The 56,618-nt window shown below is 72.0% G+C and carries 50 protein-coding genes, 1 tRNA gene and 1 pseudogene (2 of these 52 running past the window's edge); 25 read left to right on the forward strand and 27 right to left on the reverse strand.

Annotated features, from left to right (window positions below; translation table 11 throughout):
- Positions 1–220 carry the 3' end of a MarR family winged helix-turn-helix transcriptional regulator gene (locus tag ACWG52_RS27745; RefSeq protein ID WP_389808725.1) on the forward strand. 293 nt of this gene lie to the left of the window's left edge, so the window shows 220 of its 513 coding nt (coding positions 294–513); its start codon lies beyond the left edge, outside the window; its stop codon occupies positions 218–220.
- The gene (locus ACWG52_RS27750; protein WP_389808728.1) at positions 217–1,068 is read left to right on the forward strand and encodes an alpha/beta fold hydrolase; all 852 of its coding nucleotides are present in this window, start codon (positions 217–219) and stop codon (positions 1,066–1,068) included. The genes ACWG52_RS27745 and ACWG52_RS27750 overlap by 4 nt, the downstream gene beginning before the upstream one ends.
- Before the next feature lie 10 nt (positions 1,069–1,078).
- Here ACWG52_RS27750 and ACWG52_RS27755 read toward each other — a convergent pair whose 3' ends face one another.
- Positions 1,079–1,654, reverse strand: coding sequence for a TetR/AcrR family transcriptional regulator (locus ACWG52_RS27755; protein ID WP_453126248.1), 576 nt, complete (start codon positions 1,652–1,654; stop codon positions 1,079–1,081).
- A 72-nt stretch (positions 1,655–1,726) separates the two neighbouring features.
- On the opposite strand from ACWG52_RS27755, the gene ACWG52_RS27760 reads away from it, so the two are divergent.
- Complete coding sequence (locus tag ACWG52_RS27760; RefSeq protein ID WP_453126250.1) at positions 1,727–2,884, forward strand: FAD-dependent monooxygenase; 1,158 nt, start codon at positions 1,727–1,729, stop codon at positions 2,882–2,884.
- Here ACWG52_RS27760 and ACWG52_RS27765 read toward each other — a convergent pair.
- Together ACWG52_RS27765 and ACWG52_RS27770 are read right to left on the reverse strand one after the other, a co-directional pair.
- Positions 2,881–3,657, reverse strand: coding sequence for a helix-turn-helix domain-containing protein (locus tag ACWG52_RS27765; protein WP_453126251.1), 777 nt, complete (start codon positions 3,655–3,657; stop codon positions 2,881–2,883). The two genes, ACWG52_RS27760 and ACWG52_RS27765, sit on opposite strands and share 4 nt — an antisense overlap.
- Before the next feature lie 86 nt (positions 3,658–3,743).
- A tRNA-Leu gene (locus ACWG52_RS27770) sits at positions 3,744–3,826 on the reverse strand.
- Positions 3,827–3,918: 92 nt separating this feature from the next.
- On the opposite strand from ACWG52_RS27770, the gene ACWG52_RS27775 reads away from it, so the two are divergent.
- Positions 3,919–4,572, forward strand: a complete 654-nt coding sequence (locus tag ACWG52_RS27775; protein WP_030008501.1) for an ANTAR domain-containing response regulator — start codon at positions 3,919–3,921, stop codon at positions 4,570–4,572.
- Between the two features lie 65 nt (positions 4,573–4,637).
- Here ACWG52_RS27775 and ACWG52_RS27780 read toward each other — a convergent pair whose 3' ends face one another.
- From ACWG52_RS27780 to ACWG52_RS27815, 8 genes are all read right to left on the reverse strand, one after another.
- The gene (locus ACWG52_RS27780; RefSeq protein ID WP_030720578.1) at positions 4,638–5,354 is read right to left on the reverse strand and encodes an ABC transporter ATP-binding protein; all 717 of its coding nucleotides are present in this window, start codon (positions 5,352–5,354) and stop codon (positions 4,638–4,640) included.
- A complete protein-coding gene (locus ACWG52_RS27785) occupies positions 5,351–6,397 on the reverse strand; it encodes an ABC transporter ATP-binding protein (RefSeq protein WP_453129082.1) in 1,047 nt (348 codons plus the stop codon). Before ACWG52_RS27785 ends, ACWG52_RS27780 begins: the two co-directional genes overlap by 4 nt.
- Before the next feature lie 5 nt (positions 6,398–6,402).
- Positions 6,403–8,136 (reverse strand): branched-chain amino acid ABC transporter permease, encoded by a 1,734-nt coding sequence (locus tag ACWG52_RS27790; protein WP_389809112.1) that lies wholly within the window; start codon positions 8,134–8,136, stop codon positions 6,403–6,405.
- A gap of 5 nt (positions 8,137–8,141) precedes the next feature.
- Complete coding sequence (locus tag ACWG52_RS27795; RefSeq protein ID WP_033222142.1) at positions 8,142–9,074, reverse strand: branched-chain amino acid ABC transporter permease; 933 nt, start codon at positions 9,072–9,074, stop codon at positions 8,142–8,144.
- Positions 9,075–9,182: 108 nt separating this feature from the next.
- Positions 9,183–10,418, reverse strand: a complete 1,236-nt coding sequence (locus tag ACWG52_RS27800) for a branched-chain amino acid ABC transporter substrate-binding protein (RefSeq protein ID WP_150256965.1) — start codon at positions 10,416–10,418, stop codon at positions 9,183–9,185.
- A 541-nt stretch (positions 10,419–10,959) separates the two neighbouring features.
- On the reverse strand, positions 10,960–11,382 hold the full coding sequence (locus tag ACWG52_RS27805; RefSeq protein WP_389808740.1) for a hypothetical protein: 423 nt from the start codon (positions 11,380–11,382) through the stop codon (positions 10,960–10,962).
- Between the two features lie 217 nt (positions 11,383–11,599).
- Positions 11,600–12,073 carry a PaaI family thioesterase gene (locus tag ACWG52_RS27810; RefSeq protein WP_389808742.1) on the reverse strand — a complete coding sequence of 158 codons (474 nt, stop codon included), beginning with the start codon at positions 12,071–12,073 and terminating at the stop codon, positions 11,600–11,602.
- A 54-nt stretch (positions 12,074–12,127) separates the two neighbouring features.
- Positions 12,128–14,398: an FdhF/YdeP family oxidoreductase gene (locus tag ACWG52_RS27815; protein WP_389808745.1), complete on the reverse strand. Its 2,271-nt coding sequence runs from the start codon at positions 14,396–14,398 to the stop codon at positions 12,128–12,130.
- Between the two features lie 265 nt (positions 14,399–14,663).
- Here ACWG52_RS27815 and polA point away from each other — a divergent pair, with 265 nt between their 5' ends.
- Positions 14,664–17,318, forward strand: coding sequence for a DNA polymerase I (gene polA / locus ACWG52_RS27820; protein WP_390139683.1), 2,655 nt, complete (start codon positions 14,664–14,666; stop codon positions 17,316–17,318).
- Between the two features lie 36 nt (positions 17,319–17,354).
- Here polA and ACWG52_RS27825 read toward each other — a convergent pair whose 3' ends face one another.
- On the reverse strand, positions 17,355–18,215 hold the full coding sequence (locus ACWG52_RS27825) for a DUF4184 family protein (RefSeq protein WP_389808747.1): 861 nt from the start codon (positions 18,213–18,215) through the stop codon (positions 17,355–17,357).
- 184 nt (positions 18,216–18,399) lie between these two features.
- Between ACWG52_RS27825 and ACWG52_RS27830 the strand changes: the two genes are divergently transcribed.
- The 4 genes from ACWG52_RS27830 (at position 18,400) to ACWG52_RS27845 (ending at position 22,040) form a co-directional block, all read left to right on the forward strand.
- Entirely contained in the window at positions 18,400–19,641 is a 1,242-nt protein-coding gene (locus tag ACWG52_RS27830) for a lytic transglycosylase domain-containing protein (protein WP_453126256.1), read from the forward strand.
- Positions 19,642–19,710: 69 nt separating this feature from the next.
- The gene (locus tag ACWG52_RS27835; RefSeq protein WP_453126258.1) at positions 19,711–20,784 is read left to right on the forward strand and encodes a hypothetical protein; all 1,074 of its coding nucleotides are present in this window, start codon (positions 19,711–19,713) and stop codon (positions 20,782–20,784) included.
- Between the two features lie 108 nt (positions 20,785–20,892).
- Positions 20,893–21,033 (forward strand): SPW_0924 family protein, encoded by a 141-nt coding sequence (locus ACWG52_RS27840; RefSeq protein WP_106971437.1) that lies wholly within the window; start codon positions 20,893–20,895, stop codon positions 21,031–21,033.
- A gap of 14 nt (positions 21,034–21,047) precedes the next feature.
- Positions 21,048–22,040 (forward strand): DUF3068 domain-containing protein, encoded by a 993-nt coding sequence (locus ACWG52_RS27845; RefSeq protein ID WP_389808755.1) that lies wholly within the window; start codon positions 21,048–21,050, stop codon positions 22,038–22,040.
- On the opposite strand, the gene ACWG52_RS27850 is transcribed toward ACWG52_RS27845, so the two are convergent.
- On the reverse strand, positions 22,030–24,687 hold the full coding sequence (locus ACWG52_RS27850; protein ID WP_453126260.1) for an ATP-dependent RNA helicase: 2,658 nt from the start codon (positions 24,685–24,687) through the stop codon (positions 22,030–22,032). The genes ACWG52_RS27845 and ACWG52_RS27850 overlap by 11 nt on opposite strands.
- Before the next feature lies 1 nt (position 24,688).
- Positions 24,689–25,537, reverse strand: a complete 849-nt coding sequence (locus tag ACWG52_RS27855) for a class I SAM-dependent methyltransferase (protein WP_389808760.1) — start codon at positions 25,535–25,537, stop codon at positions 24,689–24,691.
- Positions 25,538–25,890: 353 nt separating this feature from the next.
- On the opposite strand from ACWG52_RS27855, the gene rpsA reads away from it, so the two are divergent.
- The 4 genes from rpsA to ACWG52_RS27875 all read left to right on the forward strand — a co-directional run bounded on the left by rpsA (position 25,891) and on the right by ACWG52_RS27875 (position 29,716).
- Positions 25,891–27,399 carry a 30S ribosomal protein S1 gene (gene rpsA / locus ACWG52_RS27860; protein WP_030010959.1) on the forward strand — a complete coding sequence of 503 codons (1,509 nt, stop codon included), beginning with the start codon at positions 25,891–25,893 and terminating at the stop codon, positions 27,397–27,399.
- A gap of 209 nt (positions 27,400–27,608) precedes the next feature.
- Complete coding sequence (locus tag ACWG52_RS27865) at positions 27,609–28,547, forward strand: PAC2 family protein (RefSeq protein ID WP_030762371.1); 939 nt, start codon at positions 27,609–27,611, stop codon at positions 28,545–28,547.
- 31 nt (positions 28,548–28,578) lie between these two features.
- Complete coding sequence (gene coaE, locus ACWG52_RS27870) at positions 28,579–29,187, forward strand: dephospho-CoA kinase (RefSeq protein ID WP_389808763.1); 609 nt, start codon at positions 28,579–28,581, stop codon at positions 29,185–29,187.
- A 112-nt stretch (positions 29,188–29,299) separates the two neighbouring features.
- Positions 29,300–29,716, forward strand: coding sequence for a tetratricopeptide repeat protein (locus ACWG52_RS27875; protein ID WP_389808765.1), 417 nt, complete (start codon positions 29,300–29,302; stop codon positions 29,714–29,716).
- 57 nt (positions 29,717–29,773) lie between these two features.
- Here ACWG52_RS27875 and ACWG52_RS27880 read toward each other — a convergent pair whose 3' ends face one another.
- Positions 29,774–30,034 (reverse strand): DUF6343 family protein, encoded by a 261-nt coding sequence (locus tag ACWG52_RS27880; RefSeq protein ID WP_389808768.1) that lies wholly within the window; start codon positions 30,032–30,034, stop codon positions 29,774–29,776.
- Between the two features lie 40 nt (positions 30,035–30,074).
- Entirely contained in the window at positions 30,075–30,692 is a 618-nt protein-coding gene (locus ACWG52_RS27885) for a hypothetical protein (RefSeq protein ID WP_389808771.1), read from the reverse strand.
- Positions 30,693–30,869: 177 nt separating this feature from the next.
- Here ACWG52_RS27885 and ACWG52_RS27890 point away from each other — a divergent pair, with 177 nt between their 5' ends.
- From ACWG52_RS27890 to ACWG52_RS27900, 3 genes are all read left to right on the forward strand, one after another.
- The gene (locus ACWG52_RS27890) at positions 30,870–32,222 is read left to right on the forward strand and encodes a helix-turn-helix domain-containing protein (protein ID WP_453126264.1); all 1,353 of its coding nucleotides are present in this window, start codon (positions 30,870–30,872) and stop codon (positions 32,220–32,222) included.
- A gap of 106 nt (positions 32,223–32,328) precedes the next feature.
- Positions 32,329–35,217: a DEAD/DEAH box helicase gene (locus tag ACWG52_RS27895; protein ID WP_390167970.1), complete on the forward strand. Its 2,889-nt coding sequence runs from the start codon at positions 32,329–32,331 to the stop codon at positions 35,215–35,217.
- Positions 35,214–36,419 carry an SWIM zinc finger family protein gene (locus ACWG52_RS27900; RefSeq protein ID WP_389808779.1) on the forward strand — a complete coding sequence of 402 codons (1,206 nt, stop codon included), beginning with the start codon at positions 35,214–35,216 and terminating at the stop codon, positions 36,417–36,419. The genes ACWG52_RS27895 and ACWG52_RS27900 overlap by 4 nt, the downstream gene beginning before the upstream one ends.
- On the opposite strand, the gene ACWG52_RS27905 is transcribed toward ACWG52_RS27900, so the two are convergent.
- Positions 36,400–36,948, reverse strand: coding sequence for a hypothetical protein (locus ACWG52_RS27905; protein WP_375941038.1), 549 nt, complete (start codon positions 36,946–36,948; stop codon positions 36,400–36,402). The two genes, ACWG52_RS27900 and ACWG52_RS27905, sit on opposite strands and share 20 nt — an antisense overlap.
- Positions 36,949–37,076: 128 nt before the next feature.
- Here ACWG52_RS27905 and ACWG52_RS27910 point away from each other — a divergent pair, with 128 nt between their 5' ends.
- The gene (locus tag ACWG52_RS27910; RefSeq protein ID WP_389808782.1) at positions 37,077–37,784 is read left to right on the forward strand and encodes a chaplin; all 708 of its coding nucleotides are present in this window, start codon (positions 37,077–37,079) and stop codon (positions 37,782–37,784) included.
- 5 nt (positions 37,785–37,789) lie between these two features.
- Here ACWG52_RS27910 and ACWG52_RS27915 read toward each other — a convergent pair whose 3' ends face one another.
- Positions 37,790–38,482, reverse strand: coding sequence for a DUF2293 domain-containing protein (locus ACWG52_RS27915; RefSeq protein ID WP_389808785.1), 693 nt, complete (start codon positions 38,480–38,482; stop codon positions 37,790–37,792).
- A gap of 106 nt (positions 38,483–38,588) precedes the next feature.
- Between ACWG52_RS27915 and ACWG52_RS27920 the strand changes: the two genes are divergently transcribed.
- Positions 38,589–38,993, forward strand: a complete 405-nt coding sequence (locus ACWG52_RS27920) for a cupin domain-containing protein (RefSeq protein WP_453126268.1) — start codon at positions 38,589–38,591, stop codon at positions 38,991–38,993.
- 60 nt (positions 38,994–39,053) lie between these two features.
- Here the strand turns inward: ACWG52_RS27920 and ACWG52_RS27925 are convergent, their stop codons facing one another.
- Entirely contained in the window at positions 39,054–40,508 is a 1,455-nt protein-coding gene (locus ACWG52_RS27925; RefSeq protein WP_389808791.1) for a WGR domain-containing protein, read from the reverse strand.
- A gap of 93 nt (positions 40,509–40,601) precedes the next feature.
- Between ACWG52_RS27925 and ACWG52_RS27930 the strand changes: the two genes are divergently transcribed.
- Complete coding sequence (locus ACWG52_RS27930; RefSeq protein WP_453126270.1) at positions 40,602–41,258, forward strand: uridine kinase; 657 nt, start codon at positions 40,602–40,604, stop codon at positions 41,256–41,258.
- Between the two features lie 53 nt (positions 41,259–41,311).
- Here the strand turns inward: ACWG52_RS27930 and ACWG52_RS27935 are convergent, their stop codons facing one another.
- Positions 41,312–42,211, reverse strand: a complete 900-nt coding sequence (locus ACWG52_RS27935; RefSeq protein ID WP_453126272.1) for a carbohydrate kinase family protein — start codon at positions 42,209–42,211, stop codon at positions 41,312–41,314.
- The gene (locus ACWG52_RS27940) at positions 42,208–43,140 is read right to left on the reverse strand and encodes a pseudouridine-5'-phosphate glycosidase (protein WP_390167966.1); all 933 of its coding nucleotides are present in this window, start codon (positions 43,138–43,140) and stop codon (positions 42,208–42,210) included. Before ACWG52_RS27940 ends, ACWG52_RS27935 begins: the two co-directional genes overlap by 4 nt.
- Positions 43,141–43,222: 82 nt before the next feature.
- On the opposite strand from ACWG52_RS27940, the pseudogene ACWG52_RS27945 reads away from it, so the two are divergent.
- Both ACWG52_RS27945 and ACWG52_RS27950 read left to right on the forward strand, forming a co-directional pair.
- Positions 43,223–43,953, forward strand: a pseudogene (locus tag ACWG52_RS27945) (class I SAM-dependent methyltransferase).
- A gap of 73 nt (positions 43,954–44,026) precedes the next feature.
- Entirely contained in the window at positions 44,027–44,395 is a 369-nt protein-coding gene (locus tag ACWG52_RS27950; RefSeq protein WP_389808800.1) for a cupin domain-containing protein, read from the forward strand.
- Here the strand turns inward: ACWG52_RS27950 and ACWG52_RS27955 are convergent.
- The 3 genes from ACWG52_RS27955 to ACWG52_RS27965 all read right to left on the reverse strand — a co-directional run bounded on the left by ACWG52_RS27955 (position 44,385) and on the right by ACWG52_RS27965 (position 47,500).
- Positions 44,385–45,593, reverse strand: a complete 1,209-nt coding sequence (locus tag ACWG52_RS27955; protein WP_389809117.1) for an MFS transporter — start codon at positions 45,591–45,593, stop codon at positions 44,385–44,387. The two genes, ACWG52_RS27950 and ACWG52_RS27955, sit on opposite strands and share 11 nt — an antisense overlap.
- A 271-nt stretch (positions 45,594–45,864) precedes the next feature.
- Positions 45,865–46,437, reverse strand: a complete 573-nt coding sequence (locus tag ACWG52_RS27960; protein WP_389808802.1) for a methylated-DNA--[protein]-cysteine S-methyltransferase — start codon at positions 46,435–46,437, stop codon at positions 45,865–45,867.
- Positions 46,438–46,555: 118 nt separating this feature from the next.
- Positions 46,556–47,500: a glycerophosphodiester phosphodiesterase gene (locus tag ACWG52_RS27965; RefSeq protein WP_389808805.1), complete on the reverse strand. Its 945-nt coding sequence runs from the start codon at positions 47,498–47,500 to the stop codon at positions 46,556–46,558.
- 234 nt (positions 47,501–47,734) lie between these two features.
- On the opposite strand from ACWG52_RS27965, the gene uvrB reads away from it, so the two are divergent.
- The 4 genes from uvrB (at position 47,735) to ACWG52_RS27985 (ending at position 53,778) form a co-directional block, all read left to right on the forward strand.
- Complete coding sequence (gene uvrB / locus ACWG52_RS27970; protein WP_389808808.1) at positions 47,735–49,891, forward strand: excinuclease ABC subunit UvrB; 2,157 nt, start codon at positions 47,735–47,737, stop codon at positions 49,889–49,891.
- Between the two features lie 87 nt (positions 49,892–49,978).
- Positions 49,979–50,557, forward strand: a complete 579-nt coding sequence (locus ACWG52_RS27975) for a TerD family protein (RefSeq protein ID WP_365275718.1) — start codon at positions 49,979–49,981, stop codon at positions 50,555–50,557.
- Positions 50,558–50,601: 44 nt separating this feature from the next.
- Positions 50,602–52,554, forward strand: a complete 1,953-nt coding sequence (locus ACWG52_RS27980) for a TerD family protein (protein WP_453126276.1) — start codon at positions 50,602–50,604, stop codon at positions 52,552–52,554.
- Between the two features lie 240 nt (positions 52,555–52,794).
- Positions 52,795–53,778 (forward strand): TerC family protein, encoded by a 984-nt coding sequence (locus ACWG52_RS27985; RefSeq protein ID WP_390139604.1) that lies wholly within the window; start codon positions 52,795–52,797, stop codon positions 53,776–53,778.
- A gap of 28 nt (positions 53,779–53,806) precedes the next feature.
- Here the strand turns inward: ACWG52_RS27985 and ACWG52_RS27990 are convergent, their stop codons facing one another.
- The 3 genes from ACWG52_RS27990 to ACWG52_RS28000 all read right to left on the reverse strand — a co-directional run.
- On the reverse strand, positions 53,807–55,123 hold the full coding sequence (locus tag ACWG52_RS27990; protein WP_390168012.1) for an MFS transporter: 1,317 nt from the start codon (positions 55,121–55,123) through the stop codon (positions 53,807–53,809).
- A 231-nt stretch (positions 55,124–55,354) separates the two neighbouring features.
- Positions 55,355–56,011, reverse strand: coding sequence for an MBL fold metallo-hydrolase (locus ACWG52_RS27995; RefSeq protein WP_453126279.1), 657 nt, complete (start codon positions 56,009–56,011; stop codon positions 55,355–55,357).
- A 9-nt stretch (positions 56,012–56,020) separates the two neighbouring features.
- Positions 56,021–56,618, reverse strand: partial view of a maleylpyruvate isomerase family mycothiol-dependent enzyme gene (locus tag ACWG52_RS28000; protein WP_386236473.1) — the 3' portion only. Its footprint extends 104 nt past the window's final position; 598 of the gene's 702 nt are visible here — the last part of the coding sequence; its start codon lies off the right edge, out of view; it ends in the stop codon at positions 56,021–56,023.

The raw sequence follows: 56,618 nt of genomic DNA on the forward strand, positions 1-56,618 counted from the left end.
CCGACGCTCCCACCTCATCCGGCTCACCCCCCAAGGGGAAGCCACCATCCGGACCATCCAGGAAGCCGAGGAAACCGAACTACGGCGCCGACTGTCCGACCTCACCACCGACGACGTCACGACGACCCTGCACGTCCTGCGCCGCCTCGGCGAAGAATTCAAGGACCTCGCACAGAACGCCCCACCCCACCCCACGGACCGAGGGGACGCCCCACGATGACGCACACGCGGACACCCGCCGTCACCGCCGCCACCGCACCCATCGACGCGGGCGAACTCTTCTACGAGTCCACCGGCGAAGGACCCCCCGTCGTCCTGCTCCACGGCGGCATGCTCGACCTCACCATGTGGGACGAGCAATTCACCCGGCTCGCCACCCTCGGACACCACGTCATCCGCTACGACGCCCGCGGCCACGGCCGCTCCACCACCGTCACTCAGGACTACGCCCACCACGACGACCTCCACGCCCTGCTCACCCACCTCGACATCCCCCGCGCCACCCTCGTAGGACTCTCCCTCGGCGCACGGACCGCCCTCGACACGGCCCTGGCCCACCCGCAGTCCGTCTCCGCACTGATCCTCGCCTCGCCCGGCGTGAGCGGCCGACCCTTCACCGACCCCTACGTCGCACACCACACCGCACAGCAGATCGCCGCGATCGGCGACCCGGCCCACGGCGCACAACGGTTCGTGGAGCACTTCCTCCGGATGTGGGTGGACGGACCCCACCGCGAACCGTCCCAGGTCAACCCCCGACTCCGCGCACGACTCCACGCGTCGGCGACCGCCAACGTCGCACGACACGCCCACGGGCTCGGCGCCGGGACGCCGCAGGAAATCGGCGCGGCGGACCGACTGGCCTCCGTCTCCGTACCCACCCTCGTGCTCGACGGAGAACTCGACAGCACCGACATCACGTCGAACGCCCAGGCCATCGCCCGAACCGTGCCCAACGCCGAACACGAACGGCTCGCCTCAGCAGCCCACATGGTCAACCTCGAAAGCCAGGGGCCCTTCAACCTCGCGGTCGAATCCTTCCTCGCGTCCGCGACCGACCGCACCTGAGCCCACGCAGTCACACCGGCAGGTCGTCGCCACGCACGGCGGCGGCGACCAGCCCGGCCAACGCCTCACGCGACACCTCACCGCCGCTCACCAGTCGATCGAACACGAGCCCGTCGATGCACGTCAGCAACGTGTGCGTGCGACCCTCCACATCCCGCACGCCACGCGCCGCGAGAAGGAGTCGGACCGCCTCCCGCCCGGCGTTCTCACGGGGGACGAGGATCTCGCGCAACTCCGGATCGCGCACGCTCTCGACGGCGCAGGCGTACCGCGCCAGCGAGCGCCGACGCCCCTCACCCGTCAGCCGCTGCCGCGTGAGCAGCGCCATGCCGTCCACCAGCTCCCCGACCGTACGCAGCGACGGAAGCCCCTCCGCCGTCACCTGCAGCTCCGCCTGGTCCAGCTGGACCAGACGCGTGACGAGCCCGGTGAGCAGCGCCGCCCGGGTGCGGAAGTACGCCGACGTCGTACCCGGCGGCATGCCGGCCCTGCGGTCGACCGCCCGATGGGTCAGCCCGCGCATCCCCTCGTCCGCCAGCACGTCGAGAGCCGCATCCGCGAGCAAGGTACGTCGATCCGAAGCCATGCCCCCTTTCTACACCTGTAGAGACTCAAGTAGCCTCCACCTTCTACAGGTGTAGAAAAACGGGGGTCGGACATGAACAACACAGCCGTAGTGGTCGGCGGCGGCATCGGCGGACTCGCCACCGCCATCGGACTCCACCGCATCGGATGGAACGTCACCGTCATCGAACGCTCCCCGACCCTCGAAGACGCCGGAGCCGGCATCTCCCTCGCCGCCAACGGCCTCCACGCACTCGACGCACTCGGCATCGGCCACGCCGTACGCGAAGCCTCCCGCAACCAGTACACCGGCGGCACCCGCACCCCCCACGGCACCTGGCTCACCCACATGAACGGCGCCGCACTCGAAGAAGCCGTCGGCACACCCATCGTCGGCATCCCCCGCACCACCCTCCACCGACTCCTGCGCGAACACCTCCCCACCGACACACTCCTCACCGGCACCGAAGCCGGCCCCATCGAACAGACCACCCCGACCACGGCCCGCGTCACCTACGGCACCACCACCCTCGACGCCGACCTCGTCATCGCCGCCGACGGCATCAACAGCCGCACACGCCACCACCTCTTCCCGACCCACCCCCACCCCACCTACACCGCCTCCACCGTCCTACGCGCCATCACCGACCACCCCGTCGACCTCCACACCGACTTCGAACTCACCTGGGGCCGCGGAACCGAATTCGGACACATCGCCTTCCCCGACGGCCGAGCCGAATGGCACGCCGTCCTCGACCTCCCCGCCCGAACCCGCTTCACCGACCCCCTCACCGAACTACGCCGCCGATTCCGCACCTGGCACGACCCCATCCCCGCCCTCCTCGACGCCACCCACCCCGACGCCGTCCTGCACCACGACATCAACGAACTCCCCACCCCCCTCCCCACCTACGTGACCGGACGGATCGCCCTGCTCGGCGACGCGGCACACGCCATGACCCCCCACCTCGGACAGGGCGCCTGCCAGGCCCTGGAGGACGCCGTCACCCTGGCCGCGGCCCTCGCCACCGAGCCGACCGTCCCCGCCGCCCTCACCCGCTACGACGCCGAGCGCCGCCCCCGCGCCCAAGCGGTGGCACGAGCCGCCCGCCAGGCCGGCCGGATGGGCCAGCAGCTCTCCCACCCCTTGGCCGTCGCCCTCCGCAACACGGCCATGCGACTGACCCCCTCCCGCGCCGCGACCCGCATGATCCTCCGCCACCACACCTGGGTCCCCCCACGGCTCGCCTAGTACTTCGGCCCGATGTGGGCGTCCATGAGGGCGACGCAGGTCTTCCGCGCGACGGACACGTTGAACGGATCACTGCCCCGCGCCAACACCGTCCACCGGACCCCGACCTTGGTCAGCGTGTCGGTACAGAGCTTCCGGATGTCGTCGGACTTGTTGGTGAAGAAGTACCGCGGGTACTCGTACCGCTTGCCGTTGCGGACGGTCCAGTTGATGACCCGACACCCGTCGGAATGGATCAGCCCCCGCAGGAACGCCCACGGATGCGCATCGACGATCTCCTGCTGCCAGGCTTCGAGAACGATCCGCCGTTCGTGTTTCCGGCCGGGGCCGTGTTGCGGGAACAGACACTCAAGGTGTTTCGAGTAGACCTTGACGTTGTGGCATCCGACCTTGCGGACGCGGCACACCTGGTTGAAAGGGAACACTCTGCGCATTGCCTGTTCGGCGCAAGTCATCAGCCCTGGCCAGTTGTCATCGCAGGTAATCATGAGGTTGGGGACGCGGTGAGCTGAGTAGTGGCTTATGTGCCCGTCACCCAGATAGAGGCCGAGCAGATAGGCGTACGCTGCGGCGTCCAAAGGGCTACCGTCACATCGAGGACAACCCGGGTTGTGGGCTCCTGGGCATTCGCCGCGCTTCGCTCGATCCACATGCTTCCAGTAGCCCACGGTGCCCAGGGGAACATTCAGGCGGCGAGCGACGTCCGCGTTCCTCGCGCCGCCACGCAACAGGGACAGGGCCGTTTGCCGTACCTCAAGGCTGTGGAACTCCATGGAACAACTGTGCGTCACCATGGGTGGCTGCGCGTAGCAAAAAGTGGACGTTCACGCGAAGGTGAACGTCCACTTTTCGAACGCAGTGCCGGGTGCGGGACTCGAACCCGCAAGCCCTCACGGGCAGATGTGTTTGAGACATCCGTGTATGCCATTCCACCAACCCGGCAGGGTCGCACGTCGGAGTGTACCGGGTGACCACGCGGCGGCGCTGCTAGGTAGGCTCATCCAAGCAGCAGAGCCCCGCAAAGAGGAGCATCCGTGACCGCCGAGCACGAGTCGACGCCCACGCCCGACGCCGACCAGTCGCACGTTCCGCCGCTGACGACCCGCGTCGTCATCGCCGAGGACGAGGCGCTCATCCGTCTCGATCTCAAAGAGATGCTCGAAGAAGAGGGCTACTCCGTCGTCGGCGAGGCCGGTGACGGCCAGACGGCCGTCGAGCTCGCCCGTGAGCACCGTCCCGACCTGGTGATCCTCGACGTGAAGATGCCCGTCCTGGACGGGATCTCCGCGGCCGAGAAGATCGCGGAGGAGTCCATCGCGCCCGTGCTGATGCTCACCGCGTTCTCGCAGCGCGACCTCGTCGAGCGGGCGCGGGACGCCGGTGCGATGGCGTACCTCGTGAAGCCGTTCAGCAAGAGCGACGTGGTGCCGGCCATCGAGATGGCCGTGTCCCGGTTCGCGGAGCTGCGTGCGCTGGAGCAGGAGGTCGCCGACCTGTCGCAGCGGCTGGAGACCCGCAAGCTGGTGGACCGCGCCAAGAGCATTCTGCAGACGCAGTACGGGCTGACGGAGCCGGCCGCCTTCCGGTGGATCCAGAAGTCGTCCATGGACCGCCGGATGTCCATGCAGCAGGTCGCCGAGGTCGTCATCGAGGACGCCGAGGCGAAGAAGAAGGAGAGCGGCAAGTAGCGGCCGCCCCCGGACATGCGTGAGGCCCGCCTCCCCCCGAGGGGAGGCGGGCCTCACACGTTGTGTCAGTCCTCGCCGAGGTAGGCCTTGCGGACGTCCTCGTTGTGGAGGAGGTCGCGGCCGGTGCCGGAGAGAACGATCTTGCCGATCTCCATCACGTGCGCGCTGTCGGAGAGCGAGAGCGCCGCCTGGGCGTTCTGCTCGACGAGCAGGATGGTCATGCCTGCGGCCTTGAGGTCCTTGATGGTCGCCATGATCTTCTGCATCATCAGCGGCGACAGGCCCATGGAGGGCTCGTCCAGCATCAGGAGCTTGGGGCGGGACATGAGCGCGCGGCCCATGGCGAGCATCTGCTGCTCGCCGCCGGAGAGGGTGCCGGCGGCCTGCTTGCGACGCTCACCCAGGATGGGGAACATCTCGTAGGCGCGCTGGACGTCCGCCTCGATGCCCTCCTTGTCGGTGCGCAGGAAGGCGCCGAGCTGGAGGTTTTCGGCGATCGTCAGCCGGGGGAAGATGTGGCGTCCCTCGGGGGAGTGGGCGAGGCCCAGGGAGACGATCTTGTGGGCGGGTACGGCGGCCAGGGGCTGGCCGTCGAAGGTGATGCTGCCGCTCTTGGGCTTGATGAGCCCGGAGAGGGTGCGCAGGGTGGTCGTCTTGCCGGCGCCGTTGGTGCCGACGAGGCAGACGATTTCGCCTTCGTTGACTTCGAAGGAGATTCCCTTGACGGCTTCGATCTTGCCGTAGGCGACCTTGAGGTCTTCGACCTTGAGCAGTGCGGTCACTTGGCCTCTCCTTCCGTGCTGGTGGTGCTGTCCGAGTCGGCGTCGGCCGGGGCGTCGGTGTCGCCGTCGGTGTCGGCTTCGGCCTCCGCTTCGGTGTCGGCGTCGGTCTCGGTGGCTTCGGCGGTGGCCTCGGCAGCAGCCTCGGTCTCCGTCTCGGCCTCGGGCTCGGCTTCGGTCGCTGCTGCGGCTTCGGCGGCGGCTTCCGCTGCTTCGACGGCGGCGTCGTCGGCGGCGCCCGGGTCGCCCTCGAAGGGCTCACCGAGGTAGGCGGCGATGACGCGCTCGTCGCCCTGGACCTCGGCGGCGGTGCCTTCGATGAGCTTCTCGCCCTGGACGAGGCAGGCGACGCGGTCGCAGAGGTTGAAGATGAAGCGCATGTCGTGCTCGATGACGAGGACGGCGATGCCCATGTCGCGGATGGCGAAGATGAGTTCTTCGGCAGCGCGGGTTTCCTGCGGGTTCATGCCGGCGGTGGGCTCGTCCAGGAGGATGAGGCCGGGGTCGCTGGCGAGGGCGCGGGCGATCTCCAGCTTGCGCTGTTCGCCGTAGGGGAGGTTCTTGGCCAGGTGCTGGGCCTTGTTCTCCAGGCCGATGAACTCCAGGAGTTCCATGGCGCGCGCTTCGCTGGCGGCTTCGGCCTTCTTGAAGCCGGGGCCGCGCAGGAGTGCGGACCAGAGGCCTTCCTTGGTGCGGGTGTGGCGTCCGACGAGGACGTTCTCCAGCACGGTCATGTTGTGGAAGAGCCGGATGTTCTGGAAGGTGCGGGCGATACCGGCCTCGGTGACCTTGTGGGGCTTGGGAGGCAGGACCGTGCCCTTGTAGCTGACGCTGCCCTCGCTGGGGACGTACAGCCCGGTGAGGCAGTTGAAGAAGGTGGTCTTGCCGGCGCCGTTGGGGCCGATGAGTCCGACGATCTCGCCCGCGTTGACCTGGAGGTCGACGCCCTTGACGGCGGTGAGGCCGCCGAAGCGCATGGTGACGCCCTTGGCTTCGAGAACCGTGGTCTTGGTGGTGGTGGACGTGGTGTCCGTGGTGGTCGTCATGTCGTTCACGCCCCCGCCTTGGCGGTGGCCAGGTCCGTGGGGGCCTGGTCAGCGGTGTCGTCGTGGAACTCGAGCTGCGCGCGCTTGTTGGCGATGAGGCCTTCGGGGCGGAAGCGCATGAGCAGGATGAGGGCGATGCCGAATGCGAGGAGCTGGTAGTCCTGGAGGAAGGCCAGCTTCGCCGGGATCAGGAAGAGGAGTGCGGCGCCGAGGATGGGGCCGCGGATGGTGCCCATGCCGCCGAGGATGACGGCGGCGAGGAGGAACGCGGAGTTCGGCGGGACGGGCCCGGCGAAGACGTAGTTCTCGGGGACGACCGTGCTGTTGACGTGTGCCTGGACGGTGCCGGCGAGGCCGGCGAGGGTGGCGCCGAGGGCGAAGGCGATGAGCTTGACCTTGAAGCCGTTGATGCCCATGGCTTCGGCGGCGGTCTCGTCCTCGCGGATGGCGACCCAGGCGCGGCCGATGCGGCTGCTGCCGGCGCGGGCGAAGACCACGACGACGAGGGCCATCACGAGCAGCATCAGGAAGTAGTAGTTGGCGTAGGCGCCGAGGGTGATGCCGCCGACCACGTGGGATTCCCCGAAGTTCCACCCGAAGAGTTCGAGGTGGGGGATGTTGGGGATGCCGTTGGGGCCGTTGGTGATGTCGGGGCCGGAGGTGCCGTCGAGGTTGCCCATGGCGATGCGGAAGATTTCTCCGAAGCCGAGGGTGACGATGGCGAGGTAGTCGCCGCGCAGGCGCAGGGTCGGGGCTCCGATGACCACGCCGAAGATGAGCGAGGCGAGGGCGCCGACGATGACCGCTGCCCAGAAGGGGAGGTGGATGCCGAAGGCGGATGCGGTGCTTCCGGAGACCAGGGCCGCGGCGTAGGCGCCGACGCCGAGGAAGGCGACGTAGCCGAGGTCGAGGAGGCCGGCGAGGCCGACGACGACGTTGAGGCCGAGGGCGACGGTCGCGAAGATCAGGATGTTGACCGCGATCAGCGTGTAGGTGTCGCCGCTCTGCTGGATGAACGGGAAGGCGATGGCGGCGGCCGCGGTGCCGATCAGTGTGACCTGGCGGTACTTGGCGGTGAGGCCGCCGAGGCGGGCGAAGAGGCCGGACTTGTTCAGCGCGAAGGCGGCGAGGCCGACGGTGATCAGGTAGGCGACGAAGAGCTGCGGTTCCTTGTCATCGGTGTCGATGCCGTAGGTGATGACGAAGAGACCGATGGCGAAGACGGCGGTGATGATGAGGATTTCCGCCCAGGAGGGCAGTTCCTTGGCGGGGGCCGCCTTGCGGGTGTCGTCGGGGAGCTTGCTCACGGCGATGACCGGGATGAGCGAGCCGACGAGGGCGACGAGGGCGCCGGGTTCCAGGTTGACGACTCCGCCGAGGACGACGGTGATGGCGAGGACCGTGAACCAGGTGGCGGCGAGGTTGCCGAGGGTGAGGAAGAACAGCGCCTTGCGGGAGCCGTTGGGGGTGAGCCAGCCGAGGCCCTTGACGCCGAGCGCGGAGAGCGCGTGGGCGAGGGTGAGGGCGGCTCCGGCGAGGGTGACGTACTGGAGGCCCGCGGGGCTTCCGTAGTAGGTCAGGTCGCCGGGGAATTCGGCGGTCCACGTCCACGCGAGGAAGGCGCTGACGATGGTGAGGAGGCTGCCGGCGATGACCGCGTAGAGGAGGGTGGTGGGCGCGGGGCCCTGCTTCACCGTGTCGGCGGTCTGCGGGGTCTGAGCGGTGGTGTTGGTGGTCATGGTTCTCACGCCCGATCCGCGACGCGCTCACCGAGCAGGCCTTGTGGCCGCACGAGGAGGACGACGATGAGGAGTACGAAGGCCCAGACGTTGGACCAGGCGCCACCGCCGAGCTGCGACATGCCGGGGATGTCTTCGATGTAGGCGATCGAGAGGGCTTCGGCGAGTCCGAGGACGACGCCGCCGACCATGGCTCCGTAGATGTTGCCGATGCCGCCGAGGACGGCTGCGGTGAAGGCCTTGAGGCCGAGGATGAAGCCCATCTCGAAGTTGATCTGGCCCTTGTCGAGGCCGTAGGCGACGGCGGCGACGGCGGCGAACGCGGCACCGATGGCGAAGGCCATGACGATGATGCGGTCGGTGTTGATGCCCATCAGCTTCGCGGTGTCGGGGTCCTGCGCGGTGGCCTGCATGGCGCGGCCGCTGCGGCTCTTCTGGACGAAGATGCCGAGGGCGAGCATGCAGAGCGGGGCGAGGATGAGGACGAAGAGGTCCGCGCGCTGGATCGCCAGGCTGTCGGTGATCTTGAAGGCTGCGCCCTTGAACTCAGGGAAGCTGACGGCCTTCTTGGCGTCCGGGTAGAACTGCCAGACGAGCTGCTGGAGCGCGATCGAGAGGCCGATTGCGGTGATGAGGGGTGCGAGCCTGGGGGCGCTGCGCAGTGGGCGGTAGGCGAAGCGTTCGGCTGCGCAGGCCACGGCGACGGAGGTGGCGGCACCTCCGATGATCATGACGGGTATCGCGATCAGCAGGGAGGTGCCGGTCGGGAGGATGGCGTAGGCGCTGAGCGCGCCGAAGCCGCCGATCATGAAGATCTCGCCGTGGGCGAAGTTGATGAGCTGGACGATGCCGTAGACCATGGTGTACCCGATGGCGATGAGGCCATAGAGAGCACCGAGGGCCAGGCCGTTGGCCAGCTGTTGCGGCAGTTCGTGCACCGCAGGGCCTCCGATGAGCGTGTCGGATAAGACTCCGCGCGAGGGCGCTGTTTGCGCCCTCGCGCGGCGTTGGTTCAGGTGGTGCGGGTGTTGCTGGGGACTACGGGCTTACTGGTTGAAGGTGTCGCTCTTGACGTCGACCCACTTGCCGCCCTCGACCTTGTAGACGGTGAGCTGCTTGTTGGTGGTGTCGCCGTACTCGTCGAAGGCGACCTTGCCGGTCACGCCTTCGAAGGAGACCTTGCCGAGCGCCTCGACGACCTTGGCGCGGGCGTCGGTGGGCAGCTTGCCGTTGTTGGCGGCGACGGCGGCCTTGACGGCCTGGATGACGGCCCAGCCGGCGTCGTAGGAGTAGCCACCGTAGGCGGCGTACGGGTCCTTGTAACCCTCGGCCTTGTAGTCCTCGATGAACTTCTTGGCGGTGTCGAGCTTCTCGACCGGGTAGCCGATGGAGGTGGCGAGGTCGCCCTCGTTGGCCTCACCGGAGGCGCTGATGAAGGCCGGGTCCTGGATGCCGTCGCCGCCCATGAGGGGGACGTTGGCGCCGGTCTTCTTGATCTGGTCGGCGAGCAGGCCGCCCTCGGGGTACTGGCCACCGAAGTAGACGGAGTCGGCGCCGGAGGACTTGACCTTGTCGGCGGTGGAGGAGAAGTCGGTCTCCTTCACGGTGACGTGGTCGGTGCCGACGACCTCGCCGCCGAGCTTCTTGAACTCCTCGGCGAAGATCGCGGCGAGGCCGGCGCCGTAGGTCTGCTTGTCGTCGACGATGAAGACCTTCTTCTTGCCGGCGTCCTTGAAGAGGTACTGGGCGGCGAACTTGCCCTGGACCACGTCGGTGGCGGCGGTGCGGAAGTAGGTCTTGAAGCCGCGCTTGAACTCGCCCTTGCCCCAGTTGTCGCCCTGGCTGAGCGCGGGGTTGGTGTTGGCGGGGGAGACCTGCGCCAGGTTGGCGGAGGCGAAGACGCCCTGCATCTGCTGGGCGACGCCGGAGTTCAGCGGGCCGACGACGCCGAGGACGTCCTTGTTGCCGACGAGCTTGGTGGCGTTGGCCTGACCGGAGGCGGGGACGGCCTGGTCGTCGAGGGCCTCGACCTTGAACTCGATGCCCGGGACCTCGTTGTTCTTGTTGGCCGTCTTGGCCGCGAGGTCGACGGAGTTCTTGATGCCCTGGCCGAGCGCGGAGAGCGAGCCCGTGAGCGGGGCGTCCACACCGATGACGACGGTGGTCTTCTTGCCGCCGCCGTTGTCCTTGGAGTCTCCGCCGTCGCGCGATCCGCAAGCGGTGAGGGTCAGTGCTCCCGTGGTGATCACGGTGGTGAGGACGAGCAAAGAACGGTGTCGCACGATTCTTCCTTTCCCTGGCGCGGCTCTCTCGTGAGAGGTGCCGTTAGGTCGCCGGGCCGCACTGGGAGGTCCACGGCCGTGCTGATTGCGCCCTGCGGCGCGGTGACTGGCCGTGACTCTAGGCCCGAGGTGGCGAGCACGGGGAGCAGGGAAAGGAGGATGTGACGCTCTTGTTATGCCAAGGCCAAGAATGTGTAGCGGGAGTGTGGACAAATCGGACGTTTTCTTACCTTGGTGGGTGTCCGCATCCTGAGAATTACCAGTTCTCCTAAGGGGCTTGAGGCCTTCATGCACCTGTCTTAGATCATTTTCGGCCGAATGTGGCTGCGCGTGTCCAAAGGAATCCTCCGAGTGGGCTTTCTTAAGGGAAAAGGGGGATTCCGGCCTTCATGTGCATTACGCAGAGTGACGGTCAAGAGGGCAGTTTCGAAACCGAATGGATCTTGTTCGAGTGGCGGCACGGCCCCTCACCTGCGGTTCGGTCCCGCGGGGGTATCTGCCCGGAAGACGGACACCGCACTCGGGAATGCGGTGACCTCGGTCACGTCGGCGGGCGCCAGTTCTCGGAACTCGTCGTCGCGCCGCCCTCGGCGGCGCAGCGCTGCGCCACGAACCGGTCGATGAGCTCAAGTGCCTTGTCCCGTCCGGCAGTTCGCTCCTCGGCGCGTCCTGCGGCCACCGCGTCCTCGTGGATCGCGTACTGGGCGTTGGACAGGCCCTTCTGCTCCCAGTCCAGACCGGACCACGTGGTGCCCAGGAGGGTCTCCTTCGCCCAGTAGGACACGAGGTTCGTGCACACCTGTACGGGGGAGGGCGGAGCGGTCGTGGCGGGGTCGACGGGGCCGGCGGAGGGGCTCGCGGAGCCCGCCGCGGAGGGTGGCGCGGAGGATGAGCATCCGGTCAGGGCGAGCGCCGCGAGAAGGGTGTGGGCGGCGTACCGGGCCGTGCGTGGCATGGTCCCCATGGGGGGACCGTAGGCCGTGACCATCGGTGACACAACAGATGTCGCCGCGAAGCGTGCGGACTGGCGGATTCCGGGCGGTTGACGGACGCGGTGCCGTCCGGGAACGCACGGAGGCCCGGATCCGCCGCCGTCCGGGCGGGGTCCGGGCCTGTCGGGTCGTGCGGGGGTGCGGTGGCGAGGCCGGGCGGCCGGTGCCCGGGGGCCGGCCGCCGGGGGATCAGGCGCCCGCGGCGGCCTGGTCGGCGTCGCGCAGCAGGCAGGTGAGGCGGGCGGTGCAGATCCGCTTGTCCTGCTCGTCGGTGATGACGATCTCGAAGGTGGTCGTCGAGCGGCCGCGGTGGACCGGGGTGGCGACGCCGGTGACGATGCCGGAGCGGGCGCCCCGGTGGTGGGTGCAGTTCAGGTCCACGCCGACGGCGATCTTGGTGATGCCGCCGTGCATCATGGCGCCGACCGAGCCGAGGGTCTCGGCCAGCACGGCGGAGGCCCCGCCGTGCAGGAGCCCGTACGGCTGGGTGTTGCCCTCGACGGGCATGGTGCCGACGACGCGGTCGGCCGAGGCCTCCAGGATGCGGATGTCCATCCGCTCGCCGAGGTGTCCCGCCGAGAACAGCGAGGGCAGGTCGATGCCCAGGGCCGCGTACTCGTCGAGGACCCCCTGCGGGAACTTCACTGCGTGCTGCTCGCCCATGGTCAGGCTCCGTTCGTCAACGATCGTTAACCGTCTTGTCCTGAGGTCGTTCTATCAGGCCGGTTCGAAGCGCACGACGACGGACTTGCTGGCCGGGGTGTTACTGGTGTCCGCGGTCGAGTCCAGCGGGACCAGCACATTGGTCTCCGGGTAGTACGCGGCCGCGCACCCGCGGGCCGTCGGGTAGTGCACGACGCGGAAGCCGGGCGCGCGCCGCTCCACGCCGTCCTTCCACTCGCTCACCAGATCCGTGTAGGAGCCGTCGGCCAGGCCCAGCTCGGCGGCGTCCTCGGGGTTGACCATGACGACGCGGCGACCGCCGGTGATGCCGCGGTAGCGGTCGTCGAGCCCGTAGATGGTGGTGTTGTACTGGTCGTGGCTGCGCAGGGTCTGCAGGAGCAGCCGACCCGCCGGGACGCGCGGGTACTCCACGGGCGCGGCCGTGAAATTGGCCTTGCCGGTCTTCGTCGGGAAGCGGCGCTCGTCGCGCGGGGCGTGCGGGAGCTGGAAGCCGGCGGGGCGGGCGACGCGGGCGTTGAAGTCCTCGAAGCCGGGGATCACGCGGGAGATCCGTTCGCGGATCGAGGCGTAGTCGCGCTCGAACTCCTCCCACGGGGTGGCGGAGGCCGCGCCGAGGACCGCGCGGGCCATGCGGGCCACGATCGCGGGCTCGGAGAGCAGGTGCGGGGAGGCGGGGGCGAGGTTGCCGCGAGAGGCGTGGACCATGCCCATGGAGTCCTCGACGGTCACGAACTGCTTGCCGCTCGCCTGGACGTCCTTGTCGGTACGGCCGAGGGTGGGCAGGATCAGGGCCCGCCGGCCGGTGACCGCGTGGGAGCGGTTGAGCTTGGTGGAGACGTGCACGGTCAGCGCGGTGCGGCGGATCGCGGTCTCGGTGACCTCGGTGTCGGGGGTGGCGCCGACGAAGTTTCCGCCCATCGCGAAGAGGACCTTGGCCTCGCCGTCACGCATCGCCTGGATGGAGCGGACCACGTCGTAGCCGTGCCCGCGCGGCGAGGTGATGCCGAATTCCTTGTCGAGGGCGTCGAGGAAGGCGGGCGCGGGGCGCTCGAAGATCCCCATGGTGCGGTCGCCCTGCACGTTGGAGTGGCCGCGGACGGGGCAGACGCCGGCGCCGGGGCGGCCGATGTTGCCGCGCAGCAGGAGCAGGTTGACGACCTCGCGGATGGTGGCGACGGCGTGCTTGTGCTGGGTGAGGCCCATGGCCCAGCAGATGATGGTGCGCTCGGAGGCCAGGATCATGGCCAGCGCCCGCTCGATCTCGGGGCGGGTCAGGCCGGTCGCGGTGAGGGTCTCGTCCCAGTCGGCTTCCTTCGCGGCGGCCACGAGTTCCTCGTAGCCGTGGGTGTGCTCGCGGATGAAGGTCTCGTCGGTGGCGCCCTCGGTCTCGATGACGAGCTTGTTGAGGAGGCGGAACAGGGCCTGGTCGCCGCCGATGCGGATCTGCAGGAAGAGGTCGTTGAGGGCGGTGCCCTTGAGCATGCCGACGGGGGTCTGCGGGTTCTTGAACCGCTCCATCCCGGCCTCGGGCAGCGGATTCACCGAGATGATCTTCGCGCCGGCGGTCTTGGCCTTCTCCAGGGCGGAGAGCATGCGCGGGTGGTTGGTGCCCGGGTTCTGCCCGGCGACGATGATCAGGTCGGCCTGGTGGAGGTCTTCGAGGGAGACGCTGCCCTTGCCGATGCCGATGGTCTCGGTCAGCGCGGAGCCCGAGGACTCGTGGCACATGTTCGAGCAGTCCGGCAGGTTGTTGGTGCCGAACTCGCGGGCGAAGAGCTGGAAGAGGAACGCGGCCTCGTTGCTGGTGCGGCCCGAGGTGTAGAAGAGGGCCTCGTCGGGGGAGGAGAGGGCGGTCAACTCCTCCGCGATGATCGCGAAGGCCTTCTCCCAGCTGACCGGCTCGTACCGGTCGCCGCCCTCGGGGAGGTACATCGGCTCGGTGATGCGGCCCTGCTGCCCCAGCCAGTAGCCGGACCGCGTGGCCAGATCGGGCAGCGGGTGCGCGGCGAAGAACGCGGGGGTGACCCGGCGCAGCGTGGCCTCCTCCGCGACGGCCTTGGCGCCGTTCTCGCAGAATTCGGCCGTGTGCCGCTTGTCGCCCTCGGGCCAGGCGCAGCCCGGGCAGTCGAAGCCGTCCTTCTGATTGACCTTGAGGAGCGTGCGCGCGGTCCGGGCCACGCCCATCTGCTGCTGGGCGATCCGCAGGGTGTGCCCGATCGCCGGCAGGCCCGCGGCCGCGTGCTTGGGCGGTGTGACCTGCGGTGCGTCCTGTACCGGATCGCCTGTGGGCGGCTTGGTCGCCATCGCGCTCCCCTTCGAGCGTACGTACGTATGCAGCACGTGTGGCCGCGTCCTTCGATCCTTGCACGGACCACGGAATCCGGGGAGGGCGGTCCGGTGCTCATCGGGCCCCGACCGGGTGCGCCGGGGGCGTCCGGTGGGGAGGATGCGCCGGGGGAGACGACGGGCCGGAATTGTCGGTGGGGGCGCCTAGGATCGGTGCGTGGCAGATTCATCAGCGAAGAAGACCGACCAGCCGCCCGCAGCGGACCGTCCCCGCCTGATGCTCATGGACGGGCACTCCCTGGCCTACCGGGCGTTCTTCGCGCTGCCCGCGGAGAACTTCACGACCGCGACGGGGCAGCCGACCAACGCCATCTACGGGTTCGCGTCGATGCTCGCGAACACGCTGCGCGACGAGGCGCCCACGCACTTCGCGGTGGCGTTCGACGTCTCCCGCAAGACGTGGCGCTCGACGGAGTTCCCCGAGTACAAGGCGAACCGCTCCAAGACCCCCGACGAGTTCAAGGGGCAGGTCGAGCTGATCGGCGAGCTGCTCGACACGATGCACGTGCCGCGGTTCGCCGTCGACGGCTTCGAGGCCGACGACGTGATCGCGACGCTGGCGACGCAGGCCGAGGCGGCCGGCTTCGACGTCCTGATCGTCACCGGTGACCGGGACTCCTTCCAGCTCGTCTCCGAGCACACCACCGTGCTCTACCCGACCAAGGGCGTCTCCGAGCTCACCCGGTTCACCCCGGAGAAGGTCGAGGAGAAGTACGGGCTCACCCCGCAGCAGTACCCGGACTTCGCGGCACTGCGCGGCGACCCGTCCGACAACCTGCCGGGCATCCCCGGCGTCGGCGAGAAGACCGCCGCCAAGTGGATCACCCAGTTCGGGTCGTTCGCGGAGCTCGTGGAGCGTGCCGACGAGGTCAAGGGCAAAGCCGGGCAGAACTTCCGGGACCACCTGGAGGCCGTCAAGCTCAACCGCGTCCTGACCGAGATGGTCAAGGACGTGGAGCTGCCCAAGACCCCCGCCGACCTCGTCCGCGCCCCCTACGACCGGACCGCGATGCTCGGCGTGCTGGACGTGCTGGAGATCCGCAACGCCTCGCTGCGCGAGCGCCTGCTCGCCGTGGACCCGGGCGCTGCCGTGGAGGAGGCCCCGGTCCCGGCGGCCGGTGTGGAACTGGACGCCTCGGTGCTGGGCACCGGCGAGCTGGCGCCGTGGCTGGAGAGCCACGCCGGCGGCCCGCTGGGCATCGCGACCGTCGACAGCTGGGCGCTGGGCCAGGGCAATGTCACCGAGATCGCGCTGGCCGCGGCCGGCGGCGCCGCCGCCTGGTTCACCCCCGCCGACCTCGACGAGGCGGACGAGCGGGCCTTCGCCGCCTGGACGGCCGATGCGGCCAGGCCCAAGGTCGTGCACAACGCCAAGGGCCTGATGCGGGTCTTCCCCGAGCACGGCTGGACCCTCGCCGGCGTCTCCATGGACACCGCGCTCGCCGCCTACCTCGTCAAGCCGGGCCGGCGGTCCTTCGCCCTGGACGCCCTGTCCATGGAGTACCTGCACCGCGAGCTGGCGCCCGCCGCCGCCGACGGCCAGCTGGCCTTCGGCGCCGACGAGACCGCCGAGGCCGAGGCCCTGATGGCACAGGCCCGCGCCGTCCTGGACCTGGGCGACGCCTTCACGGACAAGCTCGCCGAGGTGGGCGCCGCGGAGCTGCTCCACGACATGGAGCTGCCCACCTCCGAACTCCTCGCCCGGATGGAGCGGTCCGGCATCGCCGCCGACCGCGACCACCTGGAGGCCATGGAGCAGCAGTTCGCGGGAGCCGTGCAGCAGGCCGTGAAGGAGGCGCACGCCACCGTCGGCCACGAGTTCAACCTCGGCTCGCCCAAGCAGCTCCAGGAGGTCTTCTTCGGCGAGCTCGACCTGCCGAAGACGAAGAAGACCAAGACCGGTTACACCACGGACGCGGACGCGCTGGCCTGGCTGGCCACGCAGACCGACCACGAACTCCCGGTGATCATGCTGCGGCACCGGGAGCAGGCCAAGCTGCGCGTCACCGTCGAGGGCCTCGTCAAGACCATCGCCGCCGACGGCCGGGTGCACACCAGCTTCAGCCAGACCGTCGCCGCGACCGGCCGGCTGTCCTCCACCGACCCCAACCTGCAGAACGTGCCGGTGCGCACCGACGAGGGCCGCGCCATCCGCCGCGGCTTCGTCGTCGGCGAGGGCTACGAGTCCCTCATGACCGCCGACTACAGCCAGATCGAGCTGCGCGTCATGGCCCACCTCTCCGAGGACGAGGGTCTGATCGAGGCCTTCGCGACCGGCGAGGACCTGCACACCACCGTCGCCTCCCAGGTGTTCGGCGTGGAGCGGTCCGCGGTCGACGCCGAGATGCGCCGCAAGATCAAGGCCATGTCCTACGGACTGGCCTACGGGCTCTCCGCGTTCGGTCTCGCCCAGCAGCTGAACATCGAGCCCGCCGAGGCGCGCGGCCTGATGGAGACCTTCTTCGAGCGGTTCGGCGGGGTCCGGGACTACCTCGGCCGGGTCGTCGACGAGGCCCGCGCCACCGGATACACGGCGACGATCTTCGGCCGCCGCCGGTACCTGCCCGACCTCAACAGCGACAACCGCCAGCGCCGCGAGGCCGCCGAGCGGATGGCGCTGAACGCCCCCATCCAGGGCACCGCCGCCGACATCGTCAAGGTCGCGATGCTGCGCGTGGACAAGGCGATCGCCGAGGCCGGCCTGCGCTCGCGGATGCTGCTCCAGGTCCACGACGAAATCGTGCTGGAGATCGCCCCGGGCGAGCGTGAGCAGGTCGAGGAGCTGGTGCGGCGCGAGATGGGCGCCGCCGTCGAGCTGCGGGCCGCGCTGGACGTGTCGGTGGGCGTCGGCGCGGACTGGGAGTCCGCCGCGCACTGATCGCCGTACGACGGACCCGGCGCCCGTTCCGACCGCTCAGGCGGTGGGGACGGGCGTCCGTGTTTCCTCGTCCGCAGGGCGCCCGGTCCGGTCCCGCCGGTGTCGCAGCCGTACGAGGACCCCGTACACCAGCAGCGCCACGATCAGTCCGCCGCCCGCGCCGAAACAGATGGTCGGGATGATGTCGAGCGGCGTACGGATCCGGTCGAAGAAGTCGAAGAAGCGGAACACGCGCCGGGTGGCCCCGGCCGCCACGCACACCACGAGCAGGGCGAGCGCACCCCAGAGCTCCGCGCGGGAGAGCACCGGCACGGACGCGGGAGCCGGGAGGGCCGGCAGCCGGCGCAGCGCGGTCACCGTGAACCAGAGCAGGGCGCACGCGGCGACGGCCGAAGTGCCGTACTGGAGGAAGGAGTAACCCGGCAGACCGTAGACGAGCGGCACGGCGAGATCGGGCAGCGCGTTCGTGCCCCAGCGGTCGTTGTGCGTGAAACTGTCCCACCCCACGTGGGTGAGGGACCCGACGACCGCCGAGACGTAGAACCAGCAGAGCAGCGCCGCCCGTCGGGACCGCTCGCGCCACACCTCGCCCCGCACGAACGCGTACACCCGGCCGCGCCAGTCGCGCGGCAGGAGCGCGATCAGCGGCTCGCGCAGGAGGAGCCAGAAGCCCACGAGGACGGCGGTCAGCACGGCGTCCAGGGTGACGACCCCCGGCAGCGAGTGCGTGAAGGCCCCGTACGTCAGGACGCCTTCGACGATCGCGTCCGTGAAGTAGAAGGTGTCCGGCGCGAACGACCCGAGGACGAGCGCCGAGGCGACGAGGGGGCCCCGCGCACGCCCGGTCCGACGGATGGCCGGAAGTACGGCGGCCGCGTGGCTGAGAGTGAACGGCATGACACCTCTCCTGCGTGTTCCTGTGAGCGTCCCTTACTTCGGGCCAATGCTCCCGAAGGGTCCAGACAGTATGCGTGAGCTGCCCCGGGACGTGGGGATCCGGTGAAATCACGGCCACCTTGCGTGCTGTGTGCAGGGAGTTGACGTAGGGTCACGCGGACGTCGAGGGGGAGGGGTCCGACTCATGTCGGCTCGAATATTCGGACGCAGGCTGCGCAGGGGAACGACGGCCGCCCTGGTCTCCGCTCTGGTGGTCGCGGCCGTGACCGCGTCCCAGGCGCCGGCGGACGGGAGCACCGACCGGCTCTCCGTCGCCGGGGAGAACCTCGCGCAGCCGCCGCGCGCCGCGGACACGGCAGGCGGCGACTCCGCCTACTTCACCGAACTCCCGCCACTGGTGAGCCCGCGGCCACCGGACGTCCTGCTGCCGGACGAGGGGCAGCCGCAGCCACCGGCACAGGCACCGACGGCCCCCGCGGCCACCGCAGCGGAACAGGTCGTGACCGGGCCCGCGGAAGGGGCCCAGGGGATACCGGCGAGCGTGCTCGCCGCGTACCTGCGCGCGGAGAAGACCGTGGGGCAGAGCGACCCCGGCTGCGGACTGCGCTGGCAACTCCTCGCGGCCATCGGCAAGGTGGAGTCAGGACAGGCACGCGGCGGGCAGGTCGACCCGGCCGGGACCACACTGCGGCCGATCCTGGGACCCGTGCTCGACGGCAACGGCTTCGCGAACATCTCCGACACGGACGGCGGAGCCTACGACGGCGACTCCCGCTACGACCGGGCGGTCGGGCCGATGCAGTTCATCCCCTCCACCTGGGCCGCGTGGGGCCAGGACGCGGACGGCGACGGCCGGCGCGACCCGAACAACGTGCACGACGCGGCCCTGGCGGCCGCCCGGTACCTGTGTGCGGGGAGCAGGGACCTGCGGGTGGACGCGGACCTCGACCGGGCCGTGCTCTCCTACAACCGGTCCACGGAGTACCTGCGCACGGTGCGGTCCTGGTTCACGTACTACCTGAAGGGGACGCACGCGCTTCCGGACCGACCCGGTACGGGCCCGGGCGCGCCCACGACAAATCCCCCGAGCCCCACTCCGAAGCCGACGCCGGATCCGAGGCCGACCCCGACCCCGACTCCCACTCCGACGCCGGATCCGAGGCCGACCCCCACCCCCACGCCGACCCCGACGCCGACTCCCACGCCCACTCCGACGCCGGACCCGAAGCCCACGCCGACGCCTACGCCCACTCCGCCCCCCACACCCACTCCTACGCCCACCCCCACTCCTACGCCCAGTCCGACCGTGACGCCGTCGCCGAAGCCCAGCCCCACGGCGAGCTCCAAGCCGACCCCGCGTCCGACGCCGACGCCGACGCCGAGCCGGACGCCGACGCCGAGCGCGAGCGCGACCGGTACCCCGTAGGGCAGAAGGAGTTGGCGGCCGATCAACCGCCCCTGATAATTCCCGCTGTTCAGGGGGCGGGGAGGGTGCATGGCCGAGGTGTTCGTATGCGCGGGGTGCGGAGCCGGGCTGACCGACTCCCTGACGCGGGTCGCGCTCCCCGCCCGCACCCACCAGCACTACGGCCACGACCTGCTGCCCGCCCTGATGGAACAAGGCACCTACGCCGTCGACCCGGAGCCCTCCGGCCCGCCCCGGCTGCTGTGGGACGCGATCGGGGCCGACGAGGCGGCCGCCCGCGGCGTCTTCGCCCCGGTCCCCTCCCTCTCCTTCGGACCGGCGGGCGCGATCCTCGTCGCGCCCGGCGACACCCGCGGCACCGTGCTGATCCCCGAGCGCTGCGACGGCTACTGCCTGGGCCTGGACGGGCGAGCCGGCCCCAACCTGGCCTGCGCGGACTGCGGTCGGGCGGTGGCCACCCGCGTCGACGACTGCACGCTCTGGCAAGTGGTGCGGCTCGACCCGACCGCCGTGCACGCGATCCCCTCCGGCGGCCCCGACCCGACCGCCGACTGGGCGGAGCTCACCCGCGACCGTCGGTCCGCGCCGCCGATCGAACCCCCCGGCGGCTGGAGCCCGCACTGGGAGGCGGCCGTCGCGGTCGCCCTGGCCCACCTCCTGGCCGCCTCGGGCGGCAACCGCGTCGGTGTCCCCGCCGGCCTCCTCACGACGACCTTCGGTCGCGCGCTCGACGAACTGCTCCCGACCGCGCCGGCCGAGAAGACCCTCGCCCTGGCCTTGGCCGGACCGGGCCTGCCGACCCACGCCACCGCCGCCCCCACCGCCCCGGCCACCGACATCGTTCTCGTCCCGCAGCACCCGCAGACGGGCGAAGCCTGGCAGCCGCCGGCCGGCACCCCCGAGGCCGTGCCGCTGGCCGCCGACGTCTGGACGTACCTGGCCTTCCACGACGACCGTCGGCTGGTTCCCGCGCCCGGCCTGCTTCCCGACGGGATCCTGCGCGACGATCCGCTGCCCCAGCACCCCTGGCGAGCCTTCCGCCCCGACCGGCGTGTCCTCCTGCGCACCCTGTCCCGACTGCCCGCCGTCCGCGAACCCTGGCTGCGCGCGATCCACGACCGCCTCGGCGGCCGCCCCTGTTAGCCGGGCGGGAGCCCGCGTCCCGCGGATCGCGCCGAACGGTTCTCATCTCGTCCCCGCGTTGCTACGGTGCCCCATCTCTGACGCCTCATCAGATTTCGGAGCCCCGGCATGCGCGCATTCGTCGCCGCCGTCATCGGCCTCGCGGCCGCGCTGGCCCTCGTGTTCGCCATCACGGCGTTCGGGGTGCCCGAAGGCGAGACCTCACCCAAGCCCCTGCTCACCACCGCGCCCCCCGCGCCCGGAAAGTAGAGGAGGGCCCGGCCGTGCGACGCAGAGCGAGCCTTGTCCTGTTGGCCCTTGCCGTGTTCTGCGCAGCCCTCGCACCACTGCTGCGCTGGTACGCGTACCCCCGCCTCGCCAAGATCCCGCCGAACCAGTACCAGGAGATGGTCCTGGAGGCGAAGGACGCGACGCTCCTCGACTACACCGGCGGCATGCAGCCCAAGAAGGTCGACAAGGTCACCATCGTCCAGACCCTCAAGGGCAACGTGGAGGCGTCCGAGGAGATAGAGGCGAGCGCGGGCAAGGACGTCGTCGTCTGGGACACGCTCTCCTACATCATCGGCCCGGACGGGAAGATGGTCTCCCAGATCCCCGAGCGCTACATCTTCGACGCACACACCCAGGACCCGGTCCACGCCACCGGGGAGATGGTCGACGGGGACCCCGTCAAGCGCGAGGGCATCGAGTTCAAATGGCCCTTCTTCACCGAGCCGCGCGACTACCTGTACTTCGACGCGCAGACCCGCACCTCCTCACCGATCCACTACGTCGGACCGCGCACGTTCAAAGGCATGGACGTCTACTACTTCGAGCAGACCGTCCCCTGGACCAAGGTCCCCATGCCCAAGAAGATGCCGATCGAGGGCATCGACCCGGCGACGATCGAGGCGGCCACCGGCACCACCCTCTGGTACACGGTCAAGGCGAAGTTCTGGGTCGACCCGGTGACCGGCGCCCCGGTCAACGCCGAGCAGGACATCCAGCAGGAGATGCGCGGCGGCATCGCCGCCGGCGGCCCCGACGGCAAACTCACCGCCTTCGCCGGACACGTCACCATGCGCGAGGACTACTCCGACCACACGGTCGACCTCGTCAAGGCGAACCGTACGAAGGTCCTCGCGCTGCACACCTACGCGCCGATCGGTCTGGCCGCGGGCGGGCTCGTCCTGCTCGCCGTGGCCCTGTGGCTGGAGGCCCGGGGCCGCCGCGTCCGGGAGGCGGGCGCCGCGGGGTCGGACGGGGTCAGCGCCTGAGCCGGGCGTTGGTGTGCCGGGTGGGTTCGGCGGTGGCCGGGTCCTCCGGCCAGGGGTGCTTGGGGTAGCGCCCGCGCAGCTCCGCGCGCACGGCCCGGTAGCCGCCCTGCCAGAAGGAGGCGAGGTCGGAGGTGACGGCGGCGGGCCGCCCGGCGGGCGACAGCAGGTGCACCACTACCGGTACGCCCGCCACCCGCGGGGTCTCGGCCAGCCCGAACAGCTCCTGCAACTTCACCGCGAGCACCGGCCGGCCGTGCTCCGCGGAGTAGTCCAACCGGATCCGGGACCCGCTGGGCACCTCCAGGCGTTCCGGAGCCAGCTCGTCCAGCCGGACGGCCTCCCCGGTGGCCCACGGAAGCAGCCGGTTCAGGGCCTGCCCGGCGTCGATCCGCCCGAGGTCGGCGCGGCGCCGGGCCCGGGACAGCTCGGGCTCCAGCCATGCGTCGGCGCGCTCCAGCAGGGCCCGGTCGTCGGCCACGTCGGGCCAGGCGCCGCCGAGCGTGCGGTGCAGGAACCCGAGGCGGGACCGGAGCGTCACCGCGTCCGGGGACCAGCGCAGCAGGCCGAGCCCCTCGGAGCGCAGCCCGTCGAGGAGGGCGGCCCGTACGAGCGCGGGGTCGGGGCCGCGCAACGGACGTACGGCCAGCTCGATCGCCCCGAGGCGCTCGGCGGCGCGGGCGACGAGGTCGCCGTCCTCCCAGCGGACCTCCTCGCCGTCGGTGAGCAGGTGCCCGGCGGCGACGCGGGCGGTGTCCTCGTCGAGGACCGCGGCCAGCCGGACCCGGGCGGACGCGGAGTGCGGGGGCCTGTCGGCGACGGCGACCGCCAGCCAGGGTGCTTGCCGCAGGCCCGAGCCGTCGCCCACCTCGGCCCCGGTGCCGTTGGCCATCAGGAAGGATCCCGAACCCTTGGCCTTGGCGACCCGCTCGGGGAAGGCCAGGGCCGCGATCAGCCCGGCGGCGCCGTCGTCGGGTGCGGCCCCGCTGCCGGGGCTCCGCCCCGAACCCCGCGCCTCAAGCGCCGGCGAGGCTGAAAGATCGTGGCTCCGCCCGGGGCCGTGCTCCTCGAACGCCGGACGGGCTGAAGAATCAGCCCCGCCGGCGTTCGAGGCGCGGGGGTCCGGGGGCGGAGCCCCCGCAGGGTCGCGTTCGGCAGCGGCTCGTTCCAGGCGGCGGGCCTCCGTGCGCCAGCGGGCCGCGTAGCCGTCGCCGCCCGCGCGGGCCCGCCGCCACGCGCCGGCCAGGTCGTCCCCGTACTCCCGCGGCGGCTCCTCGCTGATCAGGGCCACCACCTCCGCGGCCCGCCTGGCACCGAGCGCGGCCGAGCCGTCCAGCAGGGCCCGGGCCAGCCGCGGGTGCAGCCCGAGCCGGGCCATCCGCCGGCCGCGCGCGGTGACGCCGCCGGCCGGGTCCACCGCGCCGACGGCCACCAGCACCTCGCGGGCCGCCGCCATGGCCCCGGCCGGCGGCGGGTCCAGCAGGGCCAGCCCGGCCGCGTCCGGATCGCCCCAGCACGCCGCCTGCAGGGCGAACTGCGCCAGGTCGGCGACGCGGATCTCCGGCGCGGGGAACGCGGCCAGCCGACCGTCCTCCGCCTCGGCCCAGCAGCGGTACACCGCACCCGGTGCCTCGCGCCCGGCCCGGCCCGCCCGCTGTCGCCCGGCCGCGCGGGACGCCCGTACGGTCGCCAGCGCGCCCAGGCCCCGCGCGTGGTCCACCCGTGGCTCGCGGGCCAGCCCGGAGTCCACCACCACGCGCACCCCGGGGACGGTCAGGCTCGACTCGGCCACGGCGGTGGACAGGATCACCCGGCGGTGATCGGCCACGGAGAGCGCCGCGTCCTGCGCCGCCGCCGGGGCCCGGCCGTGGATCTGCAGCACCTCGGCGTCCACCCCGCCCAGCTGTCCGGCGACCCGGGCGATCTCACCGACGCCGGGCAGGAAGCACAGCACGTCACCGGCGCGTTCCGCCAGCGCCCGCCGCACCACCGAGGCCACGTGCGTCAGCTGCGCCGGATCCACCCGCATGCCGTGCGGGGGCCGCACCGGCCGGGCCGGCGGGGCCCAGACCGTCTCCACGGGGTACGAGACGCCCGCGGCCTCCACCACCGGAGCACCACCCAGCACGCGCGCCCAGCCGGCCGAGTCCGTCGTCGCCGAGGCCGCCACCAGCCGCAGCTCCGGGCGCAGGGTCTCGCGTACGTCGAGGAGGAAGGCGGCGACCGTGTCGGCGTCCAGGTGCCGCTCGTGGCACTCGTCCAGGATCACCACGTCGACCCCGGTCAGCTCCTGGTCGCGCTGCAGGCGCTGGAGCAGCACCCCGGTGGTGACCACCTCGACGACGGTGTCCGGGCCGACCACCCGCTCCCCGCGCACGGTGAAGCCCACCGCCCCGCCGACCTGCTCGCCCAGCAGCCAGGCCATCCGGCGCGCCGCGGCCCGGGCGGCGATCCGCCGGGGCTCTGCGACGACCACCCGGCGTCGCGGCCCGCCACCCACCAGGCCGGCCAGGACCAGCGGCACCAGCGTGGTCTTGCCGGTGCCGGGCGGGGCGCAGAGCACCGCCGTGCCGTGGTCGTCCAGCGCCGAGATCAGCGCGGGCACGGCCTCCCGTACGGGCAGGGCGTCGAGGGCGGCGGTACGGATCACGTCAGTCGCGCTCGCAGACGAAGATCGCGGTGCCCGGGATCAGGTTGCCGCGCAGCGGGGACCAGCCGCCCCACTCCTGGCTGTTCCACGCCGGCCACTCGGGTTCGACCAGGTCGAGCAGGCGGAAGCCGCCCGCCACCACGTCGCGGACCCGGTCGCCGATGGTGCGGTGGTGCTCCACGTAGACGGCGCGGCCCCGCTCGTCCTGTTCCACGTACGCGGTGCGGTCGAAGTAGGAGGCGGCGACGGACAGCCCCTCGGGTCCGGGCTCGTCCGGGAAGGCCCACCGGACGGGGTGGGTCACGGAGAAGACCCAGCGGCCGCCGGGGCGCAGCACGCGGTGCACCTCGCGCATGACGTTCACGGGATCGGCGACGAAGGGGACGGCGCCGTAGGCGGAGCAGGCCAGGTCGAAGGAGCCGGCGCGGAAGGGCAGCTGCCCGGCGTCCGCCTCGACGAGGGGGAGGTCGTCGCCGATGCGCAGGGCGTGCTGCAGCTGGCGGTGGGAGAGGTCGAGGGCGACGGGGCGGGCTCCCTGGGCGGCCAGCCAGCGCGAACACTGGGCGGCGCCGGCGCCGATCTCCAGGATGTCCTTGTCCCGGAGGGAGGCGGCGGGGCCCAGGAGGGCCGCTTCCGCCTCGTCCAGGCCCTCGGGTCCCCAGACGAAGCGGTCGTCGCCGAGGAAGGCGCCGTGGTCGTTCTGGTACTCGTCGGCGTTGCGGTCCCACCAGCTGCGGCTCGCCCGGCTGCTCTCCGCTTCCCCCGCGTCACGCCGTGTGGCCTCGGGGTCCTCCGCGGATACCGGATCGGCCTCGGACGCTTCTTCGGAGGCGTAGTCCTCTTGGTTCATGGGGCCCGTCGTCGTAGTCTGCGAATGTCTTCTGAATGTGGCAGGAAGCGTCAGGAAGGGCTTCCCGCCCATGAATTGTGCCGGTTGTGCGGTGATCCGCCCGGGGTGTGCGCCTTCGCGCATTGACCCTGTCCGGCTGCCCCCGTATGCTACAAGTTGCGCTGCGAGCCTGTGCTCCTCAGACCTAGCAGGCTGCGCTTGCATCTGTTGATGTCCCCTCGGTTTTCGAGGCCCCGCCGCTCTTCGCGGAAGGGGGTCTCCTTGGCTGTCCGGCTTCTTCGGCAGATGCCGATAAGGGCTCCCGGCGTAGCAGTACCTACGACTTTCTGTCCGTAACCGGAGCCCTTTCCCACATGACGAGCAGCACCGAGACCACCTCTACCACTCCGCAGGTAGCGGTCAACGACATCGGTAACGAGGAAGCCTTCCTCGCCGCGATCGACGAGACGATCAAGTACTTCAACGACGGCGACATCGTCGACGGCGTCATCGTGAAGGTCGACCGGGACGAGGTCCTGCTCGACATCGGTTACAAGACCGAAGGCGTGATCCCGAGCCGTGAGCTCTCGATCAAGCACGACGTCGACCCGAACGAGGTCGTCAAGGTCGGCGACGAGATCGAGGCCCTGGTTCTCCAGAAGGAGGACAAGGAAGGCCGTCTGATCCTGTCCAAGAAGCGCGCTCAGTACGAGCGTGCCTGGGGCACGATCGAGAAGATCAAGGAAGAAGACGGCATCGTCACCGGTACCGTCATCGAGGTCGTCAAGGGTGGTCTCATCCTCGACATCGGCCTCCGCGGCTTCCTGCCGGCCTCTCTCGTCGAGATGCGTCGTGTCCGCGACCTCCAGCCCTACGTGGGCAAGGAGCTCGAGGCGAAGATCATCGAGCTGGACAAGAACCGCAACAACGTGGTCCTGTCCCGCCGCGCCTGGCTGGAGCAGACCCAGTCCGAGGTTCGCCAGACGTTCCTCACCACCCTGCAGAAGGGTCAGGTCCGCTCCGGCGTCGTTTCCTCGATCGTCAACTTCGGTGCCTTCGTGGACCTGGGTGGCGTCGACGGTCTCGTCCACGTCTCCGAGCTGTCCTGGAAGCACATCGACCACCCGTCCGAGGTTGTCGAGGTCGGCCAGGAGGTCACCGTCGAGGTTCTCGACGTGGACATGGACCGCGAGCGTGTCTCCCTGTCGCTGAAGGCGACGCAGGAGGACCCGTGGCAGCAGTTCGCCCGGACCCACCAGATCGGTCAGGTCGTCCCGGGTAAGGTCACCAAGCTGGTTCCGTTCGGTGCGTTCGTCCGCGTGGACGAGGGCATCGAGGGTCTGGTCCACATCTCCGAGCTGGCCGAGCGCCACGTGGAGATCCCGGAGCAGGTCGTCCAGGTCAACGACGAGATCTTCGTCAAGGTCATCGACATCGACCTTGAGCGTCGCCGGATCTCGCTGTCGCTGAAGCAGGCCAACGAGTCCTTCGGTGCCGACCCGGCGTCGGTCGAGTTCGACCCGACCCTGTACGGCATGGCCGCGTCGTACGACGACCAGGGCAACTACATCTACCCCGAGGGCTTCGACCCCGAGACCAACGACTGGCTCGAGGGCTTCGACAAGCAGCGCGAGGCCTGGGAGACCCAGTACGCCGAGGCGCAGCAGCGCTTCGAGCAGCACCAGGCTCAGGTCATCAAGAGCCGCGAGGCCGACGAGGCCGCTGCCGCCGAGGGTGCTGCCGCCCCGGCCGCCGGTGGCAACGCCGGTGCGGGCATCTCGGGTGGTTCGTACTCCTCGGAGTCGGACGAGACCTCCGGCGCCCTGGCGTCGGACGAGGCCCTGGCCGCGCTCCGCGAGAAGCTGGCCGGCGGCCAGAGCTGATCGCAGCGCGCATCACACTCCGGTGTGAGCAGAGCTGAACCGCGTTGAACGGTAAGGCCCGTCCCCTTCGGGGGGCGGGCCTTACCGCGTTCCACCGGCCCGGTCCGCCCGAGTGATCCACTCTGTTCCTGTGAATGCGGCCAACTGGGGAATGGGCGCGCCGCCTTGGACGTTCTTGGCTGAGAACGAGGCGAGGAGGAGTGGTGACGGTGCTTGATCCACAGGGTTTGTACGAATGGGATGCCAAGGGCCTGGCGGTGGCCGACCTGGCGGTCGCCCAGGACTCGGCCGGGCTGGTCATGCTGTACCACTTCGAGGGGTACATCGACGCGGGAGAGGCCGGCGAGCAGATCGTCGAGCGGCTCCTGGACACCCTGCCCCACCAGGTGGTCGCCCGCTTCGACGCGGACCGGCTGGTCGACTACCGGGCCCGGCGCCCGCTGCTGACCTTCCAGCGCGACCACTGGACGGAGTTCGAGGAGCCCCGGCTGGAGGTCCGGCTCGTCCAGGACGCCACCGGAGCGCCCTTCCTGCTGCTCTCCGGCCCGGAGCCGGACGTGGAGTGGGAGCGCTTCTCCGTCGCCGTCCGACAGATCGTCGAGCGCCTCGGCGTCCGGCTCTCGGTCAACTTCCACGGCATCCCCATGGGCGTCCCGCACACCCGTCCCGTGGGCATCACCCCGCACGGCAACCGCACCGACCTCATGCCGGGCCACCGCAGTCCCTTCGACGAGGCCCAGGTGCCGGGCAGCGCGGAGTCCCTGGTGGAGTTCCGCCTGGCCCAGGCCGGGCACGACGTGCTGGGCGTCGCCGCGCACGTCCCGCACTACGTCGCGCGCTCCGCGTACCCGGACGCCGCGCTGACCGTGCTGGAGGCGATCACCGCGGCCACCGGGCTGGTCCTGCCGGCCGTGGCGCACGCCCTGCGCACCGAGGCGCACCGCACGCAGACGGAGATCGACCGGCAGATCCGGGAGGGCGACGAGGAGCTGGTCGCCCTGGTGCAGGGGCTGGAGCACCAGTACGACGCGGCCGCCGGGGCCGAGACCCGCGGGAACATGATCGCCGAGCCGGCGGAGCTGCCGTCGGCGGACGAGATCGGCCGCGAGTTCGAGCGGTTCCTCGCCGAGCGCGAGGGCGAGAACTGACGTACGGGCGGGGCCCCCTATGCTGCGGGGCATGCTGAAAGTAGGCCTGACGGGCGGAATCGGTGCCGGCAAGAGCGAGGTCTCGCGACTGCTGGCGGGGTACGGGGCGATCGTCGTCGACGCCGATCGGATCGCGCGCGAGGTCGTGGAACCCGGTACACCCGGGCTCGCGGCCGTCGTGGCGGCCTTCGGGGAGTCGGTGCTGACCGCGGAGGGGACGCTGGACCGGCCGAAGCTGGGGGCCATCGTGTTCGCGGACCCGGCGAAGCTCCGGACACTGAACGCGATCGTGCACCCGCTGGTGGGGGCCCGGTCGGCGGAGCTGGAAGCCGCCGCGGGCGCCGACGCCATCGTGGTGCACGACGTACCGCTGCTCACGGAGAACGGCCTGGCGCCGCTCTACGACCTGGTCGTCGTGGTCGACGCGACACCGGGGACACAGCTGGCCCGGCTGACCGCGCTGCGCGGGATGGCCGAGGAGGAGGCACGGGCCCGGATGGCCACGCAGGCCACCCGGGAGCAGCGGCTCGCGGTGGCGACCCTCGTGATCGACAACGACGGGCCGCTGGAGGCGCTGGAACCGCAGGTGCGCAAGGTCTGGGACGAGCTCACGGCGCGGGCGGCGGGCGGCTCGGCCTGACGGGCTCGACCTGACCGGCCGGCTCGGTTCGGCCGGCCCGGCGTGACGTGTGCATGGAATAGCGGGTGGGGCGGGGGCGTTGAACGCGCCCGGAGAGGGAAGGATTTCGAACGTGTCCGAGACCGCGCGCCCCACACCGTCCAGCCCGGAAACCCACGTCATCGACTACCGGGCCGCCGAGCAGCTGCTCGCCGCCCGCGACCCGCGCGGCGCGGTCAAGCTGCTCGACTCGGTCATAGCCGCGCACCCGGAGAACACGGCGGCGCGGCTGCTGCGCGCCCGGGCCTTCTTCGCGGCGGCGCAACTACGACCGGCCGAGCTGGAGTTCGAGTTGGTGCTCGAACGCGAGCCGGACAACGCCTTCGCGCACTTCGCGCTGGCCCGTACGTTCGAGCGCTCGGGCCGGCCCGAGCAGGCCCGCAGGCACTTCCGGCTCGCCGCGGCCCTCGACCCGCGGCCCGAGTACCTGGCGGCGGCCCGCTTCGAGGGCCCGCCCACGGAGGGCCGGGCCGGAGCCGATCCCGCCTGACACACCGGCGGCGAGGCTCCGCACCCGCGGGCGAGGCTCCGCACCGCCCGCGGGGCCTCACCGAACGTGGGGCGGTTCGTACGGTGGGATGTCCGGGCCGGGCTGGTAGTGCGGCCCCTGGTGGATGTGGCGCACGATCATGACCAGGTCCACGGCCACGACCACCGCCAGCGCCCCGCAGGCGGCCGCCCAGCCGGGGCGGCCCACCAGCGAGAACAAGGCCGTGCCGGCGGCAGCCCAGACCAGCCCCCAGACACCCAGCCAGAACCGCAGCCGCAGCGGACTGCGCGCGGTCACCGGCTCATTTCCGGAACGCATGGCCATCGCCTCTCCTGTCCATGGTCCCACCCCCTCCGGGTCAGGGGTTGAGCTTGTGGACGGCCTTGGTGGTCGTCTTCTTGAAGTCGGCGACCGGGGCGTGGGACAGGTCGCCCATCTGGCCCCACTGCACGACGGTCACCGTGGAACCGTCGCGGCCGATCCCGAACAGGTGTACGCCGGGCTCCGACTCGGGGATCGAGGTGTGGACCCCGTAGACGTGCGCGCCCTCCTCGACGGGGAGCGTTCCGTAGTCCTGCCAGGAGGCGGTGCCGCCCGGGGTCGTGCGCAACCAGTCGGCGGCGCAGGCGGCGACCTTGCGCTCCAGGGAGCCGGCGAGCTTGGCCGCCGCGGCGGGCGAGGCGGACCGGACGGAGACCTGCACGGCACCCGTGTCGTACTCGGTGCCGAAGGCGCGGTGCCAGCTGCCCGCCGCCGGAAGGACGCCCTCCAGACAGAACGGCGCGGACTCGGGCAGCCCCTTGGTGACCGCGCCGGCGTACCAGGGCGAGCTGGGGTGCGGCGGAAGATCGGCGCCGGCCAGGAAGCCGGGCGCGGTGACGGCCGCGGCGGAGGTGGAGGCGGTCAGGACGAGGGCGGCCGCCGCCGCGACGAGCGCGGTGGTGAGGGTGGTGGCGGTGCCGGAACGTCGGAGCATGGTCGGTTCTCCCCGTGAGAGCGGTGGTGGTGTGTGCCTGACGAGCCTGTTCCCCGAACGGCGTGGCGGGCGACGGATCGCGGCGAATCCGGGACGCTGGAACGGCCGTACGCACCGTCACCTGGGGGAACACCTCATGCATGGAACGCGGTCGCGGGACGCGGAATGGGGGAGAGCGTGAGCGAGGCCGAGGATTTCGCACGGTTGTTGCGGGAGCTGAAGGAACGTGCGGGGCTCAGTTACGGGGCCTTGGCGCGCCGGTTGCACACGAGTACGTCGACACTGCACCGGTACTGCAACGGGGAGGCGCTGCCGGCGGAGTTCGCGGTGGTGGACCGCTTCGCCCGGGCCTGCGGGGCGACGCAGGGGGAGGCGGTGGACCTGCACCGGGCGTGGCTGCTGGCGGACGCGCGGCGGCGCGCCGGAACCGCGGCACAGCCGGTGCCGGGGCCGGAGCCTGTGGCCGTGCCGGAGCCGGGGCCGGAGCCTGTGGCCGAGCCCGAGCCCGAGCCCGAGCCCGAGCCCGAGCCGACCGTGGTGGTGGCGCCGGAGTCCGTGCCGCAGCCGGTGGCCCGGGGGGCCTGGTACCGGCGGCGGACGGCCGTGGTCGCCGCCGCGGGCGTGACGGCCGGGGCGGTGGCCGTGGCCCTGCTGGCGGCGGCCGGCCCCGACCGGGGCGCGCCGCACGCCGGCGGAAGTACGGGTACCGGTAAGGGGGCGACCGCGGGTACGGGTGCTCCGGTGTCCCCGGGATCCCCGGGGTCGGGTTCCGCCTCGGCGCCGGCGGTGACGGACGCACCGGAGCCGACATCGCCGGCGGGCTCGGCGGGCTCGGCAGGCTCGGCGGGGGAGACCGGGGCGACGGCCTCGGCGCCCGGCGGGACCTCCGTGTCACCGTCGACCCAGGGCCGGGCGCCGGCCGTGCCCCTGAAGGCGGCGGTGCGGTCGCACGTGTGGACCGCCGGCTGCGATCACGCCTACCTGAGCGAGCGCGCTCCCGGATCGGTGTCCCCGCCGCCCGTGGAGGCGGACGCGCCCGCCTGGGCGTCGGCGCAGGGTGCCGTGCACGCCGGGTCGCAGATCGTGGAGGTGACCCTGCACGGCACGGGCGAGGGCGCCGTGGTCCTGGAGGACCTGGAGGTACGGGTGGCCGCCCGCCGCAAGCCACCGGCCTGGCACGTCTACCAGATGTCGCAGGGCTGCGGCGGCGGGCTCACCCCCGCCGCGTTCGCCGTCAATCTGGACGCGCCGCGCCCGCTGGCCCGGCCCGTGGCCGGGAACGACGGCGGCGACCCGCTGCCCGCCCCCGCCTTCCCCCTGCGCGTCTCGGCGTCCGAGCCGGTCGTCCTGCGGGTGGAGGCGGCCACCACGGGCTGCGACTGCGACTGGTCCCTCGACCTCCGGTGGACCGGCCCGTCCGGGTCGGGCACCCTCCGCATCGACGACGGCGGGCGGCCGCTGCGCACCAGCGCCGCCACCGGTCGGCCCGTTTACGGGTACGCGCTGGAGCAGGGCCGCTGGGCCCGCTGAACCGCAGGTCAGAGGCCGTTGTCGGTGGTGGCGCCTAGACTCGTCGGCAGAGGGGACCGGCGGATTCGCCGGGCCATCGACGGGGGGACGGGGAGGGGGACACGCCATGACACAGCAGGACCACGCGCAGGCCCCCGCGCAGGCCCAGGCAGCGCCGCGGCCGCAGCGCCCGTCGCCGTCGCAGCCCACCGCGCTGCTGCGGCACGCCGCCGTCTTCCTGCCCGCCGGGGTCCCCCGCGAGGGGCGGGTCGCCTTCTGGGCGCCCGACGGGGACGCCTTGCCCGAGGTGGGTACGCCGGTGCCGCTCACCGTCGTACGTCCGCACGGCGACGGGGTCCGCAGCCGGACCGTGCCCGCCGTGACCTTCTCCGTCGCCTCCGCCCTGCCCCTGCTCGCGCGGGCGCCCCACAGCCCCGCCTCGCATCCCGCCACCCGCGCCTGGGGAACCGCCGCCCGGCAGGCGCTCACCCTCGCCGCCCGTGGCCGGCTCCTCCCCGGACTCACCCCCGAAGGCGTCGACGCCTGGCGGGCCGGGCCGCTCGACGCCGCCGACGTCGACCACCTCCGCGCGGTCGCCGCCGCGCTGCCGCACGAGGGGTACGCGACGCCGCTCGCCGGGCGCCGCCCGCTCCAACTGCCGGAACCGGAGGCACTGGTCCGCGCCTTCCTCGACGCCGTCGCCGACGGCCTGCCCCGCACCCCGGCCGCGGCCGTGGCAGCCGGCCGACCGTTCGCGGCGCGGGAGCCGCAGCTGGTCCCCGGGATACAGGACTGGGCCGCCCAGGTCGCGGCCGGCTCCGACACCGGCGTGGGGATCTCGCTCCGGCTGGACCTGTCCGCCTTCCGGCTCTTCGAAGAGGCCGAGGAGGAGGACGTCCGGCGGGCCGGGGCCGCCGTCGTGCAGGTGCACAGCCTCGCCGACCCGACCCTGGTCACCGATGCCGGGCAGCTGTGGGCGGGCACGGCGGCGGCCGGGTTCGGCCCGCGCGCCAGGATCGACGCCGTGCTCGCGCTGCGCCGGGCCGCTCGGGTCTGGCCCCCGCTGCTGCGCCTGCTGGACCAGCCCGTGCCCGATGCCCTGGCCCTGTCCGACCCGGAGCTGGAGGACCTGCTGGGCGTGGCCGCGACCCGACTGGCCGCCGCCGGGGTCCTGGTCCACTGGCCGCGCGAGCTGGCTCGTACGCTGTCGGCGACCGCCGTCGTCCGGTCCACCGCGCCCGGTTCGGCGACCGACGGGACGGCCTTCTTCGACGCCGAGCACCTCTTCGCCTTCTCGTGGGAGCTGGCGCTGGGCGGCGACCGGCTCACCCCGGGGGAGATGGACGCGCTGGCCGAGGCGCACCGGCCGGTCGTCCGGCTGCGCGACCGGTGGGTGCGGGTCGACCCGGAACTGGTGCGCAAGGCGCGCAAGCGGGAGCTGGGTGTCCTGGACCCGGTCGACGCGCTGGCCACCGTACTGACGGGGACCGCCGACATCGACGGGACGACGGTGGAGGCGGTGCCGGTGGGCGCGCTGGCCGCCCTGCGGGACCGGCTGACGCGGGAGCAGGACCCGCTGCCGCAGCCCCCCGCCCTCAAGGCCACCCTGCGCGACTACCAGGCGCGCGGCCTGGCCTGGCTGGACCTGATGACCTCGCTCGGTCTCGGTGGCTGCCTCGCCGACGACATGGGCCTCGGCAAGACCGTCACGCTGATCGCGCTGCACCTGCACCGGGACCGGCCGGAGCCCACCCTCGTGGTGTGCCCCGCGTCCCTCCTCGGCAACTGGCAGCGGGAGATCGAGAAGTTCGCCCCCGGCACGCCCGTGCGCCGCTTCCACGGCAACGGCCGCAGCACCGAGGACCTGACGTCCTGCGCGGGCGGGTTCGTCCTCACCACGTACGGGACGATGCGCGCCAGCGCCGCCCTGCTCGCCGAACAGAGCTGGGGCATGGTCGTCGCCGATGAGGCGCAGCACGTCAAGAACCCGCATTCGGCGACCGCGAAGGCGCTGCGCACGGTGCCGGCGCCGGCCCGGGTGGCACTGACCGGCACCCCGGTGGAGAACAACCTCTCCGAGCTGTGGGCGCTGCTCGACTGGACCACGCCCGGGCTGCTGGGCCCGCTCACCGCCTTCCGGGCCCGCCACGCCCGCCCGGTGGAGCACCAGACGGAGGAGGACGGGGGCAACGAAGCGGCGGTCGCCCGACTGTCCGCGCTCGTCCGGCCGTTCCTGCTGCGCCGCAAGAAGTCCGACCCCGGCATCGCGCCCGAGCTGCCGCCGAAGACGGAGACCGACCATCCGGTCTCCCTCACCCGGGAGCAGGCCTCGCTCTACCGGGCGGCGGTGGACGAGGCGATGGCCGTGATCGAGTCGAGCGAGGGCATGGAACGGCGCGGCATGATCATGAAGTTGCTGGCCTCGCTCAAGCAGATCTGCAACCACCCCGCGCAGTACCTGAAGGAGGAGCAGCCCCGGATCCCGCACCGCTCGGGCAAACTCGCCCTGCTGGACGAGCTGCTGGACACGATCCTGGCGGAGGGCGGTTCGGTGCTGGTCTTCACCCAGTACGTGACGATGGCCCGCCTGATCGAACGGCACCTGCAGGCCCGCGGGATCGCCTCGCAGCTGCTGCACGGGGGGACGCCGGTGCCGCGCCGCGAGGAGCTCGTCGACCGGTTCCAGGCGGGCGAGGTCCCGGTCTTCCTGCTGTCCCTGAAGGCCGCGGGCACCGGGCTGAACCTCACCCGGGCCGGCCATGTCGTCCACTTCGACCGCTGGTGGAACCCGGCCGTCGAGGAACAGGCCACCGACCGCGCCTACCGCATCGGCCAGACCCAGCCCGTCCAGGTCCACCGGATCATCGCCGAAGGCACCGTCGAGGACCGGATCGCCGAGATGCTGGAGGCGAAGCGGGCCCTGGCGGACGCCGTCCTGGGCTCCGGGGAGTCGGCGCTGACCGAGCTGACCGACCGCGAGCTGGCCGACCTCGTCTCCCTGCGGAGGCCCGGATGATCACCGCGCGGGACGACCGCCGCCGCACCTTCGAGACCGTGCCCGCCGGGGCCGAGGCGGTCAGCTGGTGGGGCCGGGCCTGGGTGTCGGCGTTGGAGGAGGTCGCGCACGACGCGGCCCGCCTGGCCCGGGGGCGTACGTACGCGGACGGGGGACGCGTCAGCGCGGTCACCGTCACCCCCGGCCGGATCGTGGCGTACGTCCGGGGCAGCAGGCCCCGCCCGTACCGCACCGAGCTGACCCTGCCCGCCTTCGCCGACCCCGAGTGGGACGAGCTGCTGGAGACGGTCGCGGCCGACCCCGCGGCGCTCGCCGCCCTGCTGGAACGGGAGGTCCCGCAGTCGCTCGCGGGAGCCGTCCTGCCCGGCGCGGGCGAGCTGGTCCCGCACTGCTCCTGCCCGGACTTCGGGCGTCCGCCGTGCAAGCACGCGGCGGCCCTCTGCTACCGGGCGGCCCGCCTCCTGGACGAGGACCCCTTCGTCCTGCTGCTCCTGCGCGGTCGCGGCGAGCGGGAACTGCTCGACGAACTCACCCGCCGCAACGCCGCCCACGCCGCGCGCGAACAGCCGGACGCGGCGCCCGACTTCCCCGGCGTTCCGGCCCGCGCGGCACTCGCCCGCACCGGCCTGCCGCTCCTGCCCGCGCCGCTCCCCGTGCCCGCCGCCGTGGGCCTTCCGCCCGCCTACCCGGCCGACCCGGCGGCGCCGGACCCGCTGGCCCTCGACCAGCTCGCCTCCGACGCGGCCGCCCGAGCCCTGGACCTCCTCACCACCGGCGAGGACCCGATCGCCGGGCTCACCGTGTGGCAGGACGCCGTCCGGCTGGCGTCCGCGCACCCCACGGCGGGGCTGACCGGCGCGGCCCGCACCCTGTACCGGGAGCTGGCCCGCGCCACCGGCCGCACTACCACCGATCTCGCCCGGGCCGCCGCGGCCTGGCGCCAGGGCGGGCGCCCGGCCCTCGACGCCCTCGAAGAACCCTGGGATCCGCCGGCGGGCCCCTTCGACCGGGCTCGCCCGGCCCTGCTCGCCGCGGGCCAGGGCTCCTTCCGCCCCGACCGCAACCGCCTCACGATCCGCGCGCGCCAGCTCCGCCTCGGCCGCGAGGGCCTCTGGTACTGCTACGAGGACCGCCACGGTGACCAGGACTGGTGGCCCGTGGGCCGCCCATCCCCGGACCCGGTCAGCGCTCTGCTGGGCTGATGCCCTCCGCCCAACGGGTCAGGGTGGCGAAGTCGCGGTCGCGCAGACCGTGACGCGGGTGGATCCGCAACAGGAGGGCCGGGCCCGGATGGTGCTCGGCGACCCAGGCCCGGTCGCGCGGGGTGATCATGTCGTCGACCCAGGCGAAGGGACGGCCGGCCGCCCAGTCGCGGAGGTGGCGGGTCTTCCAGGAGAGGCCGTCGGGGTCGTCGGCGAAGAGCTCGGGCCACTCGACGACGGTGAGGTCACCCGGCAACCCGATGTGCGGGGAGATCATCGTGTTGGCCTGGTGCGTCCAGGCGGTGGCCCAGGTGAGCTCGAAGGGCAGGGCCAGCAGCCGGGCTCCGTGGGAGGGATGAAGGCGTACGCGGGCGCCGCGCCGGGCCTTGCGGGACTCCGGATCGCGGTAGGAGAGCCAGACGTCGGGCCACATCCGGTGGCTCCGGTATCCGCGCAATCCGGCCAGGGCGGAGCGGAACGGGTTGAGGGGGCCGTCCACGTCGAGAAGGAGCAGCGGGCGATCGGTCATGAAGTACCCAGTACCCAGTACACGATTGAGTGAAATGCCTACCGTCCCTATAACCCGAATGGGGTCGGAGCGTTGTTTCCGGTGTGGGGACATTACCCCGCGAACTTCTCCGGAAGGCAGGGAAACTGATGCGTCACAGTCGTCGGAACGGCTTGATCGCGGCGATGGTTGCGGGCGGCGGACTGGCGGTCGCGGGTGTGGGCGGTCTGGCCCACGCCGATGCGGACGCGAGCGGCCGGGCCGAGCGCTCGCCGGGACTGCTGTCCGGGAACCTCGTACAACTGCCGGTGAACATCCCCGTGAACGCGTGCGGGAACACCGTGAGCGTGGTCGGCGTGCTCAACCCGGCCGCCGGGAACCGCTGTAGCAACGCGTCACCGGGCGGTGGCGGCGGACATGCGACCTCGGGAACCACCCACTCCTCGAAACCCGTAGCCGGGAACAGTGGCGGGGCCGTCGCCGAGGGACGGGGAAAGGATTCTCCGGGAGTGCTGTCCGGCAACGGGATCCAGCTCCCCGTCGACCTCCCGCTGAACATCAGCGGCAACTCCGTGAACGTGGTCGGCATCGGCAACCCCTCGGTCGGCAACACGTCCGTCAACGGTGAGGAGCCCACGGGCGGCAAGCCCGTCCAGCCGCCCGTCGTCGAAGAGCCGGTGACCCCGCCCGCACCCGTGTCCGTGCCGCCGGCCCCGCGCCCGGCACCGCCCGCCCCGCCGCGGCACATCGAGGCGCTCGCCCACACCGGGTCGGACGGCATCGGCTATCTGCTGCCCAGTGGCGGCGCGCTCCTCCTCGGCGGGGTGCTCCTCTACCGTCGCTTCCGCCTCAACTGAGCGGATCAGGCAGACGGATCCGGGGCGGGCGCGGACGCGTGCCCCGGAGGCAGGGTGCGCCACCCGTCCAGGATGGCGTCGATCCGCGGGGCCAGCCGGGCGCGGGCCGCGAACCGCGGGATCCCGGCCATCAGCAGGGCGTCGTACTCGGTGTCGGTGTGCCGCACCGCCGCCCGGACCGCGACGGAGACCGCCAGTTCGTCGAGGGCCCGACCGGCCGCGGTCCGGCCCACCCGGCCGCTGCCGCGCACCGAGGCGTGGGTGGCGATCGCCACGGCCCGGTCGGCCGGACATCCGGGGAACAGCCGCACGATCTCGGCGGCGAAGGCCGCCGTGAACCGGGTGTCCTCGGCCGCACGCCGCCGCCGGTCGCGCTCCCGGCGGCGTGCCCGCGCCTCCGAGTCCGCGAGGCAGGCCCGCTCCGCGCCGGCCAGGGCGGCCTCCTCGACGAGGAGGCCCAGGCGTTCGTAGCGGTGCCGGCGCTTGTTGAAGCGCACGACGACGGCGCACAGCGAACTGGCCTCGCGGGAACGGCGGGTGAGCGCCGTGTCCCCCCGCGGGAGATAGACGAGATGGCCGAGATCCGTACAGTCCAGGCAGCGGGGCACACCGGACTCGCGGACGAGGTGCCGCAGCGGGCCCTGCCGGCAGTCGGCGCAGTGGATCTGCTTCAGCGATTCGAAAACCACCAGGCTCATAGAGGTGTGATACCGCTGTATGACCCTCATATCACCTGGTGAAGAAGGCATGTTGATGTTTCGTCGAGTGTTCCTGGATGCCCCGCGGCCCTTTTACCGTGGGGCGGTGGACCGTAGGGGGTCCGCCGAGGAGGGGCACATGGGTGGGCGGCAGACGATGACGGAATGGTCGGGCGGGGCGTGCGTCGCCATGCTCCCGACTGGCCGGGAGATAGTCATACCGCCGGGCGGTTGCACCGGCTGGCACTTCCACCGGGTCAGGCTGGACGCGGTGGTCGTGGCGGGGACGCTCACCCGGGTCCTGCACGACCGCACCGTCGAGGTGCACACGGCCGGGACCAGCTTCGTGGAACCCGCGGGCATAGGACACATCCACCTGGGCCACAACCTCGGCACCGAGCCGGTCGTGCTCCACGTGACCCCCGCGCTCCCGGCCGGGACGCCCTTCGCGATACCCACGCCGGCTCCGGCCGGCATCACGCGCGCGGTCTGCGGACAACACGCGCACTGAACCCGCCCACCCCCGCGCCCGGCCCGCCCCGGCCCCCGCCGCCCCGCATCCGGCGGGCGCTCACACCAGTCGGCGTATCTCCCCGCGGACCCGGTAGAAGCCGCCCGAGGCCGCGTGCAGCCCGTCCACCACGTACCGGGCGCCGACCTCCCGGATCCCGCGCGGGAACTGCACGTTCCACGTGGGCTCGAAGCCGCCCGACACCACCTGCACCCGCATGCGGCCGCCCTGCTGGACACACTCCACCACCACGCCGGCCGCCGGGTCCGCCGTCACCGCCGCCATCGAGACCGTCGCCACCGCCGAGGCCGACGCGGCCGGTGTGAACACCGGGAGCGCCGCCGCCGACTTCACGTCCATCGGCGCGGGCACCGAGCCCTGCTGGGCCGCCGCGATCGCCTGCTCGGTCGCGTCCACACAGACCAGCGACCCGTCGGTGGTCACGAGGTACAGCCGCTCGTCCAGGTACTGCATGGACAGCGCCGACCCGCCGCCCGTCCCCAACTTCCACAGGCGTCGGCCGTCGGCGTCGAAGCAGTAGACCGAGGAGGAGGAGTCACCCGCGAAGACGTGCCGCCCGTCGGGCGAGGTCGCGCACGAGTACACCGCCGCGTCGCACGCGTAGGAGGCCTCCACCGCCCCCGTCGCCTTCGAGAGCCGCTGCACGGTGTTGCGGGCCGTCCCCGCGTACACCGCGTGGTCCTCCTGCCAGCCGAACAGCACCCCGCCGGGGGTCTTGGTGTGCCACAACTGCCCGGTGCCGTCGGCCGCGTACGCCGTCACACCGCCGCTGTGCCCGTGGAAGACCGCCCGCTCGTCCGCCCGGACCATCCAGGCGCCGTGGCCGCCGGACTTCCGTGACCACTGGTGCTCGTCCTCGTGGTCGATGACGGTCAGGCCGCCGTTCGCGTCGGAGACGTTCAGCACGCCCTCGTGGATGTCGAGCCAGTAGATGTCCACGTCCGCGGCGATCGCGTAGGCGCCGAACGGCACCTTCGACGACAGGTCGTACACCGTGCCGTCGTCACAGCCCGCGTATATCCAGAACTCGTCCGCGACCAGGCACTTCACCCCGTCCGGCAGCGAATAGCGGGCCAGCACCTCGCCGCCGTGGCTCAGCGTGTAGACATCGCCCGCCTGGTTGCCGACCCAGCAGCGGTCCTCGTCCACGTGGATGCCGAAGGCCGACGAACCGGTCCGGAACCGCCACAGCACCGGAGCCACCGCACGCGCCGTCGAGGGCGCCGAGGTCACCTGGCGGCGGGTGACCGACCGGGCGGCGCGCTGCCCCCGCACCGCCGGGGCGTACCCCTTGCGGACCTTCTCCCCGATCTTCTTCGCGGCGGCCGCCCGGGCCTTCTCGGCGCTCGGGAACGCGGAGGTCTGCAGCTGGCCGTCCGCGCCGATGCGCCCGTACCGCACGGACACGGCCGTGCCGTCGACGGTCACCTCGTAGAACTTGTGCGCCGCGCCGTCGTCCTGCGACAGCTCCAGATACGTCGTCTCCCGAGCCATGACAAACCTCTCCCCAAAGGCAGCGCCGCCGGCTCCCTTTCGGCCGGTGATCCCTCGTGAAAAACGCTACGGCCCACCACTGACAATGGGCCGGTGCAGTGGGAAGCGATCACATGGCAGCGGATGGCCGAGCGGCTCGCCGGTCACCTCGACAAACTCGACACCCCCGACGACGCGCACGAGCGGGGCGGTTGGCAGCGGGTGGGCATCGACGGCGCCCCCGCCGCCGACACCGCTGTCCTCGCAGGTGAACTGGCCGAATCGCTGCGGCTGCGCGGACGCCCGTCCCTGGTGGTGCCGGCCGACGGATTCCTGCGGCCGGCCTCCCTCCGTTTCGAGTTCGGCCGGCAGGACGTGGACTCCTACCTCGACGGCTGGTACGACACAGCCGCACTCTGGCGGGAGGTCTTCGGCCCGACCGACCCCGGCGGCACCGGTCGGGTGCTGCCGGACCTCTGGGATCCGGTGACCGACCGGGCGACCCGTAGTCCGTACGTCGAACTCCCGCCCGGCGGCGTGCTGCTCGTGCACGGCCCGTTGCTGCTGGGCCGGTGGTTCCCCTTCGACCTGAGCGTGCACGTCCGGCTCTCCGCGGGCGCGCTCGCCCGACGCACCGAGGAGTCCGCGCGCTGGACGCTGCCCGCCTTCGCGCGCTACGAGGCCGACACCGACCCGGCGTCGACCGCCGACGCCGTGGTCCGGGCCGACGACCCCCGCCACCCCGCCTGGACCGGCGTCCGGAGCCGCTGACGGGCCGGAACGGCCTCATCGGCACCCCGACACCGCCACGACCGCCACGACCGCTACGGCCGACCGCCCTGCCGGGTCACCGCCAGGGCCGCGGCCCGGCACCCGGCGCGGGCGGCCTCCGTCGGTTCCGCGCCCTCCAGCCGGGCCGCGAGGAAGCCCCCGGTGAAGGCGTCCCCGGCACCCGTGGAATCCACCGCCAGGGCCGGCTCCGCCTCGACCTCGGCGGTGATCCGGCCGCGTTCGGCGATCAGCGCCCCCGCCGCGCCCCGGGTCACCACCACCAGCGGCACCCGCCGGCTGAGCTCCGCTGCCGCCCGGGCCACCCCCGTCGGCTCCGGCAGCCCGGACAGCAGCCGGGCCTCGTCCTCGTTCGGCAGCAGCACGTCCACCCCCGTCACGGCCTCCATGAAGCGCTGCGGCCCGAGCCCGACCAGGAATCCCGCCGAGGCGGGGTCCACGCTCACCGACACCCCCCGCGTCCGGGCCGCCCGCAACGCGACCACGGCCAGCTCCCGGCTGCTGTCGGCGAAGAACAGATAACCGGACAGGTGCAGATGGGCCGCCCCGTCCAGCAGGGAGGGGGTCCAATCGGCGGGGCACAACCGCAGCGATGCCCCGCTGTCGGTCAGGAACGTCCGCTCCGCGTCCTTGCCGACCAGCGCGACCACCGTCCCGGTCGGCTCCCGTGCGTCGATGACCAACCGCGGCCGCACCCCCGCGTCCACGAGCGCCCGCTCGTGCCAGCGCGCCGACTCGGCCCCCACCCTCGCCAGGAGGCGTACCTCCGCGGTCCCCGTACGGGCCGCCCAGCAGGCCGCGTTGGCCCCGGCCCCGCCCGGCAGGGTCCGGATGCGGGCCGCCGTGTCGGTGGCCGGAGCCAGCGGCTCCGGATGTATGGCCACCACGTCCGTCACCACGTCCCCGACGACGAGCAACGCCCCCGGCCCGGTCATGCCCGCGCCGCCCAGGCCCCCGCGATCCGGGCCCCGAGCCGCACGTTGCCGCGTACCGCCGCCAGGTTCGCCTCCAGCGAGGCCCCGTTCGTCGCCCGTACCAGGAACCCCAGCAGGAACGGGGTCACCGCCTGCCCCGTGATCCCGCGCTCGCGGCACTCGCCGAGCGCCTCCGCCAGCACCCGGTCGTGCAGCTCCGGATCCAGCTGCTCCTCCCGCGCCACCGGATTGGCCACCAACAGCGCCGAGTCGGCGCCGCCCAGCGCGTCCTGAGCGGCCATCACCGCCGCCACCTCCTCGGGCTCGTGCACCGTCCAGTCCACCGGCTCGCCCGAGTCGGCCAGGTAGAACCCGGGGAAGCGGTCCGTCCCGTAGCCGAGCACCCCCACCCCGAGCGTCTCCAGCCGTTGCAGCGTGCCCGGCACGTCCAGGATCGACTTCACACCCGCGCACACCACGGTGATCCGGGTCCGCGCCAGCAGCGACAGGTCCGCCGATTCGTCCTGCGTCTGCGTCCACTCCCGGTGCACGCCGCCCAGCCCGCCCGTGGCGAAGACCCGTAGGCCCGCCCGGGCCGCCAGGAAGGCCGTCGCGGACACCGTCGTCGCCCCGGTCGCGCCCGTCGCCAGCGCGGGCGCCAGATCCCGGTGACCGAGCTTGCGCACGCCCTCGCCGCCCGCGATCCGCTCCAGCCGCTCCTTGTCCAGTCCCGCGTACGCCACCCCGTCCACGACCGCGATCGTCGCCGGAACCGCGCCCTCCGCACGGACCAGGGCCTCCAGTTCGAGGCCCACCTCCAGGTTGCGGGGGCGGGGCAGACCGTGCGCGATGATCGTCGACTCCAGGGCCACCACGGGCCTTCCCCGGGTGAGCGCCTCGCGTACCTCCGCCGACAGGACCGGGATCTCAGATGCTCTGTGCTGTGACATGTCCCCATCCATGGCACGGGATCGGCGCCCCCAAACTCTCCCCCGGCACACCCGTCCCAACCTGTCCGAGTAGCGTTCCCCCATGGACACGCGTGGCTTCTACGACGCGCCGGCCGACCGGTACGACCTCGTCCACGCGGACTGGAACGCGAGCGCCACCCGCCAGGGCCGGGCCCTCGACACCCTGCTCACCGCCGCCCTGGGCCCCGGCCCGCACACGGTGCTCGACAACGCCTGCGGCATCGGGACCCGGTCACTGGGCCTCGCGGCGCTGGGCCACCGGGTCACCGGGTCACCGGGACCGACCTCAGCCCCGCCTCCGTGGCCCGCGCCGCCCGCGAGGCCGGCCGGCGCTCGCTCACCCTGCCCGTCGCCGTCGCCGACATGCGGGCCCTGCCCTTCGCCGACGCCTCCTTCGACGCCGTGGTCTGCGCCCACAACGCCCTGCCCCACCTGCTGACCGCACAGGACGTGACCACGGCCCTGGCCGAAACCCGGCGGGTGCTGCGCCCCGGCGGACTGCTGCTGCTCTCCACCCGCCCGTACGGGGGCTGCGCCTGGCCCGGCCGCGGAGCGACGCCCCGGCATGCCGACGGGGAGCGGTACGACCTGGAGCTCTTCCAGTTGCTGCCGGACGGCGCAGGCTGGACGCCCCGGGTGTCGAGCGCGACGTACTGGGCGCTGCCGGAGGAGGAGACGGCCGCGTAGGCCCGGCGGGCCGGGTTCGCCGACCCGCTCTGGCATCCACCGGCGGAGACGGGCTTCCACCAGCCGGTGCTCGCCGCCCGGAGCCCGGGGCGCTGGACAGGGTGACTCGTCGGCCGGGCCGTTCCTGGACGCTGTGGCCACCGCGCCGCGGGGGCGGGCCGCACTAGGCTGGCGCGCCATGAGCACCAGTGATCACCCCGCCGCCCCCGCCTCCTTCTCCGTCTCCGTCGCGGACGTCGAACTGGAGGCGGACGACCTCGACCCCGAACAGATCGTCTCGGGCGAGCCCGTCGTGACGGGCAAGGTGCTGTGGGAGTCGGTGGACGGCAAGCAGGTGCGTGGGATCTGGCAGATCACCCCCGGAGTCGTCACCGACGTCGAGGCGAACGAGCTGTTCGTGGTGGTCAGCGGCCGCGCCACCGTCGAGGTCGAGGGCGGCGCGACGCTGGAGGTCGGCCCCGGCTCCGCCTGCGTGCTCCGCGAGGGCGACCGGACCACCTGGACCGTGCACGAGACGCTGCGCAAGGCCTACCACATCAGCTACTGACCCCGTCCTTCGCGGGCACGGGGTGGCGGCGTGCCGTGAACAGCGCGAGCGCCGCCATCGGCAGCAGCAGCGCGGCCCCGACGGCGTTCAGCCAGCCGTAGCCCGCGCCCGACATGATCAGCCCGGCGGCCGCTCCGCCCAGACCGGCGGCCGCGTTCATCGTGAGGTCGCTCAGCCCCTGTACGGCGGCCCGCGCGGGCTGCGGCACCGAGTCCGTCAGCAGGGCGGAGCCCGACACCATCCCGGCGGACCAGCCGAGGCCGAGCAGGAAGAGCCCGAGGGCGGTCCGGCCGTGGCTGGGCCCGGCCGTTCCGGCGAGCAGCGCGGCGACCGACAGCAGCCCCGCGGCCAGCCCGATCACGGAGAGCCGGCCGAGCCGGTCGGCGAGCCAGCCCATCACGGGGGAGAAGGCGAACATGCCCGCGATGTGACCGCTGATCACCAGTCCGATGAGCTCCAGGCCGGCCCCGTGGTGGCTCAGGTCCATCGGGGTCATCACCATGATCGACACCATGGTGGTGTGTGACACGGCGACCGTGAGCAGGGCGAGCCGGGCCCGCGGCGAGGACTTCACGGCGGCGAATCCGGCCCGCAGCGAGCGTCCTTCGCGGGTCTGTTCCTCGGGCGCGGCGAGCGCCCGGGCCGTCAGCAGCGGGTCGGGGCGCAGGAGTACGCCGATCAGCGTGCCGGTGAGCAGGAAGACGGCGGCGGCCCAGACGAACGGGCCGGCCGTCTCGGGTATCGCGGTGCCGGCGAAGCTGCGGCTGGCCGGCGCGGACAGGTTGGGTCCGAGTACGGCGCCGACGGTCGAGGCCCACACCACGACCGAGATGGCCCGGGCGCGATGGTCGGGGGCCGCGAGGTCCGCGGCGGCGAACCGGGCCTGCAGGTTGGCCGAGGAGGCGGCGCCGAAGGCGGCCATGCCGAGCAGCAGCAGCGGGAAGCTGCTGATCGTGGCGGCGAGCACGACCAGGCCCGCTCCGGCGGCGCCGATCAGGTAGGCCAGTACCAGGCCGGGGCGGCGGCCGCGCGCGTTCATGAGCGCGGCGAGCGGTAGCGAGACGACGGCGGTGCCGATCACCGCAGCCGTGGAGGCGACGCCGGACAGTGCCTCGGTGCCGCTGACCTCGGTGGCGAGGACGGGGGCCAGGGCGATGCTGATCGGCACGCCGAGGCCGCCGAGGACCTGGCCGGCCATGAGGACCCGGGAGGTGCGGCGTTGCAGTCGGGCCTGCTCGGGCGGGTCGATCGGCCGCACGGGCCGGTCGGTGCCGGGCGCGGCGGTCACCGCGTACACCGGTTGCGCGGGTGCGCGACACGGGGCGCGGGGGGCGCGAGGAGGCCGGATGCGGCGGCAGGAGTAGTCACCGCCGCAGTGTGCCGGCCCTTACCGCGCGACGGAACCGGGCCGGAGCCGGTTCGGAACCGGGCCGGAGCCCGGCCGGAAGAGCACAGGTCAGGGCCACGGCTCAGAACAGCGGCTGCGGGAGCACGCCCTCCAGTGCGAGCAGCTGCCGCTTCGTCTCCACCCCGCCACCGAATCCCCCGATGCCCCCGTCGTTCTCCACGACCCGGTGGCAGGCCACCACCAGCGGCAGCGGATTCGATCCCATGGCGTTGCCCACGGCCTGGGCGGCGCCCGGCTGTCCGCAGCGGGCGGCCAGCTCCCCGTAGCCGACGACCGATCCGTACGGCACGGAGCGGTCCAGCTCAAGGAGCACCTGCCGGTTGAATCCGGAGCTCAGCCGCCAGTCCAGCGGCAGCTCGAAGCGGCGCCGCGACCCCCCGAAGTACGCGGTGAGCTGGCGTATCGGCTCGGCCAGCAGTACTTCCTCGCCCGGCGCGGGACGCCAGGCGTCGGCGCCGAGCCGGGAGACGAGCGGGCCGATCATCCTGTCGACCCGGTCCGGCTCGGCATGGAACTCGATCCGGACCAGACCTTCGGGGGTCGCGGCCAGGAGCAGAGGCCCGCCGAGGACACCGTCGCCGGCGACGACGGTCCATTCGAGGTGCGGCCCGCGGGGCCGCTCGGTGCTGTCCACGCGTCCACCGTACGACCACCGGCCGACACGGCGGTCACGGTTGTGGATGTCGGCCGGATCGCCCACCTGGCCCGTTCGCCACACGTCCGCCACGTGTCCGCCCGGACGGGCCCGGGGTTCAGAAGCCGCCGACCGCGTCCTGGACCACGTCCGGGGCGTTGGTGATGATCCCGTCCACCCCCATGTCCTGCACCTTCCGGGCGGTGGCCGCGTCGTCCACGATCCAGGTGTCCACCTCCATCGCCTTGCCGTGCGCGCCGCGCAGGCCGTGCACGGCCGAGACCCAGTCGGCCGAGATCGTCGTGTGCCACGGGTTGATGCGGTCGGTGAACTCCGCGTAGCGCGGCAGGTCCGCCACGGTGGGGGTGCCCAGGAAGGCCGTCACCAGGTCCGGGCGCAGTGCGTGCACGATGCGCACGGAGTCGGCGCTGAAGCTCTGCACCACCAGGCGCTGGGCGACGTGGCGCGGGTCGAGCCAGCCGGCCTCGTCCAGTACCTTCAGGGTCTGCTCCTCGATCCCGGGGTAGAGCTCCGGCTTCTTGATCTCCAGCAGCAGTCGCTGCTGGTTGCGCCGTACCCGGTCGAGGTACTCCCGCAGGGTCGGTACGGAGGCGCCCGCGTACTCGTCGCCGAACCAGCTGCCCGCGTCCAGCTGGGCGATCTCGGCCGCCGTGAAGTCCTGGACCTTCCACGGCGACCGGTTCGGGAACCGCTGCTCGACGTCCGTGGTCCGGGCCAGGGTGTCGTCGTGGATCACCACGAGCACGCCGTCCTTGGTGCGCTGCACGTCGTTCTCGACCCAGGCGAAGCCCATCTGCATCGCCAGGTCGATCGCGTCCAGGGTGTTCTCCGGGGCATACGCCGAGGCCCCCCGGTGGGCGTACACGACAGGGCCCCCCAGCGCGGCCCGGCCGGCGCCGGGGCCGGTTCCCGTGCCGGTACCGGTTCCCGTGCCGGTCGCGGATCCGGGACCGGTGGCGGCGTACGAGGCCGTCCCGCCCAGCAGGGTGAGAGTGAAGCCCAGGAATGCGGCGGCGGCCGCGGCGGCGGGTCGGACGTACATGTGCGTTCTCCTCGGGTCGTGAGCCCTGTTCCTGCGTCAGACGGGTGCGGAGCGGCAGACGTTGTGGCGATGCACTTCACCGCGATCATGGGGTTGAAGATCACTGAGCCGCCACCGAACTACGACAAACGGACCAGAACGAATGACAGCGGCCGAAGCGCTCGGGAGCGGCCGGAGCCCGCCGCCGGCCCGTGGGGGCGCGTGAGTGTCAGTGGGGGGTCGTACGGTTGACCCATGCGGCCCGTATCGAAGATCGAACGCACGGTGGCGCCTTTCGAGGTCGTCAGCCCCTACCAGCCCAGCGGCGACCAGCCGGCGGCCATCGCCGAGCTGGAGAAGCGCATCCGTGCAGGTGAGAAGGATGTCGTCCTGCTGGGTGCGACCGGCACCGGCAAGTCGGCGACCACGGCCTGGATGATCGAGAAGCTCCAGCGCCCCACCTTGGTCATGGCGCCGAACAAGACGCTCGCCGCCCAGCTGGCGAACGAGTTCCGCGAGCTCCTGCCGAACAACGCCGTCGAGTACTTCGTCTCGTACTACGACTACTACCAGCCCGAGGCCTACGTTCCGCAGTCGGACACGTACATCGAGAAGGACTCCTCGATCAACGAGGAGGTGGAGCGGCTGCGCCACTCCGCGACCAACTCGCTGCTGACCCGGCGGGACGTGATCGTCGTCGCCTCCGTGTCCTGCATCTACGGCCTCGGTACCCCGCAGGAGTACGTCGACCGGATGGTCTCCCTCAAGGTGGGGGAGGAGACCGACCGGGACCAGCTGCTGCGCCGCTTCGTGGACATCCAGTACACCCGCAACGACGTCGCCTTCACCCGTGGCACCTTCCGGGTCCGCGGCGACACGATCGAGATCTTCCCGGTCTACGAGGAACTGGCCGTCCGGATCGAAATGTTCGGCGACGAGATCGAGGCCCTCTCCACGCTGCACCCGCTGACCGGCGAGGTCATCAGCGAGGACCGCGAGCTGTACGTCTTCCCCGCCAGCCACTACGTCGCCGGCCCCGAGCGCATGGAGAAGGCGGTCCGCGGCATCGAGGCGGAGCTGGCCGAGCGCCTCGCCGAGCTGGAGAAGCAGGGCAAGATGCTGGAGGCGCAGCGGCTGCGCATGCGCACCACCTACGACCTGGAGATGATGCGCCAGATCGGGTCCTGCTCCGGCATCGAGAACTACTCGCTGCACATGGACGACCGCGAGCGCGGCTCCGCGCCCAATACGCTCATCGACTACTTCCCGGAGGACTTCCTCCTGGTCATCGACGAATCGCACGTCACCGTGCCGCAGATCGGCGCCATGTACGAGGGTGACGCCTCCCGCAAGCGCACCCTCGTCGACCACGGGTTCCGACTGCCGTCCGCCCTGGACAACCGGCCGCTGAAGTGGGAGGAGTTCCAGGAGCGCATCGGGCAGACCGTCTACCTGTCGGCGACCCCCGGAAAGTACGAGCTCTCGCGCGGCGACGGCTTCGTCGAGCAGATCATCCGCCCCACCGGCCTCATCGACCCCGAGGTCGTGGTCAAGCCCACCGAGGGGCAGATCGACGACCTGGTCCACGAGATCCGGCAGCGCGTCGAGAAGGACGAGCGGATCCTCGTCACCACCCTCACCAAGAAGATGGCCGAGGACCTCACCGACTACTTCCTGGAGCTCGGCATCCAGGTGCGGTACCTGCACAGCGACGTCGACACCCTGCGCCGCATCGAGCTGCTGCGCGAGCTGCGGGCCGGCGAGTACGACGTCCTGGTCGGCATCAACCTGCTCCGTGAGGGCCTCGACCTGCCCGAGGTGTCCCTGGTGGCGATCCTCGACGCCGACAAGGAGGGCTTCCTGCGCTCGGGGACCTCCCTGATCCAGACCATCGGCCGCGCCGCGCGCAACGTGTCGGGCCAGGTCCACATGTACGCCGACAAGATGACCCCGGCGATGGAGAAGGCCATCGACGAGACCAATCGGCGCCGCGAGAAGCAGATCGCCTACAACACGGCCAACGGCATCGACCCGCAGCCGCTGCGCAAGAAGATCAACGACATCGTCGCCACCATCGCCCGCGAGGAACTGGACACCGAGGAGCTCCTCGGCACCGGATACCGGCAGGCGAAGGACGGCAAGGGCGCCAAGGCCCCGGTGCCGGCGCTCGGTGGCCGGGCCGCCGCGACCAAGACGGGCGGAAAGGGTGCGAAAGGCGCGAAGGGGGCGGCGGGTGCCGAGGTGCTCACCGACCGGCCCGCGGCCGAACTGGCCGCGCTCATCGAGCAGATGACCGAGCGCATGCGCGGGGCGGCCGCCGAGCTCCAGTTCGAGGTCGCGGCCCGGCTCCGGGACGAGGTGGGCGAGCTGAAGAAGGAGTTGCGGCAGATGAAGGAAGCGGGCCTCGCCTGACCGGAGGCCGGTCAGTAGGGTTGGGTCTCAGCCGCAGGTACACGCTGCACGCTCGTCATGGGGCGGGCAAGGGAGAGGGGACAGTACGTGACGGTCAACATGACCAAGGGTCAGGCCATCAGTCTGCAGAAGGCGGACGGAGGCACGCTGACCGCGGTCCGCATGGGCCTCGGCTGGCAGGCGGCGAAGCGCCGCGGGCTGTTCGGCTCGCGCACCCGGGAGATCGACCTCGACGCCTCGGCGGTGCTCTTCGCCGACAAGCAGCCCGTGGACGTGGTCTTCTTCCGCCACCTGCAGAGCGACGACGGCTCGGTGCGTCACACCGGTGACAACCTCGTCGGCGGCGTCGGCCAGGGCGGGGACGACGAGGCGATCCTCGTGGACCTCCAGCGCGTGCCGGTGCACATCGACCAGATCGTCTTCACGGTGAACTCCTTCACCGGCCAGACGTTCCAGGAAGTGCAGAACGCGTTCTGCCGCATCGTCGACGAGACCAACGGCCAGGAGTTGGCCCGCTACACCCTCGACGGCGGCGGCCAGTACACCGCGCAGATCATGGCCAAGGTGTCCCGCGTGGGCACCGGCTGGCAGATGACGGCCCTCGGGAACCCGGCCAACGGCCGCACCTTCCAGGACCTCATGCCGGCGATCCTGCCGCACCTGTAAGCAGTACCGGACAAGAGAAGAAGGCACGGGGGAGGGGCTGCACGATGACGGCCGAACTGGTCCGGGGGCAGAACCACCCCGTGTCCCGGAGCCGGGTGGAGATCAGGGTCTCGGCGGGCACACCCGTGCTCGCCCTGGCCTCGCTCGCCGACGAACAGGGCCGGTTCTCCGGCAACGGGATCCTGGCCCACCCGGGCGCCCGGTCCCTTCCCGGCGTCGAGTCGCCGGGGGAGCTCGCCGACCGGCACACCTTCGCCGTCGACCTCGACGAGGTCGCGGCGGACGTCCACCGGCTCGGAGTCCTGCTCGTCCTGCCGCCCGGCGGCCCGGTCCGCTTCGGCGCGGTACCGGCGTCCTACGTGGCCGTCGCCGACCCGGACGGCGCCGAGCTCGCCGGATACACCCTGACGGGGCTCGACGCGGAGACGGCCGTCGTCGCCCTGGAGCTGTACCGGCGCCAGGGCGCCTGGAAGGTCCGCGCCGTGGGCCAGGGCTACGCCGAGGGCCTCGGCGCCCTGCTCACCGACGGCGGGCTGCCCGCGCCCGCGGCCGCGGAACTGGCCGCCGCCGCGCTGGGCACGATTCCCCGTACCGCCGGGGCCGACGCCACCCTCGCGACCATGCCGACCCTCGTCGGCGACCTCCGCGCCCCGCAGACCCCGGCGCAGGCTCCCGCGCCCACCCCCGAACCGCCGGACCCGGTGCCCGTCTCCGGGCACCCGTACGCCGGCACGCCCGGGCCCGGTGACACCCCGAGCGCCCCGCCCACCATCAGCTACGCCCACCCGCGGCGCCGCGCAACCAGCAACGAGCCGCCCGAGCCCGCGCCGCGGCCCGCCGCCCCGCAGGAACCGGGCCAGGCCCCGCGTCCCGTCGCCGGGGACGCGAGCGGCTGGTCCATGGACGAGCGGCTCTACAACCAGGTCTGGGGGATGTTCGAGGACCTGGCCCGCACGGTCGCCGCCTACCGCAGCGCCGTCGAGTTCGCCGACTCCCGCATGGACCGCGAGCTCGACGAGGCCCTGTCCGACCCGCGCCACCGCCTCGGCGGCTCCGGGAACGCCGCCCGCGACACCGCGCGGGCCCGCCGCGAGGAGCTCGTCGCCCAGGCCCAGGCCGTCCTCGACCGGGACCTGGCCCAGCTGATCGCCGAGTCGGAGGTCGTCGAGCCCGCGCTGCCGGCCGCGTACGCCCGCTGGGAAAACCCCGTCTGGCACGGCCACCGCACGCCCGAGGAGAGCCCGCTGGCCCTGCGCCTGGGCGACCTGCACCTGCCCGAGCGGCCCGACCTGCGCATCCCCATGCTGAGCCGGCTCCCGCTGGAACGCGGGCTCTGGATCGACAACGGCCGTACCGGCTCCGAGGCCGCGATGACCATGGACACCGACCGGCTGCGCCGGGCCGCCATGGACATGGCCGTCGCCCTGGCGGTCCGGCTGCTCGCCGTCCATCCCGCCGACCGGTTCTCCGTCCACGTCATCGACGCAGCCGGAGCCGGATCCGCCTCCCTGGCGCCGCTGGTGCGCTCCGGGGTGCTGGCCGGGCCGCCCGCCGCCGGGGCCCAGGGGGTCACCCAGACCCTGGCGGGGTTGACCCGGCGGGTGGACCTCGTACAGATGGCGTTGCGTGCCGGCGCCCCCGAGGACCTGCCGCCGGACGTGGACACGGCCGACCAGCTGCTGATCGTGCACGACTTCCCGCACGGCTTCGACGACCGCGCCGTCACCCAGCTGCGCTACCTCGCGGACGAGGGCGCGGCGGTCGGCGTGCACCTGCTGATGGTCGCGGACCGCGACGAGGCCTCGGCCTACGGGCCGCTGCTCGACCCGCTGTGGCGCTCCCTGATGCGGCTCTCGCCGGTGCCGGACAGCCACCTCGCCGACCCCTGGGTCCATCACGCCTGGACCTTCGAACCGGACCTGCCCCCGCAGGGCAGCAGGGTCCTCGAACAGGCACTGGACCGGGTGGCGGAGGCCCGGCGCACTACCCGCCCGTGACCATTCTTTGGGACTCTCTTTACCTAAACCGTCTCTGACGGGTATGCTCGTGTGTGCGGAGGGGAGTATTCCTGCTTTCCTGCTACGGCGTACCCGTCAATACGGACCACTTCGGCCGAACGAGCGAAGTCGGTCCCGGGGCGCCGGCCCACGGCCTCCAGGCCTCCTGGGTGGAAGAGACCTCCGGCAGCGATGACGCTGACGAAGTGCTGAGCCATCCGCCGGAGGCGTGTTCACATCATGGAAGTTTCCTGGGCCCTCTGGGCTGCGACCATTCTCGGTCTCTCCCTCCTGATCGGCGCCGATTTCTTCATCGGCCGCAAACCGCACGACGTGTCCATCAAGGAAGCGGGCACCTGGACGATCGTCTGGATCGTCCTCGCCGCGCTCTTCGGCCTCGGCCTCTGGTTCTTCGGGAACGGCCAGGCCTCCCAGGAGTTCTTCGCCGGCTTCATCACCGAGAAGTCCCTGAGCGTCGACAACCTCTTCGTCTTCGTCCTGATCATGGCGAAGTTCGCGGTGCCCTCCCACCTCCAGCAGCGGGTGCTGCTCGTGGGTGTGCTCATCGCACTCGTCCTGCGCGCGATCTTCATCGCGGCCGGCGCCGCGATCATCGCGAGCTTCTCCTGGGTCTTCTACCTCTTCGGCGCGTTCCTGATCTACACCGCCTGGAAGCTGATCCAGGAAGCCCGCAAGGACGAGGAGGACGAAGAGTTCGAGGAGAACCGCCTCCTGAAGTCCGTCGAGAAGAAGTTCGGCGTCGCCGACCGCTACCACGGCACCAAGCTCTTCATCCAGAACAACGGCAAGCGCGTGCTGACCCCGCTGATGGTCGTCATGCTCGCCATCGGCACCACCGACGTGCTGTTCGCCCTGGACTCGATCCCCGCGATCTTCGGCCTGACCCAGGACCCGTACATCGTCTTCACGGCCAACGCCTTCGCCCTGATGGGTCTGCGTCAGCTGTACTTCCTCATCGGCGGACTGCTGAAGAAGCTGGTCCACCTCAGCTACGGCCTGTCGATCATCCTCGGCTTCATCGGCGTCAAGCTGGTGCTGCACGCCCTGCACGAGAGCGGCGTCCACGTCCCGGTGATCTCGATCCCGGTCTCCCTCGGCGTCATCTGCGGTGTCCTGGTCGTCACCACGATCACCAGCCTGATCGCCTCGAAGAAGCAGGCGGCGGCCGAGGCCGCCGCCCGCCCGGAGAACGTCGACGCGTAACGGGACCCGGATCCTGCGATCCCCGGACCTACACGGGGGCGGCCGCTTCGGCCGCCCCCGTCTCCGTTGCCTGGGACGCGACCACCCGCTTGTGCACGGCCGCCGGACCGGTCTCCGGCAGCAGGGCGAAACAGACCAGGCTGACCAGGGCGATCCCGGTCAGGTACAGCGCGACGCCCCACGGCGGACCGGAGCCGTCCGCCAGCGCCGTCGCCACGATCGGCGTCAGCGCCCCGCCCAGCACACCGCCCAGGTTGTAGCCGACGGCCGCGCCCGTGCAGCGGATCCGCGGCGCGTACAGCTCGGGCAGGTACGCGGCCACCACCGAGAACATCGTCACCATGCCCAGCAGCGCCCCGACGAAGCCCACCGTCATCAGCAGCGGATCGGCCGTCCGCAACAGCGCCACCAGCGGGAACATCCACGCCGCGCAGATCGCGCACCCGATCAGGCAGAGCGGCCGCCGTCCGTAGCGGTCACCGAGCATCGCGATCAGCGGGGTCACCAGGCCCTTGATCGCGACCGACACCATGATGCAGGCCAGCATCGCCGTACGGCTCACCGTGAGGTGCTCGGCGGCGTAGGCGAGGGACCAGGTGGTGACCGCGTAGAAGACGGCGTAGCCGACGGCGAGTGCCCCGCCGGTCAGCAGGAGCAGCCGCCAGTGGCACCGGAACACCTCGGTCAGCGGGGCCTCGGCCCGCCGGTCCGTCGCGGCGAGCGCCCGGAACTGTGGGGTCTCCTCCACCGAGCGGCGCAGCCACAGCCCGGCCAGCGCCAGTACCCCGGCCGCCCAGAACGGCACCCGCCACCCCCAGGCGGTGAACTGGGCGTCGGTCAAGGACGCGGACAGCCCGAGCATCAGCCCGTTGGCGAGGAGGAAGCCGACCGCCGGTCCCATCTGCGGGAAGCTCGACCACAGCCCGCGCCGCCGCTCGGGGGCGTGCTCGGCGGTCAGCAGGACGGCGCCGCCCCACTCCCCGCCCAGCCCGAGGCCCTGCAGGAAGCGCAGCAGGAGCAGGAGTACGGGCGCGGCCATGCCGATCGAGGCGTACGAGGGCACGCAGCCGACGGCCACCGTGGCGAGGCCGGTGAGCAGCAGGGAGGCGAGCAGCACGGGGCGCCTGCCGTAGCGGTCGCCGATGTGGCCGAAGACCGCCGAACCGAGCGGGCGGGCCAGGAAGCCGACGCCGAAGGTGCCGAAGGCGGCGAGGGTGCCGGCGAGCGGGGAGAAGGAGGGGAAGAAGAGCGGGCCGAGCACGAGGGCGGCGGCCGTCCCGTACACGAAGAAGTCGTAGAACTCGATCGCGGTCCCGGCGAGCGAGGCCGTGGCCAGCCGCAGCATGCCGGGCCCGGCGGAGTCGTCGGCCTCGGCGGGCGGGGGCTCGGGCAGGCTCTCGCGCGGGGTCGCGAGGGAAGGGGCGGGGGAGGCCTCGGGGGCGCAGGAGGCCGGTGGCGGGGACGGGTCGTGTGGCATGCCGCACCAACTACCCGTTCCCCGCCCCTCAGGACGTGGGTTCGGTCCCAAGCGACCGGAAGGAGTGCCTCGCGTCTCGAAGTTGACGCGTTGCGATGCCTACCAGCCGCGCTCGCGCCATTCGACCAGGTGCGGACGCTCGGCGCCGAGGGTGGTGTCGTTGCCGTGGCCCGGGTAGACCCAGGTCTCGTCCGACAGCTGCTCGAACAGCTTGTGCTCGACGTCGTCGAGCAGGCTGGTGAAGGCCTTCGGGTCGTCGTGCGTGTTGCCGACGCCGCCCGGGAAGAGGCAGTCGCCGGTGAACACGTGCGCGTGACCGTGCGGGTCGTCGTAGACCAGGGCGATCGAGCCGGGGGTGTGGCCGACCAGGTGGCGGGCGGTCAGGCTGACCCGTCCGACCGTGACCGTGTCCCCGTCGGCGACGAGTACGTCGGTCGCCACCGGGATGCCCTCGGCGTCGAGGGCGCCCGCGTAGGTGCGCGCACCGGTCGCCTCGACCACCTCGGCGAGCGCGCCCCAGTGGTCACCGTGCCGGTGCGTGGTGACCACGGACGTGATGCCGTCGTCGCCGATCAGGCTGAGCAGGGTGCCCGCCTCGGCGGCCGCGTCGATGAGCAGCTGCTCGTCGGTGGCGCGGCAGCGCAGCAGGTAGGCGTTGTTGTTCATCGAGCCCACCGCGACCTTGGAAATCATCAGGTCCGCGAGTTCGTGCACGTCGGCGGGACCGCCGACCTTGACCTCTCCGGTGTACGTCATGTCTTGATCCTAGAGCGGGGGGAGTTCGGGCAGGGCGTCTCCCGCCAGGACGGCGAGGTGGGCGCCCTGCAGGCCGCGCCCGGCGAGCCAGCCGAGCAGCTCGTCGCGCGGACCGCCCAGGGTGACGGGAGTGCCCTCGGTGCCGCCGGTGTGCCAGGTGGGCCCCGTGCCGTCGTAGCCGAGCCACAGGGTGACCGGCGGGACGTCGGGGCGGCCGGACCAGCGGTCGGCGAGGAAGGCGATCTCGCGGTCGGTGAACTCGTCCGACAGGTCGGAGAGCTCGTAGCCGATGTTCAGGTCGACGTGGTGCAGATCGACCTCGATCCAACGGCGGAAGGGCACGTTGGCGGCGAGGTCGGTGACGCCGTTGCGCAGCTCGACCGTGCGGGACCAGTCCTGGTCGTGCTCCGTGGTGGCCATGAAGCGGGCCGTGGAATCACGGAGGTCCGCCAGGTGTTCTTCCAGTGGTCGGCCCGCGTCGCGCTCGATGTCCGTGTCGCGGGCGGTGCCGCTCTCGTACATCGGACGTCCCTCGAAGACGTTGACGAGGGCGTCGGCGTTGCGCGCGAGGTGGGCCAGGATGTGGCCGCGGGTCCAGCCCGGGAGA

The organism is Streptomyces sp. CLCI03 (assembly GCF_053615355.1).

Bases quoted from the DNA above. Each gene is read 5' to 3' on its own strand.
- ACWG52_RS27955 (WP_389809117.1), bottom strand. From the start codon at position 45,593: ATGGCCGGCCAGGTCCTCGGCGGCCTCGGCGTGCCGATCAGCATCGCC.
- ACWG52_RS27765 (WP_453126251.1), bottom strand. From the start codon at position 3,657: ATGGAGTTCCACAGCCTTGAGGTACGGCAAACGGCCCTGTCCCTGTTG.
- ACWG52_RS27950 (WP_389808800.1), top strand. From the start codon at position 44,027: ATGAGCACCAGTGATCACCCCGCCGCCCCCGCCTCCTTCTCCGTCTCC.
- ACWG52_RS27910 (WP_389808782.1), top strand. From the start codon at position 37,077: ATGCGTCACAGTCGTCGGAACGGCTTGATCGCGGCGATGGTTGCGGGC.
- ACWG52_RS27915 (WP_389808785.1), bottom strand. From the start codon at position 38,482: ATGAGCCTGGTGGTTTTCGAATCGCTGAAGCAGATCCACTGCGCCGAC.
- ACWG52_RS27750 (WP_389808728.1), top strand. From the start codon at position 217: ATGACGCACACGCGGACACCCGCCGTCACCGCCGCCACCGCACCCATC.
- ACWG52_RS27815 (WP_389808745.1), bottom strand. From the start codon at position 14,398: ATGGCGACCAAGCCGCCCACAGGCGATCCGGTACAGGACGCACCGCAG.
- ACWG52_RS27925 (WP_389808791.1), bottom strand. From the start codon at position 40,508: ATGGCTCGGGAGACGACGTATCTGGAGCTGTCGCAGGACGACGGCGCG.
- ACWG52_RS27895 (WP_390167970.1), top strand. From the start codon at position 32,329: ATGACACAGCAGGACCACGCGCAGGCCCCCGCGCAGGCCCAGGCAGCG.
- ACWG52_RS27785 (WP_453129082.1), bottom strand. From the start codon at position 6,397: ATGACGACCACCACGGACACCACGTCCACCACCACCAAGACCACGGTT.
- ACWG52_RS27760 (WP_453126250.1), top strand. From the start codon at position 1,727: ATGAACAACACAGCCGTAGTGGTCGGCGGCGGCATCGGCGGACTCGCC.
- ACWG52_RS27805 (WP_389808740.1), bottom strand. From the start codon at position 11,382: ATGGGGACCATGCCACGCACGGCCCGGTACGCCGCCCACACCCTTCTC.
- ACWG52_RS27965 (WP_389808805.1), bottom strand. From the start codon at position 47,500: ATGTACGTCCGACCCGCCGCCGCGGCCGCCGCCGCATTCCTGGGCTTC.
- ACWG52_RS27985 (WP_390139604.1), top strand. From the start codon at position 52,795: ATGGAAGTTTCCTGGGCCCTCTGGGCTGCGACCATTCTCGGTCTCTCC.
- ACWG52_RS27995 (WP_453126279.1), bottom strand. From the start codon at position 56,011: ATGACGTACACCGGAGAGGTCAAGGTCGGCGGTCCCGCCGACGTGCAC.
- ACWG52_RS27880 (WP_389808768.1), bottom strand. From the start codon at position 30,034: ATGCGTTCCGGAAATGAGCCGGTGACCGCGCGCAGTCCGCTGCGGCTG.
- ACWG52_RS27835 (WP_453126258.1), top strand. From the start codon at position 19,711: ATGGCCGAGGTGTTCGTATGCGCGGGGTGCGGAGCCGGGCTGACCGAC.
- ACWG52_RS27830 (WP_453126256.1), top strand. From the start codon at position 18,400: ATGTCGGCTCGAATATTCGGACGCAGGCTGCGCAGGGGAACGACGGCC.
- coaE (WP_389808763.1), top strand. From the start codon at position 28,579: ATGCTGAAAGTAGGCCTGACGGGCGGAATCGGTGCCGGCAAGAGCGAG.
- rpsA (WP_030010959.1), top strand. From the start codon at position 25,891: ATGACGAGCAGCACCGAGACCACCTCTACCACTCCGCAGGTAGCGGTC.
- ACWG52_RS27855 (WP_389808760.1), bottom strand. From the start codon at position 25,537: ATGAACCAAGAGGACTACGCCTCCGAAGAAGCGTCCGAGGCCGATCCG.
- ACWG52_RS27825 (WP_389808747.1), bottom strand. From the start codon at position 18,215: ATGCCGTTCACTCTCAGCCACGCGGCCGCCGTACTTCCGGCCATCCGT.
- ACWG52_RS27885 (WP_389808771.1), bottom strand. From the start codon at position 30,692: ATGCTCCGACGTTCCGGCACCGCCACCACCCTCACCACCGCGCTCGTC.
- polA (WP_390139683.1), top strand. From the start codon at position 14,664: ATGGACGGGCACTCCCTGGCCTACCGGGCGTTCTTCGCGCTGCCCGCG.
- ACWG52_RS27840 (WP_106971437.1), top strand. From the start codon at position 20,893: ATGCGCGCATTCGTCGCCGCCGTCATCGGCCTCGCGGCCGCGCTGGCC.
- ACWG52_RS27940 (WP_390167966.1), bottom strand. From the start codon at position 43,140: ATGTCACAGCACAGAGCATCTGAGATCCCGGTCCTGTCGGCGGAGGTA.
- ACWG52_RS27790 (WP_389809112.1), bottom strand. From the start codon at position 8,136: ATGACCACCAACACCACCGCTCAGACCCCGCAGACCGCCGACACGGTG.
- ACWG52_RS27980 (WP_453126276.1), top strand. From the start codon at position 50,602: ATGACGGCCGAACTGGTCCGGGGGCAGAACCACCCCGTGTCCCGGAGC.
- ACWG52_RS27810 (WP_389808742.1), bottom strand. From the start codon at position 12,073: ATGGGCGAGCAGCACGCAGTGAAGTTCCCGCAGGGGGTCCTCGACGAG.
- uvrB (WP_389808808.1), top strand. From the start codon at position 47,735: ATGCGGCCCGTATCGAAGATCGAACGCACGGTGGCGCCTTTCGAGGTC.
- ACWG52_RS27935 (WP_453126272.1), bottom strand. From the start codon at position 42,211: ATGACCGGGCCGGGGGCGTTGCTCGTCGTCGGGGACGTGGTGACGGAC.
- ACWG52_RS27900 (WP_389808779.1), top strand. From the start codon at position 35,214: ATGATCACCGCGCGGGACGACCGCCGCCGCACCTTCGAGACCGTGCCC.
- ACWG52_RS27990 (WP_390168012.1), bottom strand. From the start codon at position 55,123: ATGCTGCGGCTGGCCACGGCCTCGCTCGCCGGGACCGCGATCGAGTTC.
- ACWG52_RS27905 (WP_375941038.1), bottom strand. From the start codon at position 36,948: ATGACCGATCGCCCGCTGCTCCTTCTCGACGTGGACGGCCCCCTCAAC.
- ACWG52_RS27755 (WP_453126248.1), bottom strand. From the start codon at position 1,654: ATGGCTTCGGATCGACGTACCTTGCTCGCGGATGCGGCTCTCGACGTG.